Below are 46,986 nucleotides of genomic sequence, written 5' to 3' on the forward strand. Positions count from 1 at the left end.
TTTAGGGACCGCTTTCTTACATTATAATTTCACGAAAAACAATAATACAAAAATTGAAATGGCGTTTGATGTTAGTGAAGAGAAAGTTGGAACAGAAATCGGAGGCATTCCTGTATATCATTTGGATGAACTAGAAGAACGTTTATCAACTGATATACAAGTGGCAATATTAACAGTACCCGCTACAGTAGCGCAATCTGTGGCAGATAGATTGGCAGAAACGAACGTGCATGGTATTTTAAATTTCACACCAGCACGCTTAAATGTGTCAGAGAATATAAGAATTCATCACATTGATTTAGCTGTAGAGTTACAAACGCTTGTTTACTTTTTGAAGAATTATCCACAATAAAACGCAGAGGAGATGACCTCTGCGTTTTATTATTGTTTTTTCTTTGTGAATTTAACTAAGATAAGGCGAAGTGCCAAATTAAAATCAATTGTTGCCATAACTGCAAATAGTATTGTCCACATATTCCAGATTGTATCTGTTACGTTCGTAATGGCGAAGCGTGTAAAGATACATCCAAGAAGAAAGTACAATGCAGCCATGAACAATGGTGAGTTTCTCATACTAAAAATCCTCCGATAAAGCCTTGCATTTTTTCAGCTTCTTTAATCATTTCTTGAATTTGCTCATTGCTCATAAAAATTTGTCCAATAGCGACTAATGTATTCATTGCCACATGGGCTGCTATAGGAACGATAATGCGTTTCGTTTGTACATATAAAAAGGCGAATACGAGCCCCATAGAAGTGTATACCAATAAGTGAGTAAAATCAAAATGAATCGCCGCGAATACAAGTGAACTAATGATAGCAGCAACAAAGAAATTAAATCTCTTATAAAGTGTGCCAAATAAAATTTTTCTAAATACGATTTCCTCTAAGATAGGTCCGATTATAGATACAACAATGAGGAACCAAGGTGTCGTTCTTGCAATTTCCATCAGCTTCATTGTATTTTCCGAACCTTGTTTAATTCCTAGTAGACGCATTTCGATCATACCGGCAATTATTTGGGAAGAGAAAGCTAAGAGAATACCGATTATAATCCAACCAACTGTAGCTGGGATCGTAACACGCATTTTATCTAAATGCCTGTCACGAATATCTATTCTAAGTAACCAAAGCACGATACATAATGCAACAAAGAAGCTAATGATTGCCCAATGTCCCGTTATGATTTGACCTTTTTCCTCCATGGTAAATCCTCTATTATCATAGAGCCCTGTTTTTAGGAGTAGTGGTAAGCCAACAATTCCAGATAACTGCATTAAAATGTATGTAACGATAATCCACCAATATTGTTTCTTCAAATGGTTTAACCATCCTTTCTAACTCTAGTGTATGAGATAAGGTAGGATAACATGTAAATATGCTACCTACGATATAAACTTTCATTTGAATTATATTTTTTTTGTAAATAAGTATTTGAAAATAAAATAGGAGACAGGAAAAAGTTGTACGTTTAGCGAAAACAACTTAGGGTGTCTTTCATATTGTAACATACAAGAAGTGGGAACAACGATTCATATAGTAAAGGCAGTAGAAGAAGTAATGATATATAGGAAAGTGCATAAAGTAATTTGCGAAAAAATTATGATTTTTTTACTTGCAAAAGAAATTGAGATTATTTATTATTAGAAGTGTGTTAGCACTCGTGTGACTTGAGTGCTAATAAATAAAATTTACATAACAAAATGAGGAGGTTATTGTTCATGCTAAAGCCATTAGGTGATCGCGTTGTAATTGAACTTGTTCAAGCAGAAGAAAAAACAGCAAGTGGTATTGTATTACCAGAAACTGCAAAAGAAAAACCACAAGAGGGTAAAGTTATTGCAGTAGGTACAGGCCGAGTGCTTGAAAATGGTGAGCGTGTTGCTTTAGAGGTAGCAGCAGGTGATCTTATCATCTTCTCAAAATATGCAGGTACTGAAGTGAAATACGAAGGTACAGACTACTTGATTTTACGTGAAAGTGACATTTTAGCAATTATCGGTTAATTATATACATTTTAAAAATCCAAGGGGGTCAATTATTATGGCAAAAGATATTAAATTTAGTGAAGAAGCACGTCGTTCGATGCTTCGCGGTGTCGACACTCTTGCAAACGCAGTAAAAGTAACGCTTGGACCAAAAGGTCGTAACGTTGTACTTGAGAAAAAATTCGGTTCACCACTTATTACAAATGACGGTGTAACAATCGCAAAAGAAATCGAATTAGAAGATGCATTCGAAAACATGGGTGCGAAATTAGTAGCAGAAGTTGCTAGCAAAACAAACGATGTGGCTGGTGACGGAACGACAACTGCAACTGTATTAGCGCAAGCTATGATTCGTGAAGGTCTTAAAAACGTAACAGCTGGTGCAAACCCAATGGGTCTTCGTAAAGGTATCGAAAAAGCTGTTACTGCTGCAATTGAAGAATTAAAAGCGATTTCTAAACCAATCGAAGGTAAATCTTCTATCGCACAAGTAGCTGCTATTTCTTCGGCTGACGAAGAAGTAGGTCAATTAATCGCTGAAGCAATGGAGCGCGTTGGTAACGACGGCGTTATTACTTTAGAAGAATCTAAAGGATTCACAACAGAATTAGACGTAGTAGAAGGTATGCAATTTGATCGTGGATATGCATCTCCTTACATGATTACTGATTCTGACAAAATGGAAGCAGTTCTTGATAACCCATACATTTTAATTACTGACAAAAAGATTTCTAACATCCAAGAAATCTTACCAGTATTAGAGCAAGTGGTACAACAAGGTAAACCACTTCTTATCATTGCTGAAGATGTAGAAGGCGAAGCGTTAGCTACATTAGTAGTGAACAAACTTCGTGGTACATTCAATGTAGTTGCTGTTAAAGCTCCTGGATTTGGTGACCGTCGTAAAGCAATGCTAGAAGATATCGCAATCTTAACTGGTGGCGAAGTAATCACTGAAGAATTAGGACGTGACTTAAAATCTGCTACAGTTGAATCTTTAGGACGCGCTGGTAAAATTGTTGTAACGAAAGAAAACACAACTGTAGTTGAAGGTATTGGAAATTCACAACAAATCGAAGCTCGCATCGGTCAAATCCGCGCGCAATTAGAAGAAACTACTTCTGAATTCGATCGTGAAAAATTACAAGAGCGTCTTGCTAAACTTGCGGGCGGTGTAGCAGTAATTAAAGTAGGTGCAGCAACTGAAACTGAGTTAAAAGAGCGCAAACTTCGCATTGAAGATGCACTTAACTCAACTCGTGCAGCAGTAGAAGAAGGTATCGTTGCAGGTGGTGGTACTTCACTTATGAACGTATACACAAAAGTAGCTTCTATCGTAGCTGAAGGCGACGAAGCAACAGGTATCAACATCGTACTTCGTGCACTAGAAGAGCCAGTTCGTCAAATCGCAATCAACGCTGGTCTAGAAGGATCTGTAGTTGTAGAGCGTCTAAAAGGCGAAAAAGTAGGCGTTGGTTTCAACGCAGCTACTGGCGAATGGGTTAACATGCTTGAGTCTGGTATCGTAGATCCAGCTAAAGTAACTCGTTCTGCACTTCAAAACGCAGCGTCTGTTGCAGCTATGTTCTTAACAACTGAAGCTGTAGTTGCTGACAAGCCAGAACCAAATGCACCAGCAATGCCTGACATGGGCGGCATGGGCATGGGTGGTATGGGCGGAATGATGTAATTCCGTTCTCCCGAAAAACATCCACTTCTATATAGAAGTGGATGTTTTTTTATGTTTTTGAGCGCAGGAAAATAATTTCTGTAGAATTTTGTCGCTTTCTCTCTTGACCATATCGATACTTCATTGTTAGAATCTAGGAAGATAATATAAAACAATCCTTCATATATCCTCGATGATATGGTTTGAGAGTCTCTACCGGGTTACCGTAAACAACCTGACTATGAAGGCAGTGCGTCTTATATTTATAAAGAGCGGAAGACTATCTTTCTTTATAAAGCCAGACCCCTGCCTTTTCTTTGTCATGAGACTAGAGGCGGAGGACTGGCTTTTTTTATTATATTAGTAATGCTTTTCGCCAAATTGGTGAAAATATTTATATACGAGAACTAACGTTGGGGTGATTATTTTGAAGAAGCAGCATGATACAATTATCGTTTTAGATTTTGGGAGTCAGTACAATCAGTTAATAGCACGTCGAATTCGTGAGTTCGGTGTATACAGTGAACTTCATCCACATACAATTACTGCAGAAGAAATTAAAGCAATGAATCCAAAAGGGATTATCTTCTCTGGTGGACCAAATAGTGTATACGGTGAAGGCGCATTACATTGTGATGAAAAAATCTTTGAACTAGGATTACCGATCTTCGGTATTTGTTACGGTATGCAGCTTATGACACAACACTTCGGTGGTAAAGTAGAACGTGCAAACCACCGTGAGTATGGAAAAGCTGTTCTTAAAGTAGAGAACGAATCAAAATTATATGCGAACCTTCCAGAAGAGCAAGTTGTATGGATGAGCCATGGTGACTTAGTAACTGGTTTACCTGAAGGATTCGTAGTAGATGCAACAAGTGAGTCTTGTCCAATTGCTGGTATGAGCAATGAAGGGGAAAACTTATACGGTGTACAATTCCACCCAGAAGTACGTCACTCTGAGCACGGAAACGATTTAATTAAAAACTTCGTATTCGGCGTATGTGGTTGTTCTGAAGGATGGAACATGGAGAACTTTATCGAAGTAGAATTAGAGAAGATCCGTGAAACTGTTGGAGACAAAAAAGTATTATGCGCACTTAGTGGCGGTGTAGACTCTTCTGTTGTAGCAGTATTAATTCATAAAGCGATTGGTGACCAATTAACATGTATTTTCGTGGACCACGGTTTACTTCGTAAAGATGAAGCAGAAGGTGTTATGAAAACATTTAGCGAAGGCTTCCATATGAACGTTATTAAAGTGGATGCACAAGAGCGCTTCATGAACAAGTTAAAAGGTGTAGAAGATCCAGAGCAAAAACGTAAAATCATCGGTAATGAATTCATTTACGTATTTGATGATGAAGCTTCTAAATTACAAGGAATGGACTTCCTAGCGCAAGGTACACTTTACACGGACATCGTTGAAAGTGGTACAGCAACTGCACAAACAATTAAATCTCACCATAACGTTGGTGGACTTCCAGAAGACATGCAGTTCAAATTAATTGAGCCTTTAAATACTTTATTTAAAGACGAAGTACGTGTATTAGGATCAGAACTAGGAATTCCTGATGAAATCGTATGGCGTCAACCGTTCCCAGGTCCAGGACTTGGTATTCGTGTATTAGGTGAAATTACAGAAGAGAAATTAGAAATCGTTCGTGAATCTGATGCAATTTTACGTGAAGAAATTATAAAAGCAGGATTAGACCGCGAAGTTTGGCAATACTTCACTGCGCTTCCTGGTATGCGTAGCGTAGGTGTGATGGGTGACGAGCGTACTTACGATTACACAGTAGGTATCCGTGCAGTAACATCTATCGATGGTATGACAGCTGACTGGGCACGTATCCCTTGGGACGTATTAGAGAAAATCTCTGTACGTATCGTAAACGAAGTAAAACACGTTAACCGTATCGTGTATGATATAACGAGTAAGCCACCAGCAACTATTGAGTGGGAATAGTATTGTAATAAAAAAGATCCATCTATCGTTCATGTATAGATGGATCTTTTTGTTTTTACCCTTAATACGAACGAAAATATAAAAGTTTATAAAAATGTTCGTTTTTAAATTGACAAAACCACCTCCTCGAGTTAATATGAGTATGTAATTCAAACGAAAAGTGAATATTATGCCGTCGTATAATATCGGGGATATGGCCCGAAAGTTTCTACCTAGCTACCGTAAATGGCTTGACTACGAGGCGTTTTGATAAAGATGAGGGGAAACTTGTCTTTATTCATAGAACGCTTCCATGTATATGCAATGGAAGCCTTTTTTATTTTTATAAATAAAAGAGGGCTAGGGTGAAATACGGCGAGTAATCATATAACGGGGGAAACGTAAGATGAAACGCTATTTTCAGTTTGATGAACTCGGCACAAATTATAAAACAGAGTTCATAGCAGGTTTAACGACATTTTTATCTATGGCTTATGTATTATTTGTCAATCCTGCTACGCTGTCACTTGGAAATGTTAAAGGGTTACCAGCAGGTACAGGAATGGATCCAGGTGCAGTATTCGTTGCTACAGCATTAGCAGCGGCGATTGGTTCGTTAATTATGGGGATATTTGCGAAGTATCCGATTGCTTTAGCGCCAGGTATGGGAATAAACGCGTTCTTTGCTTATACAGCGGTGTTAACGATGGGAATTCCGTGGCAAACGGCGATTGCTGGAACATTAATGTCAGGTATTATCTTTATTATTCTTACTGCTTCAGGTATTCGTGAAAAAATTATTAATGCAATTCCAGTAGAGTTAAAGTTTGCAGTAGCGGCGGGTATCGGATTATTCATTGCCTTCCTTGGATTCCAAAATGCCGGAATTATCGTAAAGAATGATGCTGTCCTTGTTGGATTGGGGGATTTAACGAAGGGCACAACGTTATTAGCAATTTTCGGAGTTGTTATTACAATCATCTTCATGATTAAGAAAATAAATGGTGCTGTTTTCTACGGCATGATTCTTACGGCAATTTTAGGAGTAGCAACAGGATTAATTGATACTCCGAAAGCTGTGGTGGGAGCAATACCGAGTCTAGAACCGACGTTCGGTATGGCGTTAACTCACTTTGGAGACATTTTTACTGTTCAAATGGCGATTGTTATTATAACGTTCTTCTTTATCGATTTCTTTGATACAGCAGGTACGCTTGTAGCCGTTGCAAATCAAGCGGGATTAATGAAGAACAATAAATTACCACGTGCAGGAAAAGCATTATTTGCAGATGCGATTGCAACTGTAATTGGTGCGATTTTAGGTACATCAACAACAACGTCTTACATTGAATCGTCTGCGGGGGTAGCAGCGGGTGGACGTTCTGGATTTACAGCAGTTGTAACAGCAGGGTTCTTCTTACTGGCACTATTCTTCTCACCACTATTAAGTGTTGTGACACCAGCTGTAACAGCGCCAGCATTAATTATTGTAGGAATCTTGATGGTTTCATCTTTAGGAGAAATTGATTGGAAGAAATTCGAGATTGCAGTGCCAGCGTTCTTTACTATCATTTCAATGCCACTTACGTATAGTATCGCAACAGGAATTGCAATCGGGTTTATCTTCTATCCAATTACAATGGTTGTGAGTGGTCGTCGTAAAGAGATTCATCCAATTATGTATGTTATGGGAGTTTTATTCGTACTATATTTCATCTACGTTCGTAAATAAAGTGAAACTTTAATCAGCGTGGGGGAAACCCCACCCTGATTATTAGTTGAACCAATCGGGCTTTTACGGGCAGTTGATCTGCCACGTAGCATCGTTGCTTTGGGCAGTTTTTGAAGTGGGAGTCTTACTGCCCGTTAATGCGGGATAAAAGGGGTTTTTTGAAAGGTCTAGACTTGAGGGGAGTCTAGACCTTTTTTGCGTCTTCAGAAAATCTTAAGGATTTCCGAGCGTTTTTCTTCAGAAGTTTTCTTATAATAGAAGTTAGGGATTAAAAAAGTGATGGGGGAGATAGTATGGCCGGGGAAACGATACTTGTCGTAGATGATGAAAAAGAAATTAGGAACCTTATTACAATTTATTTAAAGAACGAAGGATATAAAGTACTGCAAGCAGGGGACGGAGAAGAAGGGTTACGTATATTAGAAGAAAATGAAGTGCACTTAGTCGTATTAGATATTATGATGCCGAAAGTAGATGGTATTCATATGTGTATGAAAGTAAGGGAAGCGAAGGAAATGCCGATTATTATGCTTTCGGCAAAAACGCAAGATATGGATAAAATTTTAGGATTAACAACAGGTGCAGATGATTATGTAGCAAAACCGTTTAATCCGTTAGAGTTAATCGCAAGAATTAAATCTCAGCTACGTCGTTATATGAAAATGAATGGCTTTGCTATTCAAAATGAGGACGAGTTAGAAATTGGAGAGATGAAAATAAACATCTCCACTCATACAGTCATTGTGGATGGAGAAGAAGTGAAACTGACCCCGAGGGAATTTTCAATTTTAGAATTACTAGTCCGTAATCCGGGGATGGTCTTTAGTGCGGAACAAATTTATGAAAAGGTTTGGAACGAAAGATCTTTCCAGTCGGATAACACGGTAATGGTTCATATTCGGAAAGTGCGTGAAAAGATTGAGGAGAATCCAAGGAAGCCAATATATATAAAAACAGTATGGGGAGTGGGGTATAAGATTGAAAAAGATATTTAATCCATTTACTTATGTTAGGAAAATTCGAGAATTAATTGGAAAGATAGTGAAGAGTGTGAAACGGAGTATACGAATTCAACTTATTACTGCGTTTACTGCTTGTGCGTTGTTAGGGATTTTGTCAGCGAAGGCAGCAGCACCGTTTTTTGAGAATGCGAATCGAGAGGCGACGATCGATTATCGGGTTGGTATGGAACAAATTAATCAACAAGCTCAAAGCGTGGCAAATAGTTCAGTTCATGAAAATAAATTAGAAGCTATATCAACTATGATTGAAATAGAGAATCAAAATTTAGAACAAAACTCTAGAGCTTTAAAAGTATTGGTCACTGATGAGAGCGGTAAAGTTTTATATAAAACGAAGCAGGCGCAAGAAGAGCAAATTGATTTGCATAATACAATTCGTAATGCATCATCGTTTGCGATTAATTATATGAATGGTAGAAAAGAATTTGAAAGTACGAGAAAAGAATTTATAGCTTTTGCACCTATTACAATAGAAGATAAGAATTTATACATGTTTGTTAGTGGGATTCCAGAAGGTGAAGTAATATATGATACGCAAGAAGGACCGTTTCCGTTTTTCATAGGTGTACTTGTATTTATTTTCTCTTTCTTCTATATAACAAAGAGAAAGATGAAGCAAATTGAAGCGATGGCACAAGGTGTAAAAGAAATAGAAAAAGGAAACTTAGCGTACCGTATTGAGAAAAAAGGTGAAGATGAGATTGCGTCTTTAACTGAGAATATTAATAATATGGCGGAAGAGCTTATGAATAATATAGAAAAGGAACGTAAATTAGAGAAGCAAAAGAATGAGCTTATTACGAATGTATCTCACGATTTACGTACACCACTGACTTCTATAATGGGTTACTTGCGATTACTTCGAGATTCTAAATATGAAAATAAAGAACAACATGATGAGTATACGAGAATTGCTTTTGCAAAGTCGGAGCAGTTAAAGAACTTAATAGAAGATTTATTTGAGTATACGAAGTTAACGAATGAACAAGTTGTATTAGAAAAACAGGAAGTGTGTGTAAATGAGTTACTTGATCAATTAATAGAAGAGTTAGTACCACAAGCGGAAGAGCATGGCCTTATGTTTGTTAAGAAGTTTCCTGAGGAACGTGCATATGCGATGATTGATTCGGAAAAGATGGTTCGTGTATTCGACAACTTACTAATGAATGCAATTAAGTATAGTAAAGATGACGGAGAGATAAAAGTTTCTCTTCAAAGGCAGCGCAGGAATATACAAATTGTTATTGCGAATCATAGTGAAGAGTTTACGAGAGAAGAGTTAGGGAACTTGTTTGAACGGTTTTATAAGAAAGATCAATCTAGAAGTAGAGTAACAGAAGGTTCGGGGCTCGGATTAGCTATTGCGAAAAGTATTGTTGAGTTGCAAGGTGGTAGTATTCGAGCTGAGTATGAGGACGGGATCGTTCAGTTCATCGTTTCATTACCAATTATAGAAAAATAATAAATGAATAGAATGTTATAGGATAAAAAGGCTTATTTTAAAAGGAATAAGCCTTTTTATATTTTTTTAGAAAAACATATTGACGATTAGAGTTTAGAGGTGTAATATAAAAAAAGTCGCCGATAGCAACAACGCAGAAAGCGACAAAAGAAATAAAAAAAACTTGGTTGACATTGAAATATGAAAATGTTAACATAAGGGAGTCGCAAATGAGCGGCAAACAAGTTCTTTGAAAACTGAACGAAACAAACAACGTGAACGTCAATTTTTATTTTTAGATGCTAGACAAACTAACTTTATTGGAGAGTTTGATCCTGGCTCAGGATGAACGCTGGCGGCGTGCCTAATACATGCAAGTCGAGCGAATGGATTAAGAGCTTGCTCTTATGAAGTTAGCGGCGGACGGGTGAGTAACACGTGGGTAACCTACCCGTAAGACTGGGATAACTCCGGGAAACCGGGGCTAATACCGGATAATATTTTGAACTGCATAGTTCGAAATTGAAAGGCGGCTTCGGCTGTCACTTATGGATGGACCCGCGTCGCATTAGCTAGTTGGTGAGGTAACGGCTCACCAAGGCGACGATGCGTAGCCGACCTGAGAGGGTGATCGGCCACACTGGGACTGAGACACGGCCCAGACTCCTACGGGAGGCAGCAGTAGGGAATCTTCCGCAATGGACGAAAGTCTGACGGAGCAACGCCGCGTGAGTGATGAAGGCTTTCGGGTCGTAAAACTCTGTTGTTAGGGAAGAACAAGTGCTAGTTGAATAAGCTGGCACCTTGACGGTACCTAACCAGAAAGCCACGGCTAACTACGTGCCAGCAGCCGCGGTAATACGTAGGTGGCAAGCGTTATCCGGAATTATTGGGCGTAAAGCGCGCGCAGGTGGTTTCTTAAGTCTGATGTGAAAGCCCACGGCTCAACCGTGGAGGGTCATTGGAAACTGGGAGACTTGAGTGCAGAAGAGGAAAGTGGAATTCCATGTGTAGCGGTGAAATGCGTAGAGATATGGAGGAACACCAGTGGCGAAGGCGACTTTCTGGTCTGTAACTGACACTGAGGCGCGAAAGCGTGGGGAGCAAACAGGATTAGATACCCTGGTAGTCCACGCCGTAAACGATGAGTGCTAAGTGTTAGAGGGTTTCCGCCCTTTAGTGCTGAAGTTAACGCATTAAGCACTCCGCCTGGGGAGTACGGCCGCAAGGCTGAAACTCAAAGGAATTGACGGGGGCCCGCACAAGCGGTGGAGCATGTGGTTTAATTCGAAGCAACGCGAAGAACCTTACCAGGTCTTGACATCCTCTGAAAACTCTAGAGATAGAGCTTCTCCTTCGGGAGCAGAGTGACAGGTGGTGCATGGTTGTCGTCAGCTCGTGTCGTGAGATGTTGGGTTAAGTCCCGCAACGAGCGCAACCCTTGATCTTAGTTGCCATCATTAAGTTGGGCACTCTAAGGTGACTGCCGGTGACAAACCGGAGGAAGGTGGGGATGACGTCAAATCATCATGCCCCTTATGACCTGGGCTACACACGTGCTACAATGGACGGTACAAAGAGCTGCAAGACCGCGAGGTGGAGCTAATCTCATAAAACCGTTCTCAGTTCGGATTGTAGGCTGCAACTCGCCTACATGAAGCTGGAATCGCTAGTAATCGCGGATCAGCATGCCGCGGTGAATACGTTCCCGGGCCTTGTACACACCGCCCGTCACACCACGAGAGTTTGTAACACCCGAAGTCGGTGGGGTAACCTTTATGGAGCCAGCCGCCTAAGGTGGGACAGATGATTGGGGTGAAGTCGTAACAAGGTAGCCGTATCGGAAGGTGCGGCTGGATCACCTCCTTTCTATGGAGAATTGATGAACGCAGTTCATCAATAAACGTTGACTTGTTTTGTTTCGTTCAGTTTTGAGAGAACTATCTCTCAAGTTTAAATGTATGTTCTTTGAAAACTAGATAACAGTGTAGCTCATATTTTTTTAATTTTAGTTTGGTTAAGTTAGAAAGGGCGCACGGTGGATGCCTTGACACTAGGAGTCGATGAAGGACGGGACTAACGCCGATATGCTTCGGGGAGCTGTAAGTAAGCTTTGATCCGAAGATTTCCGAATGGGGAAACCCACTATACGTAATGGTATGGTATCCTTACCTGAATACATAGGGTATGGAAGACAGACCCAGGGAACTGAAACATCTAAGTACCTGGAGGAAGAGAAAGCAAATGCGATTTCCTGAGTAGCGGCGAGCGAAACGGAATCTAGCCCAAACCAAGAGGCTTGCCTCTTGGGGTTGTAGGACATTCTATACGGAGTTACAAAGGAACGAGGTAGACGAAGCGACCTGGAAAGGTCCGTCACAGAGGGTAATAACCCCGTAGTCGAAACTTCGTTCTCTCTTGAATGTATCCTGAGTACGGCGGAACACGTGAAATTCCGTCGGAATCTGGGAGGACCATCTCCCAAGGCTAAATACTCCCTAGTGATCGATAGTGAACCAGTACCGTGAGGGAAAGGTGAAAAGCACCCCGGAAGGGGAGTGAAAGAGATCCTGAAACCGTGTGCCTACAAATAGTCAGAGCCCGTTAATGGGTGATGGCGTGCCTTTTGTAGAATGAACCGGCGAGTTACGATCCCGTGCGAGGTTAAGCTGAAGAGGCGGAGCCGCAGCGAAAGCGAGTCTGAATAGGGCGTTTAGTACGTGGTCGTAGACCCGAAACCAGGTGATCTACCCATGTCCAGGGTGAAGTTCAGGTAACACTGAATGGAGGCCCGAACCCACGCACGTTGAAAAGTGCGGGGATGAGGTGTGGGTAGCGGAGAAATTCCAATCGAACCTGGAGATAGCTGGTTCTCCCCGAAATAGCTTTAGGGCTAGCCTTAAGTGTAAGAGTCTTGGAGGTAGAGCACTGATTGAACTAGGGGTCCTCATCGGATTACCGAATTCAGTCAAACTCCGAATGCCAATGACTTATCCTTAGGAGTCAGACTGCGAGTGATAAGATCCGTAGTCAAGAGGGAAACAGCCCAGATCGCCAGCTAAGGTCCCAAAGTGTGTATTAAGTGGAAAAGGATGTGGAGTTGCTTAGACAACTAGGATGTTGGCTCAGAAGCAGCCACCATTTAAAGAGTGCGTAATAGCTCACTAGTCGAGTGACTCTGCGCCGAAAATGTACCGGGGCTAAATACACCACCGAAGCTGCGAATTGATACCAATGGTATCAGTGGTAGGGGAGCGTTCTAAGTGCAGTGAAGTCAGACCGGAAGGACTGGTGGAGCGCTTAGAAGTGAGAATGCCGGTATGAGTAGCGAAAGACGGGTGAGAATCCCGTCCACCGAATGCCTAAGGTTTCCTGAGGAAGGCTCGTCCGCTCAGGGTTAGTCAGGACCTAAGCCGAGGCCGACAGGCGTAGGCGATGGACAACAGGTTGATATTCCTGTACCACCTCTTTATCGTTTGAGCAATGGAGGGACGCAGAAGGATAGAAGAAGCGTGCGATTGGTTGTGCACGTCCAAGCAGTTAGGCTGATAAGTAGGCAAATCCGCTTATCGTGAAGGCTGAGCTGTGATGGGGAAGCTCCTTATGGAGCGAAGTCTTTGATTCCCCGCTGCCAAGAAAAGCTTCTAGCGAGATAAAAGGTGCCTGTACCGCAAACCGACACAGGTAGGCGAGGAGAGAATCCTAAGGTGTGCGAGAGAACTCTGGTTAAGGAACTCGGCAAAATGACCCCGTAACTTCGGGAGAAGGGGTGCTTTCTTAACGGAAAGCCGCAGTGAATAGGCCCAAGCGACTGTTTAGCAAAAACACAGGTCTCTGCGAAGCCGTAAGGCGAAGTATAGGGGCTGACACCTGCCCGGTGCTGGAAGGTTAAGGAGAGGGGTTAGCGTAAGCGAAGCTCTGAACTGAAGCCCCAGTAAACGGCGGCCGTAACTATAACGGTCCTAAGGTAGCGAAATTCCTTGTCGGGTAAGTTCCGACCCGCACGAAAGGTGTAACGATTTGGGCACTGTCTCAACCAGAGACTCGGTGAAATTATAGTACCTGTGAAGATGCAGGTTACCCGCGACAGGACGGAAAGACCCCGTGGAGCTTTACTGTAGCCTGATATTGAATTTTGGTACAGTTTGTACAGGATAGGCGGGAGCCATTGAAACCGGAGCGCTAGCTTCGGTGGAGGCGCTGGTGGGATACCGCCCTGACTGTATTGAAATTCTAACCTACGGGTCTCATCGACCCGGGAGACAGTGTCAGGTGGGCAGTTTGACTGGGGCGGTCGCCTCCTAAAGTGTAACGGAGGCGCCCAAAGGTTCCCTCAGAATGGTTGGAAATCATTCGTAGAGTGCAAAGGCATAAGGGAGCTTGACTGCGAGACCTACAAGTCGAGCAGGGACGAAAGTCGGGCTTAGTGATCCGGTGGTTCCGCATGGAAGGGCCATCGCTCAACGGATAAAAGCTACCCCGGGGATAACAGGCTTATCTCCCCCAAGAGTCCACATCGACGGGGAGGTTTGGCACCTCGATGTCGGCTCATCGCATCCTGGGGCTGTAGTCGGTCCCAAGGGTTGGGCTGTTCGCCCATTAAAGCGGTACGCGAGCTGGGTTCAGAACGTCGTGAGACAGTTCGGTCCCTATCCGTCGTGGGCGCAGGAAATTTGAGAGGAGCTGTCCTTAGTACGAGAGGACCGGGATGGACGCACCGCTGGTGTACCAGTTGTTCTGCCAAGGGCATAGCTGGGTAGCTATGTGCGGAAGGGATAAGTGCTGAAAGCATCTAAGCATGAAGCCCCCCTCAAGATGAGATTTCCCATAGCGTAAGCTAGTAAGATCCCTGAAAGATGATCAGGTTGATAGGTTCGAGGTGGAAGCATGGTGACATGTGGAGCTGACGAATACTAATAGATCGAGGACTTAACCATATAATATGAAGCAAATGTTATCTAGTTTTGAAGGAATATACCTTCAATAGTTTGGTGATGATGGCAGAGAGGTCACACCCGTTCCCATACCGAACACGGAAGTTAAGCTCTCTAGCGCCGATGGTAGTTGGGACCTTGTCCCTGTGAGAGTAGGACGTCGCCAAGCAACTTTAAGACGAGTCAGAATGACTCGTCTTTTTTGTGTTTTAAACTTCTTATCAGCCTCAAGTAAGTAATCCTTATTATTTTGATCCTCTCATATTCATTTTCTTTCATCATTTTTGATGTGTAGTTTAAGATTTTCTATTCTATTTTTTGTAGAAGCAATCTATCGGTGTGTTAAAATAGTACAGTTGTTTTTCGAGGTACTTTAATATAGGAAGATTTAAATTTTTTAAGGAGATAATATGAAGAAGATAGGTGTAATTACTATAGTGGTTTTAGTCCTTCTAGCAATTACTTATATGTTAGTCGGGAATTATTTTTATAATTATGCGTTGAATGCGAAACAAGAGAAAGAGTTTTTAGAGGATAATCCTCACTTAGTAGAAACTGTGAATGCATCGGGAGGTGTGTTTGCTACAAATGAAGAAAAGGATGCGAACTTTGTATCAAATCATAAACCTAATATACGAAACATAAATTCTTTCGATAAGTTGAAATTAACAGGTTATGAATATATGAATGAACAATCTAGCCATAAATGGGCAATTGTAGTTCATGGATATGATAGTAGGGCATCGAAAATGACGAAATATATCCGGAATTTTTATGAAGAAGGATATAACGTCATAGCGCCAGATCTTCGTGGGCATGGAAATAGTGAAGGTGATTATATAGGGATGGGCTGGCACGATCGTAAAGATATTTTGATTTGGATTCAACAAATTGTAAAGAAAGACCCTAATGCTGAAATAGCACTCTTTGGAGTTTCAATGGGGGGAGCAACTGTAATGATGACTTCAGGTGAAGAGTTACCCTCTAACGTTAAAGTTATTATTGAAGATTGTGGATACTCAACTGTTATTGATGAATTTACTTATCAATTAAACGATTTATTCCACTTGCCGAAGTTTCCTGTTATGAATGCGGCAAATACAGTTACAAAATTAAGAGCTGGATATGATTTAGAAGAAGCTTCAGCTGTAAAACAAGTAGCGAAAAGTAAAACACCGATGCTATTTATTCATGGGGACGCTGATACATTCGTTCCTTATGAAATGTTAGATGAAGTATATAATGCTGCAAAAGTAGAAAAAGAGAAATTAATTGTTCCAGGTGCTGGACATGGAGAAGCCGAGAAGGTAGAATCGAATAAATATTGGAATACCATATGGGAGTTCGTGGGGAGATACATTCCAGCGTAATTAGATTGTTTTAGATTTGTATTTTGTATATACGATAATCAGAAGGAAACGTTTTTATACTTTTGATTATCGTTTTTTCTATTTAAAAACTCATTTTAGTTTGTAGTATATAAGGTTTGAAGCATAAATTTTTGAATTCCTTATTGCCAGTGCTACAATAATTGAAAACTACATGTTAATGAGGTGTTTCTATGAAAATTGAAGTATGGTCAGATTTTGTATGCCCATTTTGTTATATTGGGAAACGTAGATTAGAAATGGCTTTAGAGCAATTTCCGCATAAGAAAGATGTTGAAGTTGAGTTTAAAAGTTTTGAATTAGACCAAAATGCTCCAATCTATTCTGGAACAAGTATTAATGAAGTACTTGCATCAAAGTATGGGATTAGTATTGAAGAAGCTAAGCGTAATAATATACAACTAGGCAATCATGCAGCTAGTATGGGGTTAAGTTTTAATTTTGAAGAGATGAAGCCGACGAACACTTTTGATGCGCATCGTCTTGCCAAATTTGCAAAGGATCAAGGGAAAGAAAAAGAGATTACGGAAAATCTACTTTGTGCATATTTCACTGAATCGAAAAATTTAAGTGATGTGGATACGCTTGCTACTATTGCTGAAGCTTCAGGTTTAGATAAGCAAGAAGCTCTACATGTTATTAATGATAAAAGCGCATATGCAAATGATGTTAGAATTGATGAAGCGATTGCTCAGCAATATCAAATTTCGGGAGTTCCTTATTTTATTATTAATCAAAAGTATGCTATTTCAGGTGCGCAACCACTTGAAACTTTTGTTGGTGCACTTCAGCAAGTTTGGGAAGAAGAGAATCCTACACCTAAGTTACAAGAGCTTTCTTCAGAGGGTGGAAGCGATATGTCTTGTACGGATGAAAGTTGTTCTGTACCTTCAAAAGAACAATAGTTTTTATGATGGAATAGCAACCCATAGAGTGTTTCATGGGTTGCTTATCTATTCTTATAGAAGAGGTATATAAATAGATAAATTAATAACGTAAATAGGATTTATAAAAAAATGAAGTTTTTTATAAAAACATATTGACGATTGTAGGTTAGAGGTGTATTATAGAACAAGTCGCCGATAGTAACAACGCAGAAAGCGACAAAAGAAAATGAAAAACTTAGTTGACATTGAAATATGAAAATGTTAACATAAGGGAGTCGCAAATGAGCGGCAAACAAGTTCTTTGAAAACTGAACGAAACAAACAACGTGAACGTCAATTTTTATTTTTAGATGCTAGACAAACTAACTTTATTGGAGAGTTTGATCCTGGCTCAGGATGAACGCTGGCGGCGTGCCTAATACATGCAAGTCGAGCGAATGGATTAAGAGCTTGCTCTTATGAAGTTAGCGGCGGACGGGTGAGTAACACGTGGGTAACCTACCCATAAGACTGGGATAACTCCGGGAAACCGGGGCTAATACCGGATAATATTTTGAACTGCATAGTTCGGAATTGAAAGGCGGCTTCGGCTGTCACTTATGGATGGACCCGCGTCGCATTAGCTAGTTGGTGAGGTAACGGCTCACCAAGGCGACGATGCGTAGCCGACCTGAGAGGGTGATCGGCCACACTGGGACTGAGACACGGCCCAGACTCCTACGGGAGGCAGCAGTAGGGAATCTTCCGCAATGGACGAAAGTCTGACGGAGCAACGCCGCGTGAGTGATGAAGGCTTTCGGGTCGTAAAACTCTGTTGTTAGGGAAGAACAAGTGCTAGTTGAATAAGTTGGCACCTTGACGGTACCTAACCAGAAAGCCACGGCTAACTACGTGCCAGCAGCCGCGGTAATACGTAGGTGGCAAGCGTTATCCGGAATTATTGGGCGTAAAGCGCGCGCAGGTGGTTTCTTAAGTCTGATGTGAAAGCCCACGGCTCAACCGTGGAGGGTCATTGGAAACTGGGAGACTTGAGTGCAGAAGAGGAAAGTGGAATTCCATGTGTAGCGGTGAAATGCGTAGAGATATGGAGGAACACCAGTGGCGAAGGCGACTTTCTGGTCTGTAACTGACACTGAGGCGCGAAAGCGTGGGGAGCAAACAGGATTAGATACCCTGGTAGTCCACGCCGTAAACGATGAGTGCTAAGTGTTAGAGGGTTTCCGCCCTTTAGTGCTGAAGTTAACGCATTAAGCACTCCGCCTGGGGAGTACGGCCGCAAGGCTGAAACTCAAAGGAATTGACGGGGGCCCGCACAAGCGGTGGAGCATGTGGTTTAATTCGAAGCAACGCGAAGAACCTTACCAGGTCTTGACATCCTCTGAAAACTCTAGAGATAGAGCTTCTCCTTCGGGAGCAGAGTGACAGGTGGTGCATGGTTGTCGTCAGCTCGTGTCGTGAGATGTTGGGTTAAGTCCCGCAACGAGCGCAACCCTTGATCTTAGTTGCCATCATTAAGTTGGGCACTCTAAGGTGACTGCCGGTGACAAACCGGAGGAAGGTGGGGATGACGTCAAATCATCATGCCCCTTATGACCTGGGCTACACACGTGCTACAATGGACGGTACAAAGAGCTGCAAGACCGCGAGGTGGAGCTAATCTCATAAAACCGTTCTCAGTTCGGATTGTAGGCTGCAACTCGCCTACATGAAGCTGGAATCGCTAGTAATCGCGGATCAGCATGCCGCGGTGAATACGTTCCCGGGCCTTGTACACACCGCCCGTCACACCACGAGAGTTTGTAACACCCGAAGTCGGTGGGGTAACCTTTATGGAGCCAGCCGCCTAAGGTGGGACAGATGATTGGGGTGAAGTCGTAACAAGGTAGCCGTATCGGAAGGTGCGGCTGGATCACCTCCTTTCTATGGAGAATTGATGAACGCAGTTCATCAATAAACGTTGACTTGTTTTGTTTCGTTCAGTTTTGAGAGAACTATCTCTCAAGTTTAAATGTATGTTCTTTGAAAACTAGATAACAGTGTAGCTCATATTTTTTTAATTTTAGTTTGGTTAAGTTAGAAAGGGCGCACGGTGGATGCCTTGACACTAGGAGTCGATGAAGGACGGGACTAACGCCGATATGCTTCGGGGAGCTGTAAGTAAGCTTTGATCCGAAGATTTCCGAATGGGGAAACCCACTATACGTAATGGTATGGTATCCTTACCTGAATACATAGGGTATGGAAGACAGACCCAGGGAACTGAAACATCTAAGTACCTGGAGGAAGAGAAAGCAAATGCGATTTCCTGAGTAGCGGCGAGCGAAACGGAATCTAGCCCAAACCAAGAGGCTTGCCTCTTGGGGTTGTAGGACATTCTATACGGAGTTACAAAGGAACGAGGTAGACGAAGCGACCTGGAAAGGTCCGTCACAGAGGGTAATAACCCCGTAGTCGAAACTTCGTTCTCTCTTGAATGTATCCTGAGTACGGCGGAACACGTGAAATTCCGTCGGAATCTGGGAGGACCATCTCCCAAGGCTAAATACTCCCTAGTGATCGATAGTGAACCAGTACCGTGAGGGAAAGGTGAAAAGCACCCCGGAAGGGGAGTGAAAGAGATCCTGAAACCGTGTGCCTACAAATAGTCAGAGCCCGTTAATGGGTGATGGCGTGCCTTTTGTAGAATGAACCGGCGAGTTACGATCCCGTGCGAGGTTAAGCTGAAGAGGCGGAGCCGCAGCGAAAGCGAGTCTGAATAGGGCGTTTAGTACGTGGTCGTAGACCCGAAACCAGGTGATCTACCCATGTCCAGGGTGAAGTTCAGGTAACACTGAATGGAGGCCCGAACCCACGCACGTTGAAAAGTGCGGGGATGAGGTGTGGGTAGCGGAGAAATTCCAATCGAACCTGGAGATAGCTGGTTCTCCCCGAAATAGCTTTAGGGCTAGCCTTAAGTGTAAGAGTCTTGGAGGTAGAGCACTGATTGAACTAGGGGTCCTCATCGGATTACCGAATTCAGTCAAACTCCGAATGCCAATGACTTATCCTTAGGAGTCAGACTGCGAGTGATAAGATCCGTAGTCAAGAGGGAAACAGCCCAGATCGCCAGCTAAGGTCCCAAAGTGTGTATTAAGTGGAAAAGGATGTGGAGTTGCTTAGACAACTAGGATGTTGGCTCAGAAGCAGCCACCATTTAAAGAGTGCGTAATAGCTCACTAGTCGAGTGACTCTGCGCCGAAAATGTACCGGGGCTAAATACACCACCGAAGCTGCGAATTGATACCAATGGTATCAGTGGTAGGGGAGCGTTCTAAGTGCAGTGAAGTCAGACCGGAAGGACTGGTGGAGCGCTTAGAAGTGAGAATGCCGGTATGAGTAGCGAAAGACGGGTGAGAATCCCGTCCACCGAATGCCTAAGGTTTCCTGAGGAAGGCTCGTCCGCTCAGGGTTAGTCAGGACCTAAGCCGAGGCCGACAGGCGTAGGCGATGGACAACAGGTTGATATTCCTGTACCACCTCTTTATCGTTTGAGCAATGGAGGGACGCAGAAGGATAGAAGAAGCGTGCGATTGGTTGTGCACGTCCAAGCAGTTAGGCTGATAAGTAGGCAAATCCGCTTATCGTGAAGGCTGAGCTGTGATGGGGAAGCTCCTTATGGAGCGAAGTCTTTGATTCCCCGCTGCCAAGAAAAGCTTCTAGCGAGATAAAAGGTGCCTGTACCGCAAACCGACACAGGTAGGCGAGGAGAGAATCCTAAGGTGTGCGAGAGAACTCTGGTTAAGGAACTCGGCAAAATGACCCCGTAACTTCGGGAGAAGGGGTGCTTTCTTAACGGAAAGCCGCAGTGAATAGGCCCAAGCGACTGTTTAGCAAAAACACAGGTCTCTGCGAAGCCGTAAGGCGAAGTATAGGGGCTGACACCTGCCCGGTGCTGGAAGGTTAAGGAGAGGGGTTAGCGTAAGCGAAGCTCTGAACTGAAGCCCCAGTAAACGGCGGCCGTAACTATAACGGTCCTAAGGTAGCGAAATTCCTTGTCGGGTAAGTTCCGACCCGCACGAAAGGTGTAACGATTTGGGCACTGTCTCAACCAGAGACTCGGTGAAATTATAGTACCTGTGAAGATGCAGGTTACCCGCGACAGGACGGAAAGACCCCGTGGAGCTTTACTGTAGCCTGATATTGAATTTTGGTACAGTTTGTACAGGATAGGCGGGAGCCATTGAAACCGGAGCGCTAGCTTCGGTGGAGGCGCTGGTGGGATACCGCCCTGACTGTATTGAAATTCTAACCTACGGGTCTCATCGACCCGGGAGACAGTGTCAGGTGGGCAGTTTGACTGGGGCGGTCGCCTCCTAAAGTGTAACGGAGGCGCCCAAAGGTTCCCTCAGAATGGTTGGAAATCATTCGTAGAGTGCAAAGGCATAAGGGAGCTTGACTGCGAGACCTACAAGTCGAGCAGGGACGAAAGTCGGGCTTAGTGATCCGGTGGTTCCGCATGGAAGGGCCATCGCTCAACGGATAAAAGCTACCCCGGGGATAACAGGCTTATCTCCCCCAAGAGTCCACATCGACGGGGAGGTTTGGCACCTCGATGTCGGCTCATCGCATCCTGGGGCTGTAGTCGGTCCCAAGGGTTGGGCTGTTCGCCCATTAAAGCGGTACGCGAGCTGGGTTCAGAACGTCGTGAGACAGTTCGGTCCCTATCCGTCGTGGGCGCAGGAAATTTGAGAGGAGCTGTCCTTAGTACGAGAGGACCGGGATGGACGCACCGCTGGTGTACCAGTTGTTCTGCCAAGGGCATAGCTGGGTAGCTATGTGCGGAAGGGATAAGTGCTGAAAGCATCTAAGCATGAAGCCCCCCTCAAGATGAGATTTCCCATAGCGTAAGCTAGTAAGATCCCTGAAAGATGATCAGGTTGATAGGTTCGAGGTGGAAGCATGGTGACATGTGGAGCTGACGAATACTAATAGATCGAGGACTTAACCATATAATATGAAGCAAATGTTATCTAGTTTTGAAGGAATATACCTTCAATAGTTTGGTGATGATGGCAGAGAGGTCACACCCGTTCCCATACCGAACACGGAAGTTAAGCTCTCTAGCGCCGATGGTAGTTGGGACCTTGTCCCTGTGAGAGTAGGACGTCGCCAAGCAACTTTAAGATGAGTCAGAATGACTCGTCTTTTTTGTGTTTAATGAAATAAGCTTGTTATCTATGGTTCAAGAAACCTATTGATAACAAGCTTATTTGTTTAAAGGTAAGCGTATTTATATAAAATTGTTATTCATTATAGGCTTTACTTTGTTTCTTACATCGATAAGCTCAAAACGTTCATAAGCAAGTAGCATATTGTGTATTTGTAATAGGGGTAGCGTCACACATCCATCAACTTAAGGTATCTTTTTATACAAAATGTGGTTTTTTCACGTAGTCTTTTATTATCTTTTATAGATAGCATAAAAGTAGGCACATCAAATAAACCCTGACGGGTTTCAAATTTTTCGCTATGCTACCTGATGGGCAGAAGTGGTATACTCATACACAACACCTAAAATATCAAAGACTGTTTTTTTCTCATATCTGTGAGATTTTCGTCCGTTTCGCTGTAGGAGGTTAAACAGACGAAGGAGAATCTTTGATAATTCTTGGGTGTTTTTATGTAGTGCTTGATGAAAAAGTAAGAAATAATCTTTAATTATGTACATCGCTTTATATTCACTTAGTTCTTTCTGCTTCTTACGTAACAGGAGTTCTCTCATTTTAAACATAGTAGAAGAACATAATAGGATACTAATGAGTTGTCCATAAAGGTGACATTCTAATCGCTCTTGTTTAATAGATTTACAACGATGAATTCGAAACCAAGATTTCCATATTTTAAATAACAGCTCAATTTGCCAACGTAGTGAATATAAATCATAGATTTTCTCTTTCGGTACCCATTCCGTAGGAATGTTTGTCATATATACCGTAATTCCTTGTAAAAGTTTCGTACGCTCTGTATATGTAATCCCTTTTTTCTTTTCACGAATAGCTCGATCATGTAGACGTTTCTGTTTTTGCTCCTCTGTACATCTATAAACCACAATGCGAGTGGGTAGTTTGTCTTTGCTCCCTACATATACATCATGTAATTCATACACTTGGCCAGGTTGTAATTGGTTCATGATGTCTTCCAAATGAATTTGTATATACACCGGTCTCAATTGAGCAGGTTTTGTTTTAAATACCACTGTTTCGAATTCTTTTCTATATATTTTAGTTGGCAATTTAAGACGTGATAAATAATACCCTTCCTTATCTTGGATCGATTTAAAGTCTTGTAAACGAAAGTACCCTAAGTCACGAATATACAGTTCATTCTTTTGTGTCATGTCCATTCGAGTCGCCCCATATGCCTGATCACTTCGTTTTCCTGGTTCAATTTTCACATCAGAAAACTCTCCACTCAACAAGTCATACTCTAATTGAATTTTTACACCAGCTGTATGACTACAGCCTCCGGCACCAGGATAAGTAGCTGCGAATCGATCTGGAACTTGAAAGGTTGTAGAATCAAGGATGCGAATCCGCTCAAAGTAAGCAGAAAGAGAATGAGAAATTGTAGATGACCCTCCAATTTTAGCTTGTAGAAGTGTAGTAAATACATTTCGAAAGAAGGCTACAGAAGCCGAGTTAAATCGTCGATTAAGTCCCTCAGGACTTAATAAAATTCCTGTTGAAGTTTCTAATTGACTACAAAGTTGAGTAAGAGAGGTTGTAGCGATTTGTTGATTTAACCATACACACAAAGATAAAAAATGGTGCCCATGGCACTTACGTTTTCGTTTCATTCCGCCTGCTTCTATAGCTAATTGATTCAGTGTAGCGGGAGACATATAGCGATATAACTCTTCGGCAAATAAAGACAGCTCTTGTTTTTGATGCATATTCATAAAAAGCACGTCACCCTTTCTCATTAACATAAGAGAATAGTAACGTGCTTTTAAGTTTAAGAATAGTCTAAATCCTTAAGTTGATGGATGTGGGGTAGTGTCACATGCCCATCAAGCTAAGATTTTGAAGTATCCCCAAAACGAAAATTTTATTATTTTACAGTTTTTTATGAGAATTTAACTCATTTTTTTCGTATTGGGGAACAACCAATTTCTTGACTTGATTTGAAATTAAAAATATAAACCTTTGCCCACTGGCTGAACAGTTTCTAACACAGTGTCAACCATGTCTTCATTAATTAGGGTTCTTATAATCCAAGCTGAGAGATCTTGAGCAGCAAAACAACCTGCAGCAGTCGAGATATTTCCTTCGTTTACGAAACTTTGTTCAATAACGTCTACATCAAATTCTTTTAGCTGTTCTACTACGGATGGATATGTAGTTGCTTTTTTGCCAGTTAACAATTTTTTAGCTCCTAGTAGTAGTGAACCAGAACACATAGAGCCTATTAATTGTCTTTGAGGATCTACATGAATGCTATTAAGATATTCTTGATTTTTATATAAATCTTGTACACCCTTACCACTTCCAAATATTACAGCGTCAGCAGAAGGAATATCAAATATGCTTCCTGTCATGGGAATACGTAAGCCAGACATGGATATATGAGTTTTTTCCGTTCCTAATAGTTGGACATTCCAATCAGAAATACCGCCAACTAAACGTACACGATTTAATAAATCCCATGGTAAAAAAACATCTATATCAGTAAAGTTATCGAAACAGACTATTGCAATTTTCATTCTCTAGCCCTCCGTTATTTAAATATTAAAAACATTTTAATTATAACAATTTCAAGTGGCGGTAGCGAGGTTTAAATTTTTTTAATAACCGGGTATCCCACCAGCGCCATCAAGCTAAAAAATTGTATCCATAAAACGAAAAAAACGCTATTCTTTTTGTAGAAATATACAGAAAGGATGGCGTTTTTTATGAATCTATCGATTCAAAATGAGTTTTATTTATTCGCCGAAGAACTACAGCAACACCTATCTCCACATGTTCTTCAACAACTCGCACAGGAGACAGGATTTGTAAAACGTAAAAGCAAGTATGGCGCACGAGATTTAGCTGCTTTATGTATTTGGATCAGTCAACATATAGCAAGTGATTCTCTCATTCGATTATGTAGTCAGCTTTATGCAAATACAGCTACACTCATGAGTCCAGAAGGACTTAATCAACGCTTTAATCCAGCAGCTGTCGCATTTCTTCGAGAAGTCTTTACTTCTCTTCTCACACAAAAACTCTGCTCAAATCACTCACTTTCTGCACACGTTATCTCTACTTTTAATCGTATCCGTATTTTAGATGCAACAGTGTTTCAACTGCCTGACCATTTCGCCACTGACTATCAAGGTTCAGGTGGGAGTAGTAATACGGCAGGCGTGAAAATCCAATTGGAATATGATTTACTTAGTGGTCAATTTCTTAACGTGCAGCTTGGACCAGGAAAGAATAATGATAAAACATACGGTACCATTTGCCTTGAAACCGTAGAAGCAGGCGATTTGTGTTTACGTGATCTTGGTTACTTCGATTTAGGAGACTTACAAACCATTCATGATAAAGAGGCTTACTATATCTCTCGGTTGAAGTTGAATACATGCATTTATATCAAGAACCCTGAACCAGAATACTTCAACAATGGTACGTTAAAAAAGCAAACAGAATACATCCAGCTTGATATGACACAAATGATGTCTGGTCTAATCCCTGGTGAAACGATGGAAATCCTGGAGGCATACATTGGCCAAAATCAGAAACTTCCAGCACGTGTTATTATCCATCGTTTAACCGATAATCAAACGCAAACACGTCTGAAAAACCAAGCGATACGTGAAAAGAAGAAAGGCATTGTCATGAAGGATAAAAGTAAACGTTTAATGGGCATGAATGTATATATCACGAACACGTCGCTAGAAGAAGTACCGACGAACTACGTGCATTCATTATATTCACTTCGTTGGCAGATTGGCGTGTCCAGATAAGGACACATTATCTAGTTGGTGAAAGTCCAATCGGGAGAATAGACTCCACTCCCGTAGCCTGAGAGGCGCCATGAAGTGAAAACGACATGGCGAAGCCCTCTGACATCACATGCAAAAGGCATGTGGGCAAATCTCCAGGTTGTAACGTACAGTGAACGTAGACGTAGCCTCGTTACACGCAATTCCGGTGGCTGAGACGGTCGATAACGTGCGAAAGCAGCAAGAACTGACCGAAACGAGTCTGGAACGGCAGTTCTCACCGGCGGGGTATCAGCGGCGACATGGAGAGAAAGATAATGTGGAAACTGGAGAAGCCCTCGACACCCGATGAAGAAACCTCATCGAGGAGACCGTCTCTATAACCGCGATCGGGAAGTGAGAATGGTAGGTGTCAGGGTGACGGAACGGATCGTAGTACCAGAGATCTGCGTGCAGCAAAACGCGCGGGGAGGGAAGGGTCCGAACCTGTAAATATTTCGTACGACCAAAGGAGGCAAGGGTGCCATGACAAAAACACCTATTACTTTGCAGGAACTAAGGCGACGAATCTATCAAAAGGCGAAGTCTGAACCTACGCATCGGTTTTGGGGACTATTTTCCCACATTACCAAACTAATAACCCTCCATGAAGCATATCAGCATGCGAGGAAAAACGGCGGTGCCCCAGGTATCGACGGTCAAAGTTTCGCTGATATAGAACTAGAGGGAGTTATACCGTTTTTAAAGAACATCCAAGCAGAACTGCAGGCTGGAACATATCAACCACAAGCTAATCGTAAAGTAGAAATCCCAAAAGCAAACGGCAAAATGCGGACACTGCAAATCCCGTGTATACGGGACCGTGTGGTCCAAGGAGCGCTAAAACTCATATTGGAAGCTATCTTTGAGGCTGATTTCTGCCCAAATTCCTACGGATTCCGACCAAAACGCTCCCCGCATCAAGCGCTGGCAGAAGTACGACGTAGTGTGCTGCGTCGTATGACCACAGTCATTGATGTTGATTTGTCACGTTACTTTGATACAATCCGGCATAACATCCTACTGAGGAAAATCGCAAATCGTGTCCAAGACCACCAAGTTATGCACCTAGTAAAACAGGTGGTAAAAGCCGCAGGAAAGATTGGAGTCCCGCAAGGGGGGCCGTTCTCACCACTCGCGGCAAACATCTACTTGAATGAGGTAGATTGGACATTTGATGCCATTCGGCGTAAAACGACGAATGGCAACTATGAAGCTGTGAACTATCACCGATTTGCCGATGATATGGTTATCACCGTAAGTGGGCACTCCAGTAAACGGGGGTGGGCTGAACTGGCACTGCGACGACTGCAGGAACAATTGGAGCCTTTGGGGGTTGAACTGAATCTTGAGAAAACACGGATGGTCGATGTCTTACAGGGAGAGTCTTTTGCATTTCTCGGATTTGATTTCAGGCGAGTACTGAACCGAAATAAGACCCGATACTTCATATGCATGATCCCAAAGAAGAAAGCCCGTACGGCAGTGAAAGCAAGAATCCGCGAACTCATTCAAAACGCAGGAGCTAAACCAGCACAAGATTTAGTAAAACAAATCAATGCCGTACTAAGAGGATGGGTGAACTACTTTCGGGTTGGAAATTCCAGCGGAGCATTTAGCGAAGTGCGTGACTATACGGAGATGAAAATCCGTACACTGCTGACGAGAAGGAAACGGCGACGAAAGCGTAGCATCGGATGGCAGAGATGGAGTAATGAATATCTCTATGGTGTACTGGGGCTCTACTGGGACTGGAAAGTCCATTCCCTCAAAAGTGCAGAGGGATACCGATGAAAGTGCCTGCCATTTGATAGGTCTCATAACCCTTTTGATGAAGTTTATGGGGTGAGCTGCTTGAGGGAAAACCTCACGAGCAGTTCTTATGGGGAGGGGCTGGAAACGGGTCATAACTGATACCGCGCCAGTTCTTTACCCGACAAATTTTGTTTAAAATGTGGAAGTCATTCTTTGAAATTGATGAATGTAAAGATATAAAAAGAGAACGCCTGGAATGCCATTTATATGGACAACTCATCGGCATTCTCCTCTGCTCTTCTACGATGTTTCAAATGCGACAGTTTCTGCTTGAAAAGAAAAAGCAGGAGCTGAGTGAATACAAAGCGATTTATATGATTAAAGATTACTTTCCGTTACTGTTTCAAGCGATAGCCGTTGGCACAGAAGAACTTTTAAAAATTCTGCATCGCCTTTATCAGCTGCTCAAAAAAAATGGTCGTAAATGTCATAGGTATAAGAAGATGACTGTCTTTGATATTCTAGGGATTGTGTATAAAACGACGGTGAAGCATAGACAAGCTGCCTAGCGAAAAAATTGCGTTTTAATAGGCCTCTTTGGCATGCCTACTTTTCTATCACTTGCTAGTTTTGAAACAAGGATCATTTCGTATCTAGTAATTTACTTGGTTAGCTTGATGGGCATGGGGTAGCGTCAGGAAAATGTGGATTTACAACGATAAGGAAATTCCAAATTAAAAAGCCCAACTTCTCTACAAATCAAAATAGAGAAATTGAGCTGTTCAGTTACTTCATTTATTTATTGAATTCATTAACTGGAAGAAGTATTCAGGTTTATGAGTCTTATTTAGGTTATGCCATGAATGTAATGCATCTGGTGTAAATACATCTATTTTTTTCAGTACCTCCATTGCAAATTCCAGAGGAGCTATTCCTGATGCGGTAATTAAATTCGCATCAGATACCGCAGATCCCAACTCATAGAATTTTTCTCCTTTATAGTTAGGACATACCATTTTAGTATATTCTAAGTTATTACTTGTATGCTTTCTAGTATCTAAGTATCCCATATTCGCGAGGCCCTCAGTTGCACCACAAATTGCAGCAACAATAGTGCCAAGCTCTAAAGCTTGGCCAATTCTTTCCAAGATAGGTTGATGAATTTCTTCACTCCAAGTACTCCCTCCTGGTAAAATTAAAAGATCTGTACTCTCAAGAGTACATTCATCAAGGGAAATATCTGGTTTTATGGTCAGTCCTCCCATAGTAGTAATCATTTCTTTATTAGCTCCTACTGTAATTACTTTTAAAGGTGCTAAATCTTTTTTGAAATATCTTCCTGAGTTTAGTTCAGCAATTAAATATCCATATTCCCAGTCCGACATTGTATTAAATACATATAAAAAAGCTTTTTTTGTGTGCATTCAATAACACTCCAATCACAATTGATATAGCTATTATAATATAACTTCCCTGACAGTTAACGTCAGGGGAGTTATCATACTTGATGAAATTTTATTAATTCCGACAGAACTTCAATAAGTCTTTTCTTAAGACTTATTGGCTCAATAACTTTAATAGATTTATTGTACGGTAAAAGTAAATAAGGTACATATGTATGTATCATATCTTTTTCAAGAAGAAAAACTGCTTGATTTGAAGTCCGTTCTTGTAAATAATGTCCTAAAAACCAATGTTGGCAAATATCAGCCAATACACTTTTATCCCCATTAAGAACCAAAGAAATAATCCCTTCCTTATCTTCTATAGTTGGAAGAAGACTTTTTATAAAAAAGTCACGTGCTGAAAAATTTTCTGGCCGGTTAAACTTATTTTCGGTTAGCATTAGACTTTCAATTCGATCTACTCTAAAACTACGGATATCATTCCTAAGATGACAAAATCCAATCACATACCACTTATTATTCCAATAGATAATTCTGTACGGATCGACCAATCTATAATTTAATTGCTTTTCGCCACTTTTATGGTAAAGAATTTTTACTGAGTACCCGTCAGCTACGGCTTGCTCCAATTCCTTCAAAAAAGGTTCCATAGAGAGTGAACTTAATCGACTTATTACTTCAAGACTAGTTAAATGTTGGTTTATCTTTGTTTCCTGTTCTTGATTTGAGTATTTACTTAGTTTTGAAATGGCCCTATTTAGTGCTTCACCTCCATAATATCCGGCTTCTTCTGCAAAAATAGCAGCGTGAAATAGTGAAGTTTGCTCCTCAAAATCAAAAAAAAGAGGAGCCTCAATAAAATTGTTCAATAAAGTGTATCCACCGTTATGTCCTGGTTCTGAAATTATAGGTACGCCACTTGTTGAAATTGTATCAATATAACGATACACAGTCCTTATATTCATCTCTAACTTTTCTGAAATTTGTTTTGCAGTAATTTTTTCACCTGAACGAAGCATCCACAGAATTGCTAACATATTGTCAATTTTAGGCATATAATTCCACCTCTATATGAAATTTATTTTCTATTATATATTTCTGATTTTTGGTATAACTCATCAACTTTCGTTCAGTTGCTGAAATTGCCTTGAAGGATTCTGGCTAGTTGAACTGACGCGTATATAACCGATCTTCCGCAAAATATCACCTCATTTTTGAGATAAATCTTATGAGACGCTCTTAACTATGATTTTATCAGTCTCCTACACTCTATTGATATATAATTGAACTAATTAACTGAATAATTATAGAAATGAGATGATGCTATGTGATAATGGCTTTAATTCGTGAATAGCAAAGAAGCTACCACATGTTAAATTGAAGTGAACCCGAATAGTGGTACATGAAAAAGTTTGAAGAAAAAAGTTCATTGTAACAGGGTATTTGTTTCATTTATCCCGCTATTCGCCGGGCAGTAAAACTCCCACCTCAAAATTCAGCTGGAGCAAAGAAGTTAGGTGGGAGCCCTGCTGCCCGTAAACGCCCGATTGGTGAAGGCTGATAATCAGTGGGGGATCAACAAAACCCCCACTGATTAAAGTTTCACTTTATTTGTTTTAAATAGTTATATGGTGAAAGTGGTGGAGTTAAAAAGATAATAGCGCGTGTTCTTTTTTCTGAATCTGGCTTTTGAAGAGCGGCGATAATTTCAAAATATAGTTCTTGAAAGTCTTATGTATTACTTTCGCATATAACATTTTGGATAAAGATGTGTGGATTAATGTTTAGACTCTATAATCTTTTTTGTAGTTTGTTACACGAAATTCCCAAGGAAATCTCTGGGGCGGGAAGATCAGTTGTGAGTAGTAATATTGGAACTGCTCTTGTACATAGTGTTCAGCTTCTTTATAAGTTCTACTTGTTTCCTCTAGTAGTTGGATAAGAATCTTTTTTTTGTAGCCTTATAAATAAGGTAATTAAAGTATAATTGGCCACCGGTTGCTATTTGAACAGCATATTTGTCTTTATTATCACGGTGATATAAATAAGTTGGAGGAAGAATGGGTTCATCGGGAATAAAATCAGTTAGTTTGTTTTCTTATATACTCTATTTGTTCTTCTAATGGAAAAGCTTACGGTTGTCCGTATATAGATATAGGATACAACTCTTTAAATTTTATAATTTTGTAGCTTTTATATAGAAGATAAGTGTAAGTGAAAAATTATAGTGTGATTACTTAAATGCAAGGAAGTAGTGGTGTATAACAAGAGGTTAGAACGTTTGTTCTTGAATGGTGTAATGGGCATACTCAATCAATTGAGGCGCTTATTTTCTATTGGACATATGTGTTTAAAGAAGAGCTGCCATACTAGGTTCGGATTTCCAGTATAGCTTGTAACTTTACATACCTTAGTGAGGTGGTTCTTCAGTAAAGTATATTTCAATTATTAATATTGGATTTATTGACACTCCCATTGTTAAAGGGGCAACCTGATTAACATCAGTGTGATTCTTGCTACCAAAGGCGAAGTCCATTTTTGGTATCGCTGACGTGCAAGATTGTAGTGTGCCATCACTACTCTCACTATAGATCGTATAGGTTCGTGAGCCACGGTGCTATGACAGCTGCATGTTCATATGTTTTAGTGTCTTGTTCTTGTCTATAGTTGACGTGTATCAAAATAATGAGTGTTTTTCTATGAAAGTATCGTGAAATCTGTAAACGAACCAATTATTCTATTTCCAACTGGTTTTATGAAATAATCTACGAATGGTCCTTTACTCATCATAATTTTTAATATTAATTGAATCTAGTCTATAGTCGGTTCATTCTATTATGAATGGTTCAGGAGAGTGAAGAAGAGTGTGTGCACTGTTAGAAAGAGATATTGTAATTAAGATAAGGAGAGTAAATGAAGTTGCTAGAAAAGAATTTCTTGTGGAACCCAGTAATGTACGGGGGATAATCCTCTTGAAATAGAGAGGTTTGTTAGGGGAGATTAGTAGATAGAGGTAGACAATGATTGCTATTTAGTAAAGTCTTCGTGGATTCTTATGTAACCTTTACTAATCGGGAATTTATGGATCGTCAGGCTCACTACTAACTTCTTTGCTTCAGCCTAACTTTGAGGTGGGAGTCTTACTGTCCGCAAATAGCGGGATAAAGTGGTGTGAACATATTAAATTAAATATCTTTATAAAAAGGTATTGACGATTATCCTATAGAGGTGTAATATAGAACAAGTCGCCGATAGCAACAACGCAGAAAGCGACAAAAAAAATAAAAAAACTTGGTTGACATTGAAATATGAAAATGTTAACATAAGGGAGTCGCAAATGAGCGACAAATAAGTTCTTTGAAAACTGAACGAAACAAACAACGTAAACGTCAATTTTTATTTTTAGATGCTAGACAAACTAACTTTATTGGAGAGTTTGATCCTGGCTCAGGATGAACGCTGGCGGCGTGCCTAATACATGCAAGTCGAGCGAATGGATTAAGAGCTTGCTCTTATGAAGTTAGCGGCGGACGGGTGAGTAACACGTGGGTAACCTACCCATAAGACTGGGATAACTCCGGGAAACCGGGGCTAATACCGGATGATATTTTGAACTGCATAGTTCGAAATTGAAAGGCGGCTTCGGCTGTCACTTATGGATGGACCCGCGTCGCATTAGCTAGTTGGTGAGGTAACGGCTCACCAAGGCGACGATGCGTAGCCGACCTGAGAGGGTGATCGGCCACACTGGGACTGAGACACGGCCCAGACTCCTACGGGAGGCAGCAGTAGGGAATCTTCCGCAATGGACGAAAGTCTGACGGAGCAACGCCGCGTGAGTGATGAAGGCTTTCGGGTCGTAAAACTCTGTTGTTAGGGAAGAACAAGTGCTAGTTGAATAAGCTGGCACCTTGACGGTACCTAACCAGAAAGCCACGGCTAACTACGTGCCAGCAGCCGCGGTAATACGTAGGTGGCAAGCGTTATCCGGAATTATTGGGCGTAAAGCGCGCGCAGGTGGTTTCTTAAGTCTGATGTGAAAGCCCACGGCTCAACCGTGGAGGGTCATTGGAAACTGGGAGACTTGAGTGCAGAAGAGGAAAGTGGAATTCCATGTGTAGCGGTGAAATGCGTAGAGATATGGAGGAACACCAGTGGCGAAGGCGACTTTCTGGTCTGTAACTGACACTGAGGCGCGAAAGCGTGGGGAGCAAACAGGATTAGATACCCTGGTAGTCCACGCCGTAAACGATGAGTGCTAAGTGTTAGAGGGTTTCCGCCCTTTAGTGCTGAAGTTAACGCATTAAGCACTCCGCCTGGGGAGTACGGCCGCAAGGCTGAAACTCAAAGGAATTGACGGGGGCCCGCACAAGCGGTGGAGCATGTGGTTTAATTCGAAGCAACGCGAAGAACCTTACCAGGTCTTGACATCCTCTGAAAACTCTAGAGATAGAGCTTCTCCTTCGGGAGCAGAGTGACAGGTGGTGCATGGTTGTCGTCAGCTCGTGTCGTGAGATGTTGGGTTAAGTCCCGCAACGAGCGCAACCCTTGATCTTAGTTGCCATCATTAAGTTGGGCACTCTAAGGTGACTGCCGGTGACAAACCGGAGGAAGGTGGGGATGACGTCAAATCATCATGCCCCTTATGACCTGGGCTACACACGTGCTACAATGGACGGTACAAAGAGCTGCAAGACCGCGAGGTGGAGCTAATCTCATAAAACCGTTCTCAGTTCGGATTGTAGGCTGCAACTCGCCTACATGAAGCTGGAATCGCTAGTAATCGCGGATCAGCATGCCGCGGTGAATACGTTCCCGGGCCTTGTACACACCGCCCGTCACACCACGAGAGTTTGTAACACCCGAAGTCGGTGGGGTAACCTTTATGGAGCCAGCCGCCTAAGGTGGGACAGATGATTGGGGTGAAGTCGTAACAAGGTAGCCGTATCGGAAGGTGCGGCTGGATCACCTCCTTTCTATGGAGAATTGATGAACGCAGTTCATCAATAAACGTTGACTTGTTTTGTTTCGTTCAGTTTTGAGAGAACTATCTCTCAAGTTTAAATGTATGTTCTTTGAAAACTAGATAACAGTGTAGCTCATATTTTTTTAATTTTAGTTTGGTTAAGTTAGAAAGGGCGCACGGTGGATGCCTTGACACTAGGAGTCGATGAAGGACGGGACTAACGCCGATATGCTTCGGGGAGCTGTAAGTAAGCTTTGATCCGAAGATTTCCGAATGGGGAAACCCACTATACGTAATGGTATGGTATCCTTACCTGAATACATAGGGTATGGAAGACAGACCCAGGGAACTGAAACATCTAAGTACCTGGAGGAAGAGAAAGCAAATGCGATTTCCTGAGTAGCGGCGAGCGAAACGGAATCTAGCCCAAACCAAGAGGCTTGCCTCTTGGGGTTGTAGGACATTCTATACGGAGTTACAAAGGAACGAGGTAGACGAAGCGACCTGGAAAGGTCCGTCACAGAGGGTAATAACCCCGTAGTCGAAACTTCGTTCTCTCTTGAATGTATCCTGAGTACGGCGGAACACGTGAAATTCCGTCGGAATCTGGGAGGACCATCTCCCAAGGCTAAATACTCCCTAGTGATCGATAGTGAACCAGTACCGTGAGGGAAAGGTGAAAAGCACCCCGGAAGGGGAGTGAAAGAGATCCTGAAACCGTGTGCCTACAAATAGTCAGAGCCCGTTAATGGGTGATGGCGTGCCTTTTGTAGAATGAACCGGCGAGTTACGATCCCGTGCGAGGTTAAGCTGAAGAGGCGGAGCCGCAGCGAAAGCGAGTCTGAATAGGGCGTTTAGTACGTGGTCGTAGACCCGAAACCAGGTGATCTACCCATGTCCAGGGTGAAGTTCAGGTAACACTGAATGGAGGCCCGAACCCACGCACGTTGAAAAGTGCGGGGATGAGGTGTGGGTAGCGGAGAAATTCCAATCGAACCTGGAGATAGCTGGTTCTCCCCGAAATAGCTTTAGGGCTAGCCTTAAGTGTAAGAGTCTTGGAGGTAGAGCACTGATTGAACTAGGGGTCCTCATCGGATTACCGAATTCAGTCAAACTCCGAATGCCAATGACTTATCCTTAGGAGTCAGACTGCGAGTGATAAGATCCGTAGTCAAGAGGGAAACAGCCCAGATCGCCAGCTAAGGTCCCAAAGTGTGTATTAAGTGGAAAAGGATGTGGAGTTGCTTAGACAACTAGGATGTTGGCTCAGAAGCAGCCACCATTTAAAGAGTGCGTAATAGCTCACTAGTCGAGTGACTCTGCGCCGAAAATGTACCGGGGCTAAATACACCACCGAAGCTGCGAATTGATACCAATGGTATCAGTGGTAGGGGAGCGTTCTAAGTGCAGTGAAGTCAGACCGGAAGGACTGGTGGAGCGCTTAGAAGTGAGAATGCCGGTATGAGTAGCGAAAGACGGGTGAGAATCCCGTCCACCGAATGCCTAAGGTTTCCTGAGGAAGGCTCGTCCGCTCAGGGTTAGTCAGGACCTAAGCCGAGGCCGACAGGCGTAGGCGATGGACAACAGGTTGATATTCCTGTACCACCTCTTTATCGTTTGAGCAATGGAGGGACGCAGAAGGATAGAAGAAGCGTGCGATTGGTTGTGCACGTCCAAGCAGTTAGGCTGATAAGTAGGCAAATCCGCTTATCGTGAAGGCTGAGCTGTGATGGGGAAGCTCCTTATGGAGCGAAGTCTTTGATTCCCCGCTGCCAAGAAAAGCTTCTAGCGAGATAAAAGGTGCCTGTACCGCAAACCGACACAGGTAGGCGAGGAGAGAATCCTAAGGTGTGCGAGAGAACTCTGGTTAAGGAACTCGGCAAAATGACCCCGTAACTTCGGGAGAAGGGGTGCTTTCTTAACGGAAAGCCGCAGTGAATAGGCCCAAGCGACTGTTTAGCAAAAACACAGGTCTCTGCGAAGCCGTAAGGCGAAGTATAGGGGCTGACACCTGCCCGGTGCTGGAAGGTTAAGGAGAGGGGTTAGCGTAAGCGAAGCTCTGAACTGAAGCCCCAGTAAACGGCGGCCGTAACTATAACGGTCCTAAGGTAGCGAAATTCCTTGTCGGGTAAGTTCCGACCCGCACGAAAGGTGTAACGATTTGGGCACTGTCTCAACCAGAGACTCGGTGAAATTATAGTACCTGTGAAGATGCAGGTTACCCGCGACAGGACGGAAAGACCCCGTGGAGCTTTACTGTAGCCTGATATTGAATTTTGGTACAGTTTGTACAGGATAGGCGGGAGCCATTGAAACCGGAGCGCTAGCTTCGGTGGAGGCGCTGGTGGGATACCGCCCTGACTGTATTGAAATTCTAACCTACGGGTCTCATCGACCCGGGAGACAGTGTCAGGTGGGCAGTTTGACTGGGGCGGTCGCCTCCTAAAGTGTAACGGAGGCGCCCAAAGGTTCCCTCAGAATGGTTGGAAATCATTCGTAGAGTGCAAAGGCATAAGGGAGCTTGACTGCGAGACCTACAAGTCGAGCAGGGACGAAAGTCGGGCTTAGTGATCCGGTGGTTCCGCATGGAAGGGCCATCGCTCAACGGATAAAAGCTACCCCGGGGATAACAGGCTTATCTCCCCCAAGAGTCCACATCGACGGGGAGGTTTGGCACCTCGATGTCGGCTCATCGCATCCTGGGGCTGTAGTCGGTCCCAAGGGTTGGGCTGTTCGCCCATTAAAGCGGTACGCGAGCTGGGTTCAGAACGTCGTGAGACAGTTCGGTCCCTATCCGTCGTGGGCGCAGGAAATTTGAGAGGAGCTGTCCTTAGTACGAGAGGACCGGGATGGACGCACCGCTGGTGTACCAGTTGTTCTGCCAAGGGCATAGCTGGGTAGCTATGTGCGGAAGGGATAAGTGCTGAAAGCATCTAAGCATGAAGCCCCCCTCAAGATGAGATTTCCCATAGCGTAAGCTAGTAAGATCCCTGAAAGATGATCAGGTTGATAGGTTCGAGGTGGAAGCATGGTGACATGTGGAGCTGACGAATACTAATAGATCGAGGACTTAACCATATAATATGAAGCAAATGTTATCTAGTTTTGAAGGAATATACCTTCATCAGTTTGGTGATGATGGCAGAGAGGTCACACCCGTTCCCATACCGAACACGGAAGTTAAGCTCTCTAGCGCCGATGGTAGTTGGGACCTTGTCCCTGTGAGAGTAGGACGTCGCCAAGCAACTTTAAGACGAGTCGGAATGACTCGTCTTTTTTGTGTTTAATGAAATAAGCTTGTTATTAATGGCTCAAGAAACCCATTGGTAACAAGCTTATTTGTTTAAAGATAAATGTATTTATCTAATATGGACTTCCGGTAAAATCGTTATTTATCATATCTTCACTTTGTTTTTTACATCGATAAGCTTAAAACGTTCGCAAACGAGCAGCATATCTTCAGAAAAACTAAGACCAAGTTCGCTTAGTTCCTTTGTAAAAAACTGAATATGGGTATCTCTCCAGTAACTATAGGTACGATCGCCTTCGCCTTCAGCGATAGCGAATTCTTCAGTCACTTCATTCATTGGCATTATAGTTACTTCTATTGTCTTAATAATAGCTACAGGTTCCTCCTGACTATTGAGTACAATACTATAATCGTTAGTTGTTGGTAGTGGTTCATTTTCTAATTCATAAAAAATATGGCCCGAGCATGTTGCGGTTTTCACACCATCAATGACTAATTGAGCGAGATAATCAGGAGAATCACCAAATTGCCAAGCTGTAACAGATTCTGGTTTTTCATTGTTTCCCCAATAAGTATCCCAATATGATTGTGCTAATGGATTCATTTGTATATTTACCTCACTTTAATTAATATTTTAGTCTCTTTATAATCCCTGGGGAATTTCCTTATTTGTTAAATTCTTTAATTTTGAGTTTTAAAGTCTATTTATTAACAAGAATATATATAAGGTATTGCCCTCTGTAGCCTGTTCACACCTTCTTTTATTTCTTCAGTTGTTAAATATCCATACCCCATAATAATTCGACTATGATGTTTTCCTTTTTCAATGGCGTGGTCTTCCACAGGATATACTTTAACCCCAAGTTGTTGGATTTTCTCAAGTAATTCTTTGGTGAATTGAACTTGATTGAATTCAACAATCAGGTGTAATCCTGTAGAATAACCGGAAATATTGATCTTATTTGAGAATACTAATTTTAATTGCTGGATAAGCAAGTCTCTTCGATTTTTATAGATTTTTTTCATCTTCATAATATGCCGTTCCAAATAATCTTCGGCAATAAATTTAGCAAGGACAAGCTGATTTAAAGAAGATGTATGTAGATCTGAAAACCATTTTACCCTGCGACATTTTTCAATAAGGTGTGAGGGAAGAACTAAGTATCCCATCCTAAGGGCGGGTGATAAAATTTTACTAAATGAACCTATATATAACACTCTCGGGATCCAATCCCTGTAATGAACTTATAGGTGAGCCTTCATATCGAAACTCACTGTCATAATCATATTCAATGAGATAACAATTTGTTTTTCTTGAGTAGTTAATCAATTGAACCCGTCGTTGAATCGGTAACGCTCCTCCTAAAGGAAACTGATGAGAAGGAGTAGTGAAGATGAATTTTGGGTTTTTATTTGCAGGTAGCAAAGATGTATCCATCCCATTATCATCAACTGGTATAGGATAAAGGAAGGCTCCTGAATTTTTAAAAATTGTTTGAATGTCATTGGTGATGGGATCTTCTATTAGTACTTCGTCGCCTGTTGACAAAAGTAACTTAGAAACAAGTGTTAAAGCTTGCGTTGCACCGGAGGTAATTATCAATTGTTCTGGATGACAAAAAACTCCTCTTGTTTTTAGTAAATAGCGTGATAAAACCTTTCTTAATTCAGGACGCCCTTCGGGAATATCGTATCCAAACGTAGAAGGAGGTGTCTCATTCCATATGGTATGAGATAACTTTGCCCATCCCTTACGTGGAAATAAGTCTAATGCTGGTATCCCTGAACGAAAATTAATGATGTTACTGTCTTTGTTTATTTCTTCGCACCAAGATAAAGAATCAATTAGAGGTGATTTTTTATGTTGTTCTAAATAAGTCCCTTCTGCAATGAATGTCCCGGCGCCCTGTCGAGCGACCAAAAAACCTTCGGAAAATAATTGATCATAAGCTTCTAAAATTACATTCCTAGACACGCTTAACTCAGAAGATAATTCCCGTGTTGATGGTAGTTTTTCTCCAGATTGTAGCTCTCCGTTTAATATTCGTTCACGTATTTGGTGATAAACCTGTCGTATTAAACTTATATCTAACGATCGATCAATAGGTATCCAAAGCATATAAATGCTCCCTTCATCAAAATTGGTACCATAAAAGTTTGGTTGAAATGGTACTAATATAAACCATTTTAGCATGCTATAGTTGGATCAAATGGTTCTAAAGGGGATGAAAATGTGATGACGAAACCAGAATTCCAAGTAGCTCAGGCATTTAAATCGATTGCACGAAATGAACATATAAAATCCTATGTACAACAATCCACTGAACTCTATGCATTATTATTGCAAGCCGCGAAACGCTTTGTCACCGGAGAATCGAGACATGAGGGGATTATGACAGCAAAAGAACTAATTGCAAAAGGTTATCATACTTCACTAGAATACATAGGGGAAAATACTCTAGATATAGAGGAATGTTATAAAGCAAAAAATGAGTTTTGGAATCTTATTGGGGATATGGGTGCTCTATCTATGAAACAAACAGTATCACTCGATTTATCGCATATTGGATTATCTATAGATCCAGAAATATCTTATATTCATTTAATGGAGTTGGCAGAGAAGGCAAAAGTACATGGAACTACCCTTATGATAAGTATGGAAGAATCATCTAAAGCAGCAGACATTCTTTCCATCTATAAAAAAACAACTGAGCAATATCCTAATGTAGGGATAACGATTCAGGTGCATTTATATCGCTCAAACAATGATATTCAAGAACTCCTACATTATCCAGGGAAAATACGAGTTGTAAAAGGTGCCTATCAAGAAGTTTCGGATATTGCTATACCTAGGTCAACTGACTTAAATCAACAGTATCTTCAGATCGTAGAACAACTAGTTGAAAATAACCATCCTGTATCTATAGCTACACATGATGAAATTCTTATTAAAGAAATGGAGCAACGTCAATATTTTAGTCAATCTAATGTAGAAATAGAAATGCTATATGGGATTCGTCCGGATATGTTAAGTGATTTGAAAAACAAAGGACATAATGCTAGGGTGTATTTGACTTATGGGAAAGAGTGGTACTTGTATTTATGCCATCGGATAGCTGAATATTCGGAAAATTTATATCATGCAGTGATAGATATGATACATGCATCTTCAGTACAGCAGAGTAGGGAATATTAAATGTGAAAAATATTTTGGCTATGGTTAGTATGAGGGAGTTCAGTTGTAGCGAGTAAGTTAAATAATTTTGGTTGTGGCCCAAAAATAAGAGTCGGATTTTCCTTAGAGTAGAAATTCCGGCTCTTTTTATATTGAAATTTTTTTAGTTTATATTTGCGTTAAATGCGGACAGGACTCCTATAGGTGTTGAAAAGATTATGATTTACAATTGTACAGCCGTAGTATACCTTGTTGCAGAATTTGTTTTTGTGGGTGTTTTATATGTGTTGGTTTCTTATTGTTATGTATTCTTAGGTTTATAGCTAGAAATAAATGAATTTGTAATTCTATATGTATTTCAAAACGGGGGATATATAATAGAAACAATAAAATTACATACTTTGTTAGTAACTCGATTCGCTCTTCTAGCGGTAAAACGTAGGATAAACATCCTTAAATTTGATAAAAAGTAATAAAATATAAACAGAACAAACGTTCCTTTTGGGTGTATTAGGTACGCTCGATCAATTGAGGTACGTATTTTCAATCCAGTATATGTGTTTAAAAAAGAAATGTTATTAATTGGTTCGGACCTCGAGTATAGTTTATTTGTATATCTTAAATGTTTGTTAAGAGGATATAAAATTTATTACGACTAGGCCATATGGAAATGGATGCTGCTAAAGATGAAAGAGATATAAGTCTGCTATTTCAGTGACACAGGGATAGTTAGTAAATGTATTAGTATGTTTCTATATATTTACGAGTAAACAGGTAAGTAACCATTACTACATATAAGGGAAACTATATAACTAGAATATTATATAAGAATTTCTGTATCGTTGTCTGTTATAAGAATACGTATATCTTCCATCGTTTCTAATAGAGTGCCTGGTAAACAAAGAGGTGTTAGGGAGCGTAATAACTTTTTAATTACATATTAGTATTTATTAAAATAAGGTTGTTAGTTTCGCTGGGGAAAAACTTCCGTACCAATTAAGTCTAGGGTATAAGTAAACTTGAATATATTTTGGAAGAAGAAATTAAAGTGAAGTCGAAGAGGGTTTTCGGATAATGCAATATTTATAGATTCTCCTCTAGATTAGAGAGTGTAAAAATATTAACTTGAATAACTTTATAAAAAGGTATTGACGATTAGTATATAGGGGTGTAATATAGGACAAGTCGCCGATAGCAACAACGCAGAAAGCGACAAAAGAAAATGAAAAACTTAGTTGACATTGAAATATGAAAATGTTAACATAAGGGAGTCGCAAATGAGCGGCAAACAAGTTCTTTGAAAACTGAACGAAACAAACAACGTGAACGTCAATTTTTATTTTTAGATGCTAGACAAACTAACTTTATTGGAGAGTTTGATCCTGGCTCAGGATGAACGCTGGCGGCGTGCCTAATACATGCAAGTCGAGCGAATGGATTAAGAGCTTGCTCTTAATGAAGTTAGCGGCGGACGGGTGAGTAACACGTGGGTAACCTACCCATAAGACTGGGATAACTCCGGGAAACCGGGGCTAATACCGGATAATATTTTGAACTGCATAGTTCGAAATTGAAAGGCGGCTTCGGCTGTCACTTATGGATGGACCCGCGTCGCATTAGCTAGTTGGTGAGGTAACGGCTCACCAAGGCGACGATGCGTAGCCGACCTGAGAGGGTGATCGGCCACACTGGGACTGAGACACGGCCCAGACTCCTACGGGAGGCAGCAGTAGGGAATCTTCCGCAATGGACGAAAGTCTGACGGAGCAACGCCGCGTGAGTGATGAAGGCTTTCGGGTCGTAAAACTCTGTTGTTAGGGAAGAACAAGTGCTAGTTGAATAAGCTGGCACCTTGACGGTACCTAACCAGAAAGCCACGGCTAACTACGTGCCAGCAGCCGCGGTAATACGTAGGTGGCAAGCGTTATCCGGAATTATTGGGCGTAAAGCGCGCGCAGGTGGTTTCTTAAGTCTGATGTGAAAGCCCACGGCTCAACCGTGGAGGGTCATTGGAAACTGGGAGACTTGAGTGCAGAAGAGGAAAGTGGAATTCCATGTGTAGCGGTGAAATGCGTAGAGATATGGAGGAACACCAGTGGCGAAGGCGACTTTCTGGTCTGTAACTGACACTGAGGCGCGAAAGCGTGGGGAGCAAACAGGATTAGATACCCTGGTAGTCCACGCCGTAAACGATGAGTGCTAAGTGTTAGAGGGTTTCCGCCCTTTAGTGCTGAAGTTAACGCATTAAGCACTCCGCCTGGGGAGTACGGCCGCAAGGCTGAAACTCAAAGGAATTGACGGGGGCCCGCACAAGCGGTGGAGCATGTGGTTTAATTCGAAGCAACGCGAAGAACCTTACCAGGTCTTGACATCCTCTGAAAACTCTAGAGATAGAGCTTCTCCTTCGGGAGCAGAGTGACAGGTGGTGCATGGTTGTCGTCAGCTCGTGTCGTGAGATGTTGGGTTAAGTCCCGCAACGAGCGCAACCCTTGATCTTAGTTGCCATCATTAAGTTGGGCACTCTAAGGTGACTGCCGGTGACAAACCGGAGGAAGGTGGGGATGACGTCAAATCATCATGCCCCTTATGACCTGGGCTACACACGTGCTACAATGGACGGTACAAAGAGCTGCAAGACCGCGAGGTGGAGCTAATCTCATAAAACCGTTCTCAGTTCGGATTGTAGGCTGCAACTCGCCTACATGAAGCTGGAATCGCTAGTAATCGCGGATCAGCATGCCGCGGTGAATACGTTCCCGGGCCTTGTACACACCGCCCGTCACACCACGAGAGTTTGTAACACCCGAAGTCGGTGGGGTAACCTTTATGGAGCCAGCCGCCTAAGGTGGGACAGATGATTGGGGTGAAGTCGTAACAAGGTAGCCGTATCGGAAGGTGCGGCTGGATCACCTCCTTTCTATGGAGAATTGATGAACGCAGTTCATCAATAAACGTTGACTTGTTTTGTTTCGTTCAGTTTTGAGAGAACTATCTCTCAAGTTTAAATGTATGTTCTTTGAAAACTAGATAACAGTGTAGCTCATATTTTTTTAATTTTAGTTTGGTTAAGTTAGAAAGGGCGCACGGTGGATGCCTTGACACTAGGAGTCGATGAAGGACGGGACTAACGCCGATATGCTTCGGGGAGCTGTAAGTAAGCTTTGATCCGAAGATTTCCGAATGGGGAAACCCACTATACGTAATGGTATGGTATCCTTACCTGAATACATAGGGTATGGAAGACAGACCCAGGGAACTGAAACATCTAAGTACCTGGAGGAAGAGAAAGCAAATGCGATTTCCTGAGTAGCGGCGAGCGAAACGGAATCTAGCCCAAACCAAGAGGCTTGCCTCTTGGGGTTGTAGGACATTCTATACGGAGTTACAAAGGAACGAGGTAGACGAAGCGACCTGGAAAGGTCCGTCACAGAGGGTAATAACCCCGTAGTCGAAACTTCGTTCTCTCTTGAATGTATCCTGAGTACGGCGGAACACGTGAAATTCCGTCGGAATCTGGGAGGACCATCTCCCAAGGCTAAATACTCCCTAGTGATCGATAGTGAACCAGTACCGTGAGGGAAAGGTGAAAAGCACCCCGGAAGGGGAGTGAAAGAGATCCTGAAACCGTGTGCCTACAAATAGTCAGAGCCCGTTAATGGGTGATGGCGTGCCTTTTGTAGAATGAACCGGCGAGTTACGATCCCGTGCGAGGTTAAGCTGAAGAGGCGGAGCCGCAGCGAAAGCGAGTCTGAATAGGGCGTTTAGTACGTGGTCGTAGACCCGAAACCAGGTGATCTACCCATGTCCAGGGTGAAGTTCAGGTAACACTGAATGGAGGCCCGAACCCACGCACGTTGAAAAGTGCGGGGATGAGGTGTGGGTAGCGGAGAAATTCCAATCGAACCTGGAGATAGCTGGTTCTCCCCGAAATAGCTTTAGGGCTAGCCTTAAGTGTAAGAGTCTTGGAGGTAGAGCACTGATTGAACTAGGGGTCCTCATCGGATTACCGAATTCAGTCAAACTCCGAATGCCAATGACTTATCCTTAGGAGTCAGACTGCGAGTGATAAGATCCGTAGTCAAGAGGGAAACAGCCCAGATCGCCAGCTAAGGTCCCAAAGTGTGTATTAAGTGGAAAAGGATGTGGAGTTGCTTAGACAACTAGGATGTTGGCTCAGAAGCAGCCACCATTTAAAGAGTGCGTAATAGCTCACTAGTCGAGTGACTCTGCGCCGAAAATGTACCGGGGCTAAATACACCACCGAAGCTGCGAATTGATACCAATGGTATCAGTGGTAGGGGAGCGTTCTAAGTGCAGTGAAGTCAGACCGGAAGGACTGGTGGAGCGCTTAGAAGTGAGAATGCCGGTATGAGTAGCGAAAGACGGGTGAGAATCCCGTCCACCGAATGCCTAAGGTTTCCTGAGGAAGGCTCGTCCGCTCAGGGTTAGTCAGGACCTAAGCCGAGGCCGACAGGCGTAGGCGATGGACAACAGGTTGATATTCCTGTACCACCTCTTTATCGTTTGAGCAATGGAGGGACGCAGAAGGATAGAAGAAGCGTGCGATTGGTTGTGCACGTCCAAGCAGTTAGGCTGATAAGTAGGCAAATCCGCTTATCGTGAAGGCTGAGCTGTGATGGGGAAGCTCCTTATGGAGCGAAGTCTTTGATTCCCCGCTGCCAAGAAAAGCTTCTAGCGAGATAAAAGGTGCCTGTACCGCAAACCGACACAGGTAGGCGAGGAGAGAATCCTAAGGTGTGCGAGAGAACTCTGGTTAAGGAACTCGGCAAAATGACCCCGTAACTTCGGGAGAAGGGGTGCTTTCTTAACGGAAAGCCGCAGTGAATAGGCCCAAGCGACTGTTTAGCAAAAACACAGGTCTCTGCGAAGCCGTAAGGCGAAGTATAGGGGCTGACACCTGCCCGGTGCTGGAAGGTTAAGGAGAGGGGTTAGCGTAAGCGAAGCTCTGAACTGAAGCCCCAGTAAACGGCGGCCGTAACTATAACGGTCCTAAGGTAGCGAAATTCCTTGTCGGGTAAGTTCCGACCCGCACGAAAGGTGTAACGATTTGGGCACTGTCTCAACCAGAGACTCGGTGAAATTATAGTACCTGTGAAGATGCAGGTTACCCGCGACAGGACGGAAAGACCCCGTGGAGCTTTACTGTAGCCTGATATTGAATTTTGGTACAGTTTGTACAGGATAGGCGGGAGCCATTGAAACCGGAGCGCTAGCTTCGGTGGAGGCGCTGGTGGGATACCGCCCTGACTGTATTGAAATTCTAACCTACGGGTCTCATCGACCCGGGAGACAGTGTCAGGTGGGCAGTTTGACTGGGGCGGTCGCCTCCTAAAGTGTAACGGAGGCGCCCAAAGGTTCCCTCAGAATGGTTGGAAATCATTCGTAGAGTGCAAAGGCATAAGGGAGCTTGACTGCGAGACCTACAAGTCGAGCAGGGACGAAAGTCGGGCTTAGTGATCCGGTGGTTCCGCATGGAAGGGCCATCGCTCAACGGATAAAAGCTACCCCGGGGATAACAGGCTTATCTCCCCCAAGAGTCCACATCGACGGGGAGGTTTGGCACCTCGATGTCGGCTCATCGCATCCTGGGGCTGTAGTCGGTCCCAAGGGTTGGGCTGTTCGCCCATTAAAGCGGTACGCGAGCTGGGTTCAGAACGTCGTGAGACAGTTCGGTCCCTATCCGTCGTGGGCGCAGGAAATTTGAGAGGAGCTGTCCTTAGTACGAGAGGACCGGGATGGACGCACCGCTGGTGTACCAGTTGTTCTGCCAAGGGCATAGCTGGGTAGCTATGTGCGGAAGGGATAAGTGCTGAAAGCATCTAAGCATGAAGCCCCCCTCAAGATGAGATTTCCCATAGCGTAAGCTAGTAAGATCCCTGAAAGATGATCAGGTTGATAGGTTCGAGGTGGAAGCATGGTGACATGTGGAGCTGACGAATACTAATAGATCGAGGACTTAACCATATAATATGAAGCAAATGTTATCTAGTTTTGAAGGAATATACCTTCATCAGTTTGGTGATGATGGCAGAGAGGTCACACCCGTTCCCATACCGAACACGGAAGTTAAGCTCTCTAGCGCCGATGGTAGTTGGGACCTTGTCCCTGTGAGAGTAGGACGTCGCCAAGCAAAAACCTAAGTCGTTTCGACTTAGGTTTTTTTGTGTTTATTTTTATTTACCGAAGGTTAAAATCCATAAATTTAATAACCTTAAAGATGAAAAAAAGAATGAAATAGAAACGGTATAAAATAAAATTTGGATGATAAAGTAATACGTTTAAATATAAATTGAAGGTAAGGATTGCCTTTTTATGTTAATTTAGTTGTCGAATGAACAATAATGTTTTGATTTAATATGAAAAGGTTATGTAAAAAAGAGCTGGATGGCTATTTTTCGCA

General features: G+C 42.5%; 18 protein-coding genes, 12 rRNA genes, 4 pseudogenes and 2 riboswitches (1 of these 36 running past the window's edge). Of the genes and pseudogenes, 25 read left to right on the forward strand and 9 right to left on the reverse strand.

Annotated elements, in window-relative coordinates; all coding sequences use genetic code 11:
* On the forward strand, positions 1 to 352 hold the 3' portion of the coding sequence (locus tag QCI77_RS01520; protein ID WP_000372704.1) for a redox-sensing transcriptional repressor Rex. It extends 278 nt beyond the left edge of the window; only the last 352 of its 630 coding nucleotides appear in the window; its start codon lies off the left edge, out of view; its stop codon occupies positions 350 to 352.
* A 29-nt stretch (positions 353 to 381) separates the two neighbouring features.
* Here QCI77_RS01520 and QCI77_RS01525 read toward each other — a convergent pair whose 3' ends face one another.
* Together QCI77_RS01525 and QCI77_RS01530 are read right to left on the reverse strand one after the other, a co-directional pair.
* Complete coding sequence (locus tag QCI77_RS01525; protein ID WP_001246201.1) at positions 382 to 573, reverse strand: YdiK family protein; 192 nt, start codon at positions 571 to 573, stop codon at positions 382 to 384.
* A complete protein-coding gene (locus tag QCI77_RS01530; RefSeq protein WP_002063533.1) occupies positions 570 to 1,319 on the reverse strand; it encodes a CPBP family intramembrane glutamic endopeptidase in 750 nt (249 codons plus the stop codon). Before QCI77_RS01530 ends, QCI77_RS01525 begins: the two co-directional genes overlap by 4 nt.
* 402 nt (positions 1,320 to 1,721) lie before the next feature.
* Between QCI77_RS01530 and groES the strand changes: the two genes are divergently transcribed.
* From groES to rrf (QCI77_RS01600), 14 genes are all read left to right on the forward strand, one after another.
* Positions 1,722 to 2,006 (forward strand): co-chaperone GroES, encoded by a 285-nt coding sequence (groES, locus tag QCI77_RS01535; protein ID WP_002009985.1) that lies wholly within the window; start codon positions 1,722 to 1,724, stop codon positions 2,004 to 2,006.
* A 37-nt stretch (positions 2,007 to 2,043) separates the two neighbouring features.
* A complete protein-coding gene (gene groL / locus QCI77_RS01540) occupies positions 2,044 to 3,678 on the forward strand; it encodes a chaperonin GroEL (RefSeq protein ID WP_002029451.1) in 1,635 nt (544 codons plus the stop codon).
* 139 nt (positions 3,679 to 3,817) lie between these two features.
* Positions 3,818 to 3,919, forward strand: a riboswitch (purine riboswitch).
* Between the two features lie 165 nt (positions 3,920 to 4,084).
* A complete protein-coding gene (gene guaA, locus QCI77_RS01545; RefSeq protein WP_012260212.1) occupies positions 4,085 to 5,623 on the forward strand; it encodes a glutamine-hydrolyzing GMP synthase in 1,539 nt (512 codons plus the stop codon).
* Between the two features lie 155 nt (positions 5,624 to 5,778).
* A riboswitch (purine riboswitch) is annotated at positions 5,779 to 5,880 on the forward strand.
* Between the two features lie 128 nt (positions 5,881 to 6,008).
* Positions 6,009 to 7,334 carry an NCS2 family permease gene (locus QCI77_RS01550; RefSeq protein ID WP_002029453.1) on the forward strand — a complete coding sequence of 442 codons (1,326 nt, stop codon included), beginning with the start codon at positions 6,009 to 6,011 and terminating at the stop codon, positions 7,332 to 7,334.
* Between the two features lie 293 nt (positions 7,335 to 7,627).
* Positions 7,628 to 8,329, forward strand: a complete 702-nt coding sequence (locus QCI77_RS01555) for a response regulator transcription factor (protein WP_002029454.1) — start codon at positions 7,628 to 7,630, stop codon at positions 8,327 to 8,329.
* Entirely contained in the window at positions 8,313 to 9,818 is a 1,506-nt protein-coding gene (locus QCI77_RS01560; RefSeq protein WP_002124847.1) for a sensor histidine kinase, read from the forward strand. Before QCI77_RS01555 ends, QCI77_RS01560 begins: the two co-directional genes overlap by 17 nt.
* A gap of 296 nt (positions 9,819 to 10,114) precedes the next feature.
* Positions 10,115 to 11,666, forward strand: a 16S ribosomal RNA gene (locus QCI77_RS01565).
* 146 nt (positions 11,667 to 11,812) lie between these two features.
* Positions 11,813 to 14,734: ribosomal RNA gene (locus QCI77_RS01570) — 23S ribosomal RNA — on the forward strand.
* Between the two features lie 50 nt (positions 14,735 to 14,784).
* A 5S ribosomal RNA gene (rrf, locus tag QCI77_RS01575) occupies positions 14,785 to 14,900 on the forward strand.
* The 16S, 23S and 5S rRNA genes sit together here, the layout of an rRNA operon.
* 241 nt (positions 14,901 to 15,141) lie before the next feature.
* Positions 15,142 to 16,101, forward strand: a complete 960-nt coding sequence (locus QCI77_RS01580) for an alpha/beta hydrolase (RefSeq protein ID WP_353824428.1) — start codon at positions 15,142 to 15,144, stop codon at positions 16,099 to 16,101.
* Between the two features lie 191 nt (positions 16,102 to 16,292).
* Complete coding sequence (locus tag QCI77_RS01585) at positions 16,293 to 17,024, forward strand: DsbA family oxidoreductase (RefSeq protein WP_353824429.1); 732 nt, start codon at positions 16,293 to 16,295, stop codon at positions 17,022 to 17,024.
* A 350-nt stretch (positions 17,025 to 17,374) separates the two neighbouring features.
* Positions 17,375 to 18,926 (forward strand): 16S ribosomal RNA (locus QCI77_RS01590).
* 146 nt (positions 18,927 to 19,072) lie between these two features.
* Positions 19,073 to 21,994 (forward strand): 23S ribosomal RNA (locus tag QCI77_RS01595).
* Positions 21,995 to 22,044: 50 nt separating this feature from the next.
* Positions 22,045 to 22,160: ribosomal RNA gene (gene rrf / locus QCI77_RS01600) — 5S ribosomal RNA — on the forward strand.
* A 352-nt stretch (positions 22,161 to 22,512) separates the two neighbouring features.
* On the opposite strand, the gene QCI77_RS01605 is transcribed toward rrf (QCI77_RS01600), so the two are convergent.
* Together QCI77_RS01605 and QCI77_RS01610 are read right to left on the reverse strand one after the other, a co-directional pair.
* Positions 22,513 to 23,943, reverse strand: coding sequence for an IS4-like element ISBce2 family transposase (locus tag QCI77_RS01605; protein ID WP_080019313.1), 1,431 nt, complete (start codon positions 23,941 to 23,943; stop codon positions 22,513 to 22,515).
* Between the two features lie 231 nt (positions 23,944 to 24,174).
* Entirely contained in the window at positions 24,175 to 24,747 is a 573-nt protein-coding gene (locus QCI77_RS01610) for a DJ-1/PfpI family protein (protein WP_341087802.1), read from the reverse strand.
* 189 nt (positions 24,748 to 24,936) lie between these two features.
* Between QCI77_RS01610 and QCI77_RS01615 the strand changes: the two are divergent.
* From QCI77_RS01615 to QCI77_RS01625, 3 genes and pseudogenes are all read left to right on the forward strand, one after another.
* A pseudogene (locus QCI77_RS01615) lies at positions 24,937 to 25,986 on the forward strand (IS4 family transposase); the annotation flags it as partial.
* Between the two features lie 513 nt (positions 25,987 to 26,499).
* A complete protein-coding gene (gene ltrA, locus QCI77_RS01620) occupies positions 26,500 to 27,807 on the forward strand; it encodes a group II intron reverse transcriptase/maturase (RefSeq protein ID WP_113736055.1) in 1,308 nt (435 codons plus the stop codon).
* A 143-nt stretch (positions 27,808 to 27,950) separates the two neighbouring features.
* Positions 27,951 to 28,337: pseudogene (locus tag QCI77_RS01625) on the forward strand (IS4 family transposase); the annotation flags it as partial.
* A gap of 222 nt (positions 28,338 to 28,559) precedes the next feature.
* Here the strand turns inward: QCI77_RS01625 and QCI77_RS01630 are convergent.
* From QCI77_RS01630 to QCI77_RS01640, 3 genes and pseudogenes are all read right to left on the reverse strand, one after another.
* Entirely contained in the window at positions 28,560 to 29,192 is a 633-nt protein-coding gene (locus QCI77_RS01630) for a type 1 glutamine amidotransferase family protein (RefSeq protein ID WP_353824430.1), read from the reverse strand.
* Between the two features lie 74 nt (positions 29,193 to 29,266).
* A complete protein-coding gene (locus tag QCI77_RS01635) occupies positions 29,267 to 30,229 on the reverse strand; it encodes a helix-turn-helix transcriptional regulator (protein ID WP_353824431.1) in 963 nt (320 codons plus the stop codon).
* Between the two features lie 69 nt (positions 30,230 to 30,298).
* Positions 30,299 to 30,373 (reverse strand): annotated as a pseudogene (locus QCI77_RS01640) (recombinase family protein); the annotation flags it as partial.
* A gap of 2,225 nt (positions 30,374 to 32,598) precedes the next feature.
* On the opposite strand from QCI77_RS01640, the gene QCI77_RS01645 reads away from it, so the two are divergent.
* The 3 genes from QCI77_RS01645 to rrf (QCI77_RS01655) all read left to right on the forward strand — a co-directional run bounded on the left by QCI77_RS01645 (position 32,599) and on the right by rrf (QCI77_RS01655) (position 37,384).
* Positions 32,599 to 34,150: ribosomal RNA gene (locus QCI77_RS01645) — 16S ribosomal RNA — on the forward strand.
* Between the two features lie 146 nt (positions 34,151 to 34,296).
* A 23S ribosomal RNA gene (locus tag QCI77_RS01650) occupies positions 34,297 to 37,218 on the forward strand.
* A 50-nt stretch (positions 37,219 to 37,268) separates the two neighbouring features.
* Positions 37,269 to 37,384, forward strand: a 5S ribosomal RNA gene (gene rrf, locus QCI77_RS01655).
* Between the two features lie 151 nt (positions 37,385 to 37,535).
* On the opposite strand, the gene QCI77_RS01660 is transcribed toward rrf (QCI77_RS01655), so the two are convergent.
* Positions 37,536 to 37,994 (reverse strand): ASCH domain-containing protein, encoded by a 459-nt coding sequence (locus QCI77_RS01660; RefSeq protein WP_159147395.1) that lies wholly within the window; start codon positions 37,992 to 37,994, stop codon positions 37,536 to 37,538.
* A 104-nt stretch (positions 37,995 to 38,098) separates the two neighbouring features.
* Positions 38,099 to 39,509 (reverse strand): annotated as a pseudogene (gene pdxR, locus QCI77_RS01665) (MocR-like pyridoxine biosynthesis transcription factor PdxR).
* Between the two features lie 117 nt (positions 39,510 to 39,626).
* Here pdxR and QCI77_RS01670 point away from each other — a divergent pair.
* From QCI77_RS01670 to rrf (QCI77_RS01685), 4 genes are all read left to right on the forward strand, one after another.
* Positions 39,627 to 40,586, forward strand: coding sequence for a proline dehydrogenase family protein (locus QCI77_RS01670; RefSeq protein WP_353825750.1), 960 nt, complete (start codon positions 39,627 to 39,629; stop codon positions 40,584 to 40,586).
* A 1,343-nt stretch (positions 40,587 to 41,929) separates the two neighbouring features.
* A 16S ribosomal RNA gene (locus QCI77_RS01675) occupies positions 41,930 to 43,482 on the forward strand.
* 146 nt (positions 43,483 to 43,628) lie between these two features.
* Positions 43,629 to 46,550, forward strand: a 23S ribosomal RNA gene (locus QCI77_RS01680).
* A gap of 50 nt (positions 46,551 to 46,600) precedes the next feature.
* A 5S ribosomal RNA gene (gene rrf, locus QCI77_RS01685) occupies positions 46,601 to 46,716 on the forward strand.
* The last annotated feature ends 270 nt before the right edge of the window (positions 46,717 to 46,986 follow it).

The sequence above is a fragment of the Bacillus cereus group sp. MG9 genome, assembly GCF_040459995.1.
GTDB classification, from domain to species: Bacteria; Bacillota; Bacilli; order Bacillales; family Bacillaceae_G; genus Bacillus_A; species Bacillus_A mycoides.

What these genes read in the sequence shown, in the direction of transcription:
- QCI77_RS01525 (WP_001246201.1), bottom strand. Translation starts at nt 573, where the DNA reads ATGAGAAACTCACCATTGTTCATGGCTGCATTGTACTTTCTTCTTGGA.
- groES (WP_002009985.1), top strand. Translation starts at nt 1,722, where the DNA reads ATGCTAAAGCCATTAGGTGATCGCGTTGTAATTGAACTTGTTCAAGCA.
- groL (WP_002029451.1), top strand. Translation starts at nt 2,044, where the DNA reads ATGGCAAAAGATATTAAATTTAGTGAAGAAGCACGTCGTTCGATGCTT.
- QCI77_RS01550 (WP_002029453.1), top strand. Translation starts at nt 6,009, where the DNA reads ATGAAACGCTATTTTCAGTTTGATGAACTCGGCACAAATTATAAAACA.
- QCI77_RS01555 (WP_002029454.1), top strand. Translation starts at nt 7,628, where the DNA reads ATGGCCGGGGAAACGATACTTGTCGTAGATGATGAAAAAGAAATTAGG.
- QCI77_RS01580 (WP_353824428.1), top strand. Translation starts at nt 15,142, where the DNA reads ATGAAGAAGATAGGTGTAATTACTATAGTGGTTTTAGTCCTTCTAGCA.
- QCI77_RS01585 (WP_353824429.1), top strand. Translation starts at nt 16,293, where the DNA reads ATGAAAATTGAAGTATGGTCAGATTTTGTATGCCCATTTTGTTATATT.
- QCI77_RS01605 (WP_080019313.1), bottom strand. Translation starts at nt 23,943, where the DNA reads ATGAATATGCATCAAAAACAAGAGCTGTCTTTATTTGCCGAAGAGTTA.
- QCI77_RS01610 (WP_341087802.1), bottom strand. Translation starts at nt 24,747, where the DNA reads ATGAAAATTGCAATAGTCTGTTTCGATAACTTTACTGATATAGATGTT.
- ltrA (WP_113736055.1), top strand. Translation starts at nt 26,500, where the DNA reads ATGACAAAAACACCTATTACTTTGCAGGAACTAAGGCGACGAATCTAT.
- QCI77_RS01630 (WP_353824430.1), bottom strand. Translation starts at nt 29,192, where the DNA reads ATGCACACAAAAAAAGCTTTTTTATATGTATTTAATACAATGTCGGAC.
- QCI77_RS01635 (WP_353824431.1), bottom strand. Translation starts at nt 30,229, where the DNA reads ATGCCTAAAATTGACAATATGTTAGCAATTCTGTGGATGCTTCGTTCA.
- QCI77_RS01660 (WP_159147395.1), bottom strand. Translation starts at nt 37,994, where the DNA reads ATGAATCCATTAGCACAATCATATTGGGATACTTATTGGGGAAACAAT.
- QCI77_RS01670 (WP_353825750.1), top strand. Translation starts at nt 39,627, where the DNA reads ATGACGAAACCAGAATTCCAAGTAGCTCAGGCATTTAAATCGATTGCA.